Source organism: Sporomusa sp. (genome assembly GCF_035561255.1).
Lineage (GTDB): Bacteria > Bacillota > Negativicutes > Sporomusales > Sporomusaceae > Sporomusa.
Window position 1 is genome coordinate 1 of sequence record NZ_DATMXX010000071.1, and the last position, 51,588, is coordinate 51,588.

The 51,588-nt window shown below is 48.5% G+C and carries 45 protein-coding genes; 43 read left to right on the forward strand and 2 right to left on the reverse strand.

The window, feature by feature from the left end; translation table 11 throughout:
* The 11 genes from VN379_RS04230 to nuoB form a co-directional block, all read left to right on the forward strand.
* Positions 1 to 464, forward strand: a 464-nt coding sequence (locus VN379_RS04230) for a sensor histidine kinase (protein ID WP_325531120.1), incomplete at its 5' end; no start/stop codon positions are given.
* A gap of 91 nt (positions 465 to 555) precedes the next feature.
* The gene (locus VN379_RS04235; RefSeq protein WP_325531122.1) at positions 556 to 2,022 is read left to right on the forward strand and encodes a sigma-54 dependent transcriptional regulator; all 1,467 of its coding nucleotides are present in this window, start codon (positions 556 to 558) and stop codon (positions 2,020 to 2,022) included.
* Between the two features lie 366 nt (positions 2,023 to 2,388).
* Positions 2,389 to 3,264 (forward strand): formate/nitrite transporter family protein, encoded by an 876-nt coding sequence (locus VN379_RS04240; RefSeq protein ID WP_325531124.1) that lies wholly within the window; start codon positions 2,389 to 2,391, stop codon positions 3,262 to 3,264.
* A 118-nt stretch (positions 3,265 to 3,382) separates the two neighbouring features.
* A complete protein-coding gene (locus tag VN379_RS04245) occupies positions 3,383 to 3,697 on the forward strand; it encodes a hypothetical protein (RefSeq protein WP_325531126.1) in 315 nt (104 codons plus the stop codon).
* Between the two features lie 187 nt (positions 3,698 to 3,884).
* Positions 3,885 to 5,285: a [FeFe] hydrogenase, group A gene (locus VN379_RS04250; RefSeq protein WP_325531128.1), complete on the forward strand. Its 1,401-nt coding sequence runs from the start codon at positions 3,885 to 3,887 to the stop codon at positions 5,283 to 5,285.
* Between the two features lie 44 nt (positions 5,286 to 5,329).
* A complete protein-coding gene (gene hyfB, locus VN379_RS04255; RefSeq protein WP_325531130.1) occupies positions 5,330 to 7,360 on the forward strand; it encodes a hydrogenase 4 subunit B in 2,031 nt (676 codons plus the stop codon).
* A gap of 4 nt (positions 7,361 to 7,364) precedes the next feature.
* The gene (locus VN379_RS04260; protein WP_325531132.1) at positions 7,365 to 8,270 is read left to right on the forward strand and encodes a respiratory chain complex I subunit 1 family protein; all 906 of its coding nucleotides are present in this window, start codon (positions 7,365 to 7,367) and stop codon (positions 8,268 to 8,270) included.
* Between the two features lie 18 nt (positions 8,271 to 8,288).
* Positions 8,289 to 8,906 carry a hydrogenase gene (locus VN379_RS04265; RefSeq protein WP_325531134.1) on the forward strand — a complete coding sequence of 206 codons (618 nt, stop codon included), beginning with the start codon at positions 8,289 to 8,291 and terminating at the stop codon, positions 8,904 to 8,906.
* A gap of 4 nt (positions 8,907 to 8,910) precedes the next feature.
* A complete protein-coding gene (locus VN379_RS04270) occupies positions 8,911 to 10,377 on the forward strand; it encodes a hydrogenase 4 subunit F (protein ID WP_325531136.1) in 1,467 nt (488 codons plus the stop codon).
* Positions 10,378 to 10,381: 4 nt separating this feature from the next.
* Positions 10,382 to 11,884 (forward strand): NADH-quinone oxidoreductase subunit C, encoded by a 1,503-nt coding sequence (locus VN379_RS04275; RefSeq protein WP_325531138.1) that lies wholly within the window; start codon positions 10,382 to 10,384, stop codon positions 11,882 to 11,884.
* Between the two features lie 11 nt (positions 11,885 to 11,895).
* Positions 11,896 to 12,627 carry an NADH-quinone oxidoreductase subunit NuoB gene (nuoB, locus tag VN379_RS04280; RefSeq protein ID WP_325531140.1) on the forward strand — a complete coding sequence of 244 codons (732 nt, stop codon included), beginning with the start codon at positions 11,896 to 11,898 and terminating at the stop codon, positions 12,625 to 12,627.
* 61 nt (positions 12,628 to 12,688) lie between these two features.
* Here nuoB and VN379_RS04285 read toward each other — a convergent pair whose 3' ends face one another.
* Positions 12,689 to 13,315, reverse strand: a complete 627-nt coding sequence (locus VN379_RS04285) for a hypothetical protein (RefSeq protein WP_325531142.1) — start codon at positions 13,313 to 13,315, stop codon at positions 12,689 to 12,691.
* Positions 13,316 to 13,500: 185 nt separating this feature from the next.
* Here VN379_RS04285 and VN379_RS04290 point away from each other — a divergent pair, with 185 nt between their 5' ends.
* The 32 genes from VN379_RS04290 to VN379_RS04445 all read left to right on the forward strand — a co-directional run bounded on the left by VN379_RS04290 (position 13,501) and on the right by VN379_RS04445 (position 51,331).
* Positions 13,501 to 14,340, forward strand: coding sequence for an SDH family Clp fold serine proteinase (locus tag VN379_RS04290; RefSeq protein ID WP_325531144.1), 840 nt, complete (start codon positions 13,501 to 13,503; stop codon positions 14,338 to 14,340).
* Positions 14,341 to 14,663: 323 nt separating this feature from the next.
* The gene (gene panC, locus VN379_RS04295) at positions 14,664 to 15,521 is read left to right on the forward strand and encodes a pantoate--beta-alanine ligase (protein ID WP_325531146.1); all 858 of its coding nucleotides are present in this window, start codon (positions 14,664 to 14,666) and stop codon (positions 15,519 to 15,521) included.
* A gap of 10 nt (positions 15,522 to 15,531) precedes the next feature.
* A complete protein-coding gene (gene panD, locus VN379_RS04300; protein WP_325531148.1) occupies positions 15,532 to 15,915 on the forward strand; it encodes an aspartate 1-decarboxylase in 384 nt (127 codons plus the stop codon).
* Complete coding sequence (locus tag VN379_RS04305) at positions 15,899 to 16,870, forward strand: bile acid:sodium symporter family protein (protein WP_325531150.1); 972 nt, start codon at positions 15,899 to 15,901, stop codon at positions 16,868 to 16,870. The genes panD and VN379_RS04305 overlap by 17 nt, the downstream gene beginning before the upstream one ends.
* A 146-nt stretch (positions 16,871 to 17,016) precedes the next feature.
* Entirely contained in the window at positions 17,017 to 18,507 is a 1,491-nt protein-coding gene (locus VN379_RS04310; protein WP_325531152.1) for an amino acid permease, read from the forward strand.
* Between the two features lie 206 nt (positions 18,508 to 18,713).
* The gene (locus tag VN379_RS04315) at positions 18,714 to 19,913 is read left to right on the forward strand and encodes a GGDEF domain-containing protein (protein ID WP_325531154.1); all 1,200 of its coding nucleotides are present in this window, start codon (positions 18,714 to 18,716) and stop codon (positions 19,911 to 19,913) included.
* Between the two features lie 148 nt (positions 19,914 to 20,061).
* Complete coding sequence (locus VN379_RS04320) at positions 20,062 to 20,520, forward strand: hypothetical protein (RefSeq protein WP_325531156.1); 459 nt, start codon at positions 20,062 to 20,064, stop codon at positions 20,518 to 20,520.
* Between the two features lie 380 nt (positions 20,521 to 20,900).
* Positions 20,901 to 22,067: a pyridoxal phosphate-dependent aminotransferase gene (locus VN379_RS04325; RefSeq protein ID WP_325531158.1), complete on the forward strand. Its 1,167-nt coding sequence runs from the start codon at positions 20,901 to 20,903 to the stop codon at positions 22,065 to 22,067.
* Between the two features lie 212 nt (positions 22,068 to 22,279).
* Positions 22,280 to 23,875: a sigma-54 interaction domain-containing protein gene (locus tag VN379_RS04330; RefSeq protein WP_325531160.1), complete on the forward strand. Its 1,596-nt coding sequence runs from the start codon at positions 22,280 to 22,282 to the stop codon at positions 23,873 to 23,875.
* A gap of 288 nt (positions 23,876 to 24,163) precedes the next feature.
* Positions 24,164 to 25,039 carry a xanthine dehydrogenase family protein subunit M gene (locus tag VN379_RS04335; protein WP_325531162.1) on the forward strand — a complete coding sequence of 292 codons (876 nt, stop codon included), beginning with the start codon at positions 24,164 to 24,166 and terminating at the stop codon, positions 25,037 to 25,039.
* Positions 25,036 to 25,503 (forward strand): (2Fe-2S)-binding protein, encoded by a 468-nt coding sequence (locus tag VN379_RS04340; RefSeq protein ID WP_325531164.1) that lies wholly within the window; start codon positions 25,036 to 25,038, stop codon positions 25,501 to 25,503. The genes VN379_RS04335 and VN379_RS04340 overlap by 4 nt, the downstream gene beginning before the upstream one ends.
* Before the next feature lie 18 nt (positions 25,504 to 25,521).
* Positions 25,522 to 27,855 carry a xanthine dehydrogenase family protein molybdopterin-binding subunit gene (locus tag VN379_RS04345; protein WP_325531166.1) on the forward strand — a complete coding sequence of 778 codons (2,334 nt, stop codon included), beginning with the start codon at positions 25,522 to 25,524 and terminating at the stop codon, positions 27,853 to 27,855.
* A gap of 323 nt (positions 27,856 to 28,178) precedes the next feature.
* A complete protein-coding gene (locus VN379_RS04350) occupies positions 28,179 to 29,537 on the forward strand; it encodes an MFS transporter (protein WP_325531168.1) in 1,359 nt (452 codons plus the stop codon).
* Between the two features lie 254 nt (positions 29,538 to 29,791).
* Positions 29,792 to 31,111, forward strand: coding sequence for an MFS transporter (locus VN379_RS04355; protein WP_325531170.1), 1,320 nt, complete (start codon positions 29,792 to 29,794; stop codon positions 31,109 to 31,111).
* A gap of 75 nt (positions 31,112 to 31,186) precedes the next feature.
* Positions 31,187 to 32,359: an amidohydrolase family protein gene (locus VN379_RS04360; RefSeq protein WP_325531172.1), complete on the forward strand. Its 1,173-nt coding sequence runs from the start codon at positions 31,187 to 31,189 to the stop codon at positions 32,357 to 32,359.
* Positions 32,360 to 32,413: 54 nt separating this feature from the next.
* Complete coding sequence (locus VN379_RS04365; protein ID WP_325531174.1) at positions 32,414 to 33,562, forward strand: DVU_1551 family NTP transferase; 1,149 nt, start codon at positions 32,414 to 32,416, stop codon at positions 33,560 to 33,562.
* A 66-nt stretch (positions 33,563 to 33,628) separates the two neighbouring features.
* On the forward strand, positions 33,629 to 34,486 hold the full coding sequence (locus VN379_RS04370) for a xanthine dehydrogenase family protein subunit M (RefSeq protein WP_325531176.1): 858 nt from the start codon (positions 33,629 to 33,631) through the stop codon (positions 34,484 to 34,486).
* 15 nt (positions 34,487 to 34,501) lie between these two features.
* On the forward strand, positions 34,502 to 34,975 hold the full coding sequence (locus tag VN379_RS04375) for a (2Fe-2S)-binding protein (protein ID WP_325531178.1): 474 nt from the start codon (positions 34,502 to 34,504) through the stop codon (positions 34,973 to 34,975).
* A gap of 22 nt (positions 34,976 to 34,997) precedes the next feature.
* Complete coding sequence (locus tag VN379_RS04380) at positions 34,998 to 37,292, forward strand: xanthine dehydrogenase family protein molybdopterin-binding subunit (protein WP_325531179.1); 2,295 nt, start codon at positions 34,998 to 35,000, stop codon at positions 37,290 to 37,292.
* 13 nt (positions 37,293 to 37,305) lie between these two features.
* Positions 37,306 to 38,808, forward strand: a complete 1,503-nt coding sequence (locus VN379_RS04385; protein WP_325531181.1) for a DUF362 domain-containing protein — start codon at positions 37,306 to 37,308, stop codon at positions 38,806 to 38,808.
* A 3-nt stretch (positions 38,809 to 38,811) separates the two neighbouring features.
* Complete coding sequence (locus tag VN379_RS04390) at positions 38,812 to 39,651, forward strand: hypothetical protein (RefSeq protein ID WP_325531183.1); 840 nt, start codon at positions 38,812 to 38,814, stop codon at positions 39,649 to 39,651.
* 40 nt (positions 39,652 to 39,691) lie between these two features.
* Positions 39,692 to 40,276 carry an amino acid synthesis family protein gene (locus VN379_RS04395; RefSeq protein ID WP_325531185.1) on the forward strand — a complete coding sequence of 195 codons (585 nt, stop codon included), beginning with the start codon at positions 39,692 to 39,694 and terminating at the stop codon, positions 40,274 to 40,276.
* Between the two features lie 24 nt (positions 40,277 to 40,300).
* Complete coding sequence (locus VN379_RS04400; protein WP_325531187.1) at positions 40,301 to 41,191, forward strand: NAD(P)-dependent oxidoreductase; 891 nt, start codon at positions 40,301 to 40,303, stop codon at positions 41,189 to 41,191.
* A gap of 13 nt (positions 41,192 to 41,204) precedes the next feature.
* Positions 41,205 to 42,623: a hypothetical protein gene (locus VN379_RS04405; RefSeq protein ID WP_325531189.1), complete on the forward strand. Its 1,419-nt coding sequence runs from the start codon at positions 41,205 to 41,207 to the stop codon at positions 42,621 to 42,623.
* A 9-nt stretch (positions 42,624 to 42,632) separates the two neighbouring features.
* Positions 42,633 to 43,850, forward strand: coding sequence for a homoaconitate hydratase family protein (locus VN379_RS04410; RefSeq protein WP_325531191.1), 1,218 nt, complete (start codon positions 42,633 to 42,635; stop codon positions 43,848 to 43,850).
* Positions 43,843 to 44,340, forward strand: coding sequence for a 3-isopropylmalate dehydratase (locus VN379_RS04415; protein ID WP_325531193.1), 498 nt, complete (start codon positions 43,843 to 43,845; stop codon positions 44,338 to 44,340). The genes VN379_RS04410 and VN379_RS04415 overlap by 8 nt, the downstream gene beginning before the upstream one ends.
* 19 nt (positions 44,341 to 44,359) lie before the next feature.
* Positions 44,360 to 46,207: a cobalamin-dependent protein gene (locus VN379_RS04420; protein WP_325531195.1), complete on the forward strand. Its 1,848-nt coding sequence runs from the start codon at positions 44,360 to 44,362 to the stop codon at positions 46,205 to 46,207.
* Positions 46,207 to 47,340, forward strand: coding sequence for a 2-methylaconitate cis-trans isomerase PrpF family protein (locus VN379_RS04425; RefSeq protein ID WP_325531197.1), 1,134 nt, complete (start codon positions 46,207 to 46,209; stop codon positions 47,338 to 47,340). Before VN379_RS04420 ends, VN379_RS04425 begins: the two co-directional genes overlap by 1 nt.
* 20 nt (positions 47,341 to 47,360) lie before the next feature.
* On the forward strand, positions 47,361 to 48,806 hold the full coding sequence (locus tag VN379_RS04430; protein WP_325531199.1) for a glutamate mutase L: 1,446 nt from the start codon (positions 47,361 to 47,363) through the stop codon (positions 48,804 to 48,806).
* Entirely contained in the window at positions 48,793 to 49,656 is an 864-nt protein-coding gene (locus VN379_RS04435; protein WP_325531201.1) for an isocitrate lyase/PEP mutase family protein, read from the forward strand. Before VN379_RS04430 ends, VN379_RS04435 begins: the two co-directional genes overlap by 14 nt.
* A gap of 122 nt (positions 49,657 to 49,778) precedes the next feature.
* Positions 49,779 to 50,627, forward strand: coding sequence for a methyl-accepting chemotaxis protein (locus tag VN379_RS04440; RefSeq protein WP_325531203.1), 849 nt, complete (start codon positions 49,779 to 49,781; stop codon positions 50,625 to 50,627).
* A 35-nt stretch (positions 50,628 to 50,662) separates the two neighbouring features.
* Positions 50,663 to 51,331 (forward strand): class I SAM-dependent methyltransferase, encoded by a 669-nt coding sequence (locus VN379_RS04445; protein ID WP_325531205.1) that lies wholly within the window; start codon positions 50,663 to 50,665, stop codon positions 51,329 to 51,331.
* Positions 51,332 to 51,391: 60 nt separating this feature from the next.
* Here VN379_RS04445 and VN379_RS04450 read toward each other — a convergent pair.
* A partial coding sequence (locus VN379_RS04450) for a hypothetical protein (RefSeq protein WP_325531207.1) occupies positions 51,392 to 51,588 on the reverse strand: 197 nt, incomplete at its 5' end.

Sequence of the window (51,588 nt, forward strand, 5' to 3'; positions counted from 1 at the left end):
ATATACCTTGCAATTTAAACGATATTATTGAAAAGGCATTATCTTTAGTAAGTAATCAACTGTTTTCACGGCAAATTGAGGTTAAAAAACAGCTGGCTTCCAATCTGCCTTATGTATATGGTTCGACGATTCGCCTGGAAGAGGTATTACTCAACCTATTAATGAATTCAATGCAAGCCTTGGATGCAGTTGATGCCAGTACCAGACAGCTTACTATCCGTACCTGGCATGATGATGACAGAGTCTATCTGGAAGTGAGTGATAATGGGCCTGGTATTGATGATAAGATCAAAGATCGAATTTTCGAGCCGTTTTTTTCAACCAAATCTGGTGACTCAATGGGGTTGGGCTTGTCAATCGTTCATTCGATTGTTATCGCCAGCAATGGCTTGATTAGTGTAGGCAACAGCTCTTTTGGCGGCGCTGCAATTAAGGTATCGTTTCCGGTATATTGTGGGACCTAGTACCTTGGCCGGGTTGGAAATTTAGGTTAGATCCGCAAGATAACCAAAGTTTTAATCCGGTCAAGGTACTCTAGCAGGAGGAGGGCCGTTAGTGCATATTCTACTTGTTGATGATGAAAATGAAAGCAGATCTTTTCTGGCAGATTATTTATTATTGCTTGGGCATCAGGTTGTCGAGAGTTCTTCAGGAGAAGAGGCTCTTCAAATATATCGGGGAAATAACTTTCAGATGGTTTTATCAGATATTAAAATGGGGGGGATCTCGGGGATTGACTTAATACGCGAGATAAAATCCCTTAAGCAGCAGCGGGAGGCCGATCTTGTACTGTATACCGGTTTTATCGATATTGCGCTGGCAATCGGTGCTTTGAGGGCTGGGGCCTATGACTATCTGACTAAACCAATTAATGTCCAGGAGTTAAAGGCGGTTCTAAGCCGGGTGGAAGAACACCAGGCGTCAATGCCGGAAAAATATATCGTTACCCAGACTCTGGAAGAAGGGGCGAAAAATTCAGTACCAGGGGTAGATAACCAGGTGGATCAACCCCAAAAATCTGTTGCCGAACAAGCCGGAATTGCAAGAATAGGGATATTCTCCGAGCAAATGAAGCGGATTGTTCAACAGGCTGAGAAATATCATACTGATCGCTCATTACCTGTTTTAATTCAGGGTGAAACCGGTGCGGGTAAAGAAATCATTGCCAGGATGGTCCACTACGGCAAGATGCAAAATGCCGGGCCTTTTGTTGATATAAACTGTACTGCCATAACCCCCAGCCTGTTTGAGAGTGAGCTTTTTGGTTATGAAGCAGGTTCATTTACCGGTGGCACAGCCCGCGGCAGTAAAGGCAAACTCGATATGGCTATGGGCGGAACCTTATTCCTGGATGAAATAGCTGAGATCCCAATAGAACTCCAGGCAAAACTGCTGCGGGTCTTAGAGGAAAAGAGTTTTTACCGGGTTGGCGGCTTAAAAAAGATTAGAACAGATTTACGCATAATATGTGCAACAAATCTGGATTTTGAAAAACGTATTGAGCAGGGTTTATTCCGCAAAGACTTGTACTATCGTCTAAAAGTAGGCCAGATAATTATTCCGCCGCTAAGGGAACGACAGGCAGATATCCTGCCGCTGGCCCTGATGTTTTTACAGGATTTCTCGCAACGCCGCGGCAAGCGCTTTACTCAAATCAGTAATGCAGCTGCTGAGTTCCTATTACACTATCCCTGGCCGGGCAATGTCCGGGAGCTGCGGAATGCGATGGAATGGGTTTCGTTTATGCATGATGATGAAGAACTCAAAATCGAACATTTGAGTAATCTGATTAGTGGGAAGAGCAGCATAACACCGGAAACTGAAACACCACCTGTAGTTCCGGAAAAAACTGTCTTGCAGCCAGAACACTATGTGCTGCAAGAACACCTCGATCATCTTGTGGAAGAAGCACTGGAAAAGTGCGGTGGCAATAAGACCAAGGCTGCGCAATACCTTGGCATATCGGTAAGAACACTGTACTATCGTCTTGAAAAGATGCACAAGAAACGATCAGGGATATAATGTAGTATTTTGTCCAGCTATGTAATTTTTGCAGGCTGCAAAGAGAATGTATGCAATTCTTGCAGACTGTGCAATTGCGCACCTTGAAAACAAGGGCTTGTTTAGCATTAAAATGAATTATTTAAACAGCCGCAACTTTCGGAAAGTTCCTGATAAATATAGACTTTTTAGACAAATCAAAAAATACAAGCATAATTGCTACAAGAGCATGCCTAATTGGCATGCTTTTTGCAATTGTAATAAAGCATCATGGCTGATCGGTATCAATGTGAAAACCATTGCCAAATCGGTTTGTGCCAACAATTAAGATAGAGGAGGGACAGGAGAGCTACAACTACGTTAACACGGTAAAAAGGAGGATTTTATATGAATTATTGTACACCCCCCGAGATTGCTCAAAATTGTGTGGAGGCGCAGGTGAAAAGAGCGACAATGCCTGCCGGTAAACTGTTCATATTAGGCATCCTTGCAGGTTGTTTTATTGCTTTTGGTGCCGAAGGGTCAACCATGGCTGCGCATGACCTGACATCACTGGGGGCCGGCTGGCAGCGATTTATTACCGGCTCTGTGTTTTCAGTAGGACTTATGTATGTCGTTATCTGCGGTGCTGAGTTATTTACAGGCAATGTCTTAATGCTGACCGCACTTTTCTCCAGAAGACTTAGCTTATATGATGTGTTGCGAAACTGGACGATTGTGCTGGCGGGAAATCTGGTAGGTGCGGTATTAATTGCCTGGATTATGTATATGACCGGACTTTTTAAATTTAATAACAATTTATTAGGGGCATCTGCTTTGGCGATTGCTGTTACCAAAGTAAACCTTACCTGGTCTGAGGTATTCTTTCGGGCAATTTTATGTAACTGGTTAGTTGGCCTGGCGGTCTGGATGAGTTTCTCCTCAAAGGATATTATCAGCAAAGTGGCCACCTGTTACATCCCGATCATGACGTTTGTTATGAGTGGTTTTGAGCATAGTATCGCCAATATGTATTATCTGCCTGCCGGGCTGTTTGCCAAAACATTGCCTGCGGTTGTAGAAGCAAGTAAATTGGGAGCTAAGGTAGATACCTTAACAATTGAAACCATGGTTATGGGCAATTGGATCCCCGCCATATTGGGAAATATCGTTGGCCTTGGTGTCTTTGTTGCCACTTTTTACTGGTATAGCTATATTCGCGATACAGCAGCAATCCCTTCAGGGAAAAGTGTTTCATCTATAGCTGCCACAGTAAAAAAGTAGCCCATTTTAGCTGTATTTGATTATTTGTGTCCTGGATGCTCCCAACGCTGGCTGGTCTAGCCGCTGCATTATGATAGTGGAGCAATGGCGAAATCAATTGTTGGGAGGAAGATGAACAATGGATACAAAATTAAACGCTTTTGTTATCGTTGATTCCGAAAAGTGCATCGACTGTAAGGCTTGTGAGCTTGCTTGTGCGCTTGTTCAAGCGGGTACCGGCCCGAAGGTGGCAGGAGCTATGGACATACCGGTAACACCACGCCTGTTTATTATCAAGACAGCCGCGGTTACGGCTGAAACTAAAGCTGATCTAATTGAAAAGAATTTTATGGTAGTGAGCAAATGTGATTTATGCATAGAGTGCTCTTCAGATAGACCAGCATGTATTAATGCATGCCCTGTGCAGGCACTTGAGCTTGCTTTTATTAGGTAGCCAAGGAAGAACCGCACAATGCTGAAGCTGCCCTAACCTTGTTAATTCGGTGAACGAATTTATTGGCAACGCTCCACCGCTGGCGCTTGACTTTCGCTTTTGTCAACACACCACCAGCCTGCAAAACTTTAACGCGTTGTATACAGATAATAGATTGCATATTTTTGACAAAATAGGAGGCGCTGTTATGTCAGTAAATAAAACTGGTATTATCCGAATTGATCAGGAATTGTGCACCGGCTGCCGGCTCTGTGCCGGTATTTGTCCGGTTGATGCCATCGAAGGGGTAAAAGGGCAGCCACAAACAATCAATTATGAGCGGTGTGTACTTTGCGGCCAATGTGTTCAGGTCTGTAGTGCCTATGCGTCGATATTTGATAATCGTATTAGTTCGCGGGAGCAAAAAATTCATGAACGCAACATGCTTGACTCAGTAAAAGAGCCAATGTTTGCAACCTATTTTACCGGCAATGCCCCGGAAGTGAAAAATGCATTGGCCAGTAAAGAACTGTTTACGATGGTGCAATGTTCCCCGGCTGTGCGGGTCGCTATTGCCGAAGAATTTGGTATGCCATTTGGGAGTCTGACACCGGGAAAAATGGCTGCAGCTTTACGCAAATTGGGTTTTACCCGGATTTATGACACCAATTTTGCAGCCGATCTAACGATTATGGAAGAAGCCAATGAGTTAATTGAACGGGTGACCGAGGGTGGGGTGCTGCCGATGTTTACCTCCTGCTGCCCGGCCTGGGTTAAATATCTTGAGCAGGACTACCCGGAGCTAATTTCTCATCTCTCCGCTTGTAAATCCCCGCAACAGATGGCTGGCGCCCTTTTTAAGACTTATGGCGCTCAAGTCGATGGCGTAGATCCAGCCAAGGTCTACAGCGTCTCTGTTACCCCCTGTACTTGTAAAAAATTTGAAAGCGAGCGGCCGGAAATGAAAGACAGTGGTTATCGGGATGTAGATGCTGTGATTACTACCCGGGAACTTGCCCAGTTAATTAAAGATGCCGGCATTGATTTTAATAACCTGACTGAGGGGGATTTTGATAAGCCGCTGGGGACATATACCGGTGCCGGTACCCTTTTTGCCGCTACCGGTGGTGTGATGGAAGCTGCGCTGCGTACCGCTTATGAGTTACTTACAAGACAGTCAATTCCCGATTTGAATCTCAATTTTGTCAGGGGCGGCGAGGGTGTTAGAATAACCACTGTCAAAATCGGTGAACTCGAACTCAAGGTTGCTGTTGTTGCCGGACTGAAAAATGTTGTGCCATTGCTAACAGCTATTCAGGCTGGTAAAGCTGATTTTCATTTCATAGAAGTAATGACTTGTCCCAATGGCTGCGTAAGTGGTGGCGGGCAGCCCAAAGTACTGCTGGCACGTGATAAGAATACTGCCTATGCGAGCCGCACCTGCAGCGCTTATAGGCATGACGAAAACTCGGAATACAGAAAATCACATGACAATCCTGATATGCAAAAGCTATATGAATATTTCCTGGATGATTATAACAGCCATCGTCTGCTCCATACTAAGTACACCTCAAGGAAGTTGGCAGATGTATACCCGCGTTGTAGTTAATCCCTCTGGCAACAAATATTTACGTTGGGTTAGGAGTGAATTTAGTGCTTATTGATCAATTGTATCTTGTTGTGCTCGCCTTATTCGGTCTGGGCATAATCTCCACAATTGTCACTCAAGGTAGTTCCAAAACTACGAATTATATCTCCCATGGTTTGGCAGCATTAGGGTGTTTGACGGCTGCGTTCTGTGCAATAGCGGTATTGGGGACGCAGGGGCAGGTCATCACCTTTTCCATCGGGGCACCGCTCGGGGTGCTAAAAGTCCGGATCGACTATTTATCGGCGTATTTTCTGCTGGCCTTTGGTGTGGTTGGTACTGCTGCCAGTATTTATGCCATTGGGTATAGCCGTGAATATTACGGCCGCCGGTTTGCTGTGTTAGCCGCACTATTTAATGCATTTTTACTGTCGATGGTCCTGGTACTGACGATGAGTCAGGTAGTAGCCTTTGTTATTGTTTGGGAACTGATGACGGTAGTGTCATTTTTCCTGGTTAATCATGAGTATGAAAAGAGCTCAAATACAAATGCTGCTTATCTGTATATTTTAATGACCCATGTTGGCACAGCCTTTATTGCCATCGCTTTTCTGCTGCTGGCAACAGGGTCTAATAGTTTGGACTTTGAGTTTCTTAATGGCAGCGCCCTCTCAGCTACGATGAGAAATGCAATCTTCCTGTGTGCACTTATTGGTTTTGGTACCAAAGCCGGGGTTATGCCGCTGCATATTTGGTTGCCGGAGGCCCATCCTGCAGCTCCCAGCCATGTTTCGGCCATGATGTCCGGGATTATGATTAAAACGGCAATCTATGGCATGGCCAGGTTTTTCCTTGATTTCCTGGGAGTAGGACCAGCCTGGTGGGGTGGACTGGTATTAGTTCTCGCCATTATTTCTTCAGTTCTCGGCGTTCTGTACGCTATTATGGAGCATGACCTCAAGCGCCTTTTAGCCTATCATAGCGTAGAAAACATCGGGATTATTCTCCTCGGCGTTGGTGCCGGCATGGTATTTATGAGTTACGGGCAGCAAACGCTGGCTGGTCTAGCCTGGGCTGCAGCTCTCTACCACGTATTCAACCACGCGATTTTTAAATCGTTGTTGTTTATGGGGGCTGGGGCTGTGATGTATGCTACCCATACTAAAGATGTAGAGCACCTGGGTGGACTTATCAAAAAGATGCCTTATACCGCCTTATTCTTCTTAGTAGGAGCTGCCGCAATCTCGGCGTTGCCGCCGCTTAATGGATTTGTCAGCGAGTGGTTTACCTTTCAGGCGCTGTTCTTTCTGCCCACAGCAATCGGTGGTGTAGTTGGTAAACTGAGCGCAGTTGTTTTGATTGCCCTGCTTGGTTTGACAGGGGCCTTGGCTGCCGCCTGTTTCGTAAAAGCCTTTGGGGTTACCTTCCTTGCCAAGCCGCGCAGCAGTCATGCCGAACAGGCAACTGAAGTTCCGGGTACTATGTTGATCGGCATGGGATCGCTGGCCCTGGTCTGTGTGGCTGCCGGTGTTTGGCCCCAATGGATGGTTGGTATGCTGCAAACTGTGGTAGCCGGCCATGCCGGGGTATCTATGGACGGATTGTTTCAAACAAGTCAATGGTACGCTGTTGGCTTTCAGGTACAACAAAGCAGCGCTACTGGTCTGATGACTATGCCGGTGGTGGTCATTCTAATTGTCATCGGTCTCATTGCCGCATACGCCTTTGCCCGGGCGGCCGGAACCCCGAAAGTTGTTACCGGAGAGACCTGGACCTGCGGTATTATCCCGACAGCCCGGATGGAGTATACAGCTACCGGTTTTGCTGAACCGATTCGCCGGGTATTTGGTGACATTCTGCATCCGGTCACCAAAATTTCAGCAGACCAATCCCGTAATCCATACCATGGTGTTAAGATGTCGATGGATGTTCATATCCGGCATCTCATTAATGAATACATGTACAGCCCGCTGGCCAACGGGGTTCTGTTTTTGGCCAATAGCTGCAAACGTATTCAGGCAGGCAGTCTGCAGCTGTACATTGGTTATATCATGGTAGTCACAGTAGTTGTAATGATTATTGGTACAAGGTGGTGACAACATGTCGATTACATCAATTATGATTCAAATTATCGTATTAGTTTTGCTGGCGCCGCTCATTCAAGGCGTGATAAAAAATACTAAAGGGCGTTTACAAAGCCGGCGTGGACCCGGTTACTTTCAACCATATTTTGATTTTATTAAATTCCTGAAAAAAGATCACGTTGTTTCGCCAACGGTATCATGGATTTTCCATTTTGCCCCGTATATCTATTTTGCTACAGCAATTGGTGCTGCCGCACTTGTCCCGACAATCTTTACCAACAGTGGTATACAATTTGATAACCTGTTTATATTAGCTTATCTGTTTGCTGTGGGCAGGTTCTTTCTGGCAGCAGCCTCGCTGGACGCAGGCAGCTCGTTTGGTGGCATGGGTGGATCGCGTGAGATGTTTATCAGTGTGCTTGTTGAACCGGCCTTGATGATTACGATATTTACTGTAGCATTTAACGCTCATTCAACTGTATTATCAACGATGGCCAGTACTGCAGCTAACACACCCATCTCGTTTTCGGCAATTTTGGCAGCTATTGCCTTTATGATTATTACAGTAGCTGAGACCGGACGTATTCCTGTGGATAACCCTGACACTCACCTCGAACTGACGATGGTTCATGAAGGCATGGTGTTAGAGTATTCCGGGAGACCAGTGGGACTGATTTTCTGGGCTTCAGCGATTAAGCAACTAGTATTTATTCTATTGATGGTCAATCTGTTTATTCCCTGGAATATACCGGGTTTTGATGCTGCGCCTATGTCGGCAGTATGGATGGGTATAAAGGTTGTTGCAGTGGCTGTTGCGCTGGCCTGTATTGAAAGCAGTACCAATAAAATTCGCCTATTCCGGGTGCCGGGCCTTATGGTTGCAGCAGGCTGCTTGTCTTTGCTGGCAATAGTGGCGCAGTAAGAAGGGGGTAAGTATCACATGGATTTATTAACTATCCTGCTCATGTCGGCTGCCATCTTTCTGACACGAGTGACAAACCTAAAGCTAGGGATCAACATTATTGTTGTCCAGTCGGTCATTGTAGCCTTAGCCTGTGCTATTGTTGGTATTCATACCGGTGAAGTCCATATGTATATTGCCGCCCTCTTGACTGTTGTCATTAAAGTAGGGCTTATCCCTTACGCCTTATACCGGGTTTTGCCTTATCTTCATGAGGAACGTGAAATTGTCAAACCCAATTTTACTACTTTTACCGCAATCTTATCAATTATTCTGGCCTATGGTCTGATTGGAAAAGCGCTGCCTGGTTTTGCAGCTAATTCAACACTGCCTGCGGCGATTGCATTGTCTTTTATTGGCCTGTTGCTGATCATGACCCGCCGTCAGGCGCTAATGCAAACAATTGGTCTGATCACTATGGAAAATGGCCTCTACTTAATGGGTCTGTCGATTACCCAAGGCTTGCCCCTGATCATTGAGCTGGGAATATTCTTCGACGTTTTAGTAGCTGTTGTTGTCCTGGTCATTTTAACGTATCGCCTGAAGCTGTCATTTGAGACCACCGATACAGGCCTGCTTAAGAAGTTAAAGGGGTGATATTATGCAACAACTGATCTTAATTGCGCTGGCAATACCGATAGTTACCGGGCTGTTAACCTTATTACAGCGAAGCAAGACCACAATTAAAGCAATTAATTTTGCCGGTAGTTTGGCAACAAGTACAATTTTAGTCTTAATTATCCATAATATTACGCAGCAAAAGGTATTCAGTTCTGAATATTTTCATTTAGATAATCTGAGCGCGGTTATGCTGTTTGTTGTCGCGTTGCTTACCTTTACGGCAACGCTCTTTTCGTTGTCTTACATGGAGAAGGAGGTAAATGGCGGTCATATCACAATGGCGATGCTGCCGCGTTATTATGCACTGCTTAACCTCTTCAGTTTTGCGATGATTAGCGTTATTGTCGTCGGTAATCTTGGGCTTATGTGGGTAGCCGTTGAGGGAACCACGTTAGCTTCAGCATTGCTGGTTGCTTTCTATTTTAACCGTGACTCGCTGGAGGCTGCCTGGAAATATGTTATGATCTGCACGGTGGGCATTTGTCTGGCTTTACTGGGCACGATGATCCTGTATTATGCGCAAGTCAGTGTGGGAGCTGCTGCCGGTCAACCTTTAGACTGGGTAACACTCAAAAAAATTAGCGGCAGTCTGGACCCGGCCATTGTAAAGATTGCCTTTGTGTTCATTCTGATTGGCTATGGAACCAAAGCCGGCCTGGCGCCGATGCATACCTGGCTGCCTGATGCTCATAGTCAGGCGCCGTCACCAGTCAGCGGGCTGTTATCAGGAGCCCTCTTAAGCTGCGCTTTGTATGCACTGGTTCGCAATATTATTATTGTGCAGGGCTCAATTGGGCCTGAATTCGCGCAGTATATGCTGCTCGCCCTGGGACTGCTGTCAATCGCCATCGCGATTCCGTTTGTCCTTGTACAGCATGATGTAAAAAGGCTGCTGGCCTATTCCAGTGTTGAACACATGGGGATTATCACGTTAGGATTAGGGGTTGGGACTCCCCTTGCGGTCTATGCTGCCCTGTTGCATATTGTCAATCATGCTGTCGCCAAATCGGCGCTGTTTTATCTTGCCGGGGTAGTAACCCAGGAGTATAACACCAAGGAGATCAAACAGATTTTTGGCATTGCCCGGGTTATGCCGCTGGTAGCGACTTTGTTTATTGTTGGCATTCTGGCGATAACCGGAACTCCGCCGTTTAATATCTTCATAACCAAGTTTTATATCGTTTTAGCGATGTTTGAAAATCAGCAATGGTTGCTTGGCAGTATTACCCTGCTCTTACTTACCGGGATTTTTGCCGGCATGATGTACTATTGCCTGAAAATGGGGTTTGGTGCCGCACCGAATGGGCAGCACAAATTCCACCTTGGTGCAACTACCACAATGGCTATGGTTTTTTCTTTCGCCATTATTGTTCTGGGTGGATTATATTTGCCGCCAGTAGTGAATAACGTACTGGTACAGGCTGCGGAAATTGTATTAGGAGGTTAAGCCAGTGGTTGAATATATAAGCGTATCCGCAGCTAAACTTCAAGAAGCTGCTTATGCGGTATATGAGGAGGGCAAACACGGCCTTGTTTCGATGTTTGCCAATGATGAACGCAGCTTAAACGGCAACTATGCCATCTACTGCGCCTTTTCAGTGGAAAAGCAATTTAAGGTTGTTAAAGCCTTGGTAGATCCGGCCGGAGCGCTGGAATTCCCCTCATTAACACCTAAAATATCAGCAGCAGCCTGGTATGAACGTGAGATTCACGACTTATTCGGCCTGACACCGGCAGGGCATCCTGATTTGCGGCCGTTGGCACTGCATGAAAACTGGCCTGATAATATATATCCATTACGCAAGGATTTCGATGTCCGCACACCAGTGCCGACAGTGCATAAAAAATGGCACATGAACAGTGTTGAGGGTGAGGGTGTCTTTGAGGTGCCGGTTGGACCGATCCATGCCGGTATTATTGAACCCGGACATTTCCGCTTCAGTCAGGCCGGTGAAACAATCATGCGCCTGGATGCTAAAATGTTTTTTGTTCATCGTGGCATTGAGAAGGCTATCGAGGGATTGCCGTTAGCAAAGGCTTTTTATCAGGTTGAACGCATTTCCGGCGTTTGCACGGTCGCTCATTCAGTGGCTTACTGTCAGGCAATCGAAGCGCTGGCCGGTGTGCAAGTGCCCAGACGGGCCCAATATTTGCGGGCCCTTGTTGCCGAGCTGGAACGCCTGTATAATCATGTCGGGGATATCGGCAACCTGTGTGCCGGTATGGGCTTTGCGGTGGCCATTATGGCCGGGGCCCGCATGAAAGAATATATTATGAGGGTTAATGAAGCACTGACAGGCCATCGCTTCCTGCGCGGCATGGTGGTTCCCGGCGGGGTGCGCCAGGATATTAATGATGATCTGGAAGAGATTATTATTGATTTGCTGGATAAACTGGAGCCGGATTTTACGGGGATGATTGGTCTTTTCCGCAATAATGATGAGTTTTTAAACAGGGTTAATACGACCGGGATTGTACCACGCCAGGCAGCCCTGGATTTGGGTGTAGTAGGGGTTGGGGCGCGGGCTTCCGGGGTGGATGCCGATATCCGGCGCGATAATCCGTATGGATGCTATTCTGAGCTCAAATTCGACGTTCCTGTATATACGTCAGGCGATGTTGCTGCCAGGCTGTGGGTCAGGGTAGATGAGGTATATCAAACGATGAAGCTGATTCGTCAGATCTTAGTCAATATGCCGTCAGGGTCGCTTATGGTTGAGATTCCGGCGATTAAGCCTCACAGCTCCGGCTTCGGCTGGAGTGAATCGCCGCAGGGCAATTGCCTCCACTGGCTGATGACCGGCGAGAATAACACTATATACCGGCTGTTTGTGCGCGCCGCTGCCTATCCTAACTGGCCGGCACTGACTGTAGCTGCTCCCGGCAATATCATCCCGGATTTCCCGCTTGTTAATAAAAGCTACGAATTATCTTATGCCTGCCTCGACCGATAGGAGGAATAGACATGTTAAATGTATTACGTAAAATAATAACTACCGGCACAGTAACGGAAGACTGGGAAACGGCGTTGCCGCCCCAGCGCTCCCGGGGCGAGGTGGTAGTACAGTCCTCTAATTGCAATGCTTGTAAGAAATGTGCCGATACTTGTCCGACCAGGGCCATTAAGGTCGCCCCGGGAGCAATTAGCATTGATCAAAAGGCCTGTGTTTTTTGCGGGCTTTGTGTTGAGACCTGCGAGACTGCCTGTTTTAAACAGACCAGCAACTATAAATTGGCGATGCTGGGCGGATCGCTGGCCGAAGAAATGGCACCGGAACTGAAACGGAAAATCCGGGCCGTGTTAGGCCGCTCCCTGCATGTCAGACATGTTGATATTGGTTCCTGTAATGCCTGCGATTTCGAGATGACCCATATATGTAATCCGATTTACGATATCCAGCAGTATGGAGTGGATTTTGTGGCGTCACCACGCCACGCCGACCTGCTGATGGTAACAGGGGTTGTCACCCGGAACTCAACCCAGGCACTACAGATGACTTATGAAGCCACACCCCATCCGAAACTGGTTATGGCAGTAGGTGCCTGTGCCGCCAGTGGTCAGGTGTTCGGCGACAGCTATGCAATCAGAGGGGCTGTTGATGCCATTGTCCCTGTCGATATCTATGTGCCTGGCTGCCCGCCGCGGCCGCAGGCTCTGATTCACGGCCTGATGCTGGCTTTGGACCGGCTGAAGTAAATTTACAATACAACGATAAAGCCCCCCTTGCTGTAGAAAATGTACCGCAAGGGGGGTTATGCTATCTTGCCAGAGTTCCTACAACCCGCCAATCGTTGTTTCCGCTTCTTTCTAAAACCATATTAAAGATTTTGCCAGTATCTTTTTTGATTACCTCAACAACTGCTCTATTGCTTGTCCGGGTCAGCAGGGTAAAAGAATCCGTATACCGGTTAAAACCATAGAGTGAAGCAGCATTTTTCACAACGTCAATAGGGTTGCTGACAGAATAGGCATAGTCAGAACGATAGTGATTAGAATCGCTGCGGTAATAGATCCGACCGTCTTGATACCAGGCTTGGTTTTCATCAGAACTTGGCCAGCTGTGCTGATGCTGATGCCAACCCCCCCGATCATAGCCCCGGTCATAGGATCTACTTCTGTCTTCATACCGGCTTCTGTCCTCATGACGATTTCTCTCGGCGTAAACCTTTTTTACCGATGTTTGTGTATCCTTATCAAGTTGTGTTGTATAGTTAGTAGCTGAGGCCGGTGGTACTGAGGGACTTTCAGCAGCAAAGGCAACCGGGATACCTGGCAAAGCAGCACCGGTCATAATGGCTGCACCGGCAAGTGCGGCAGCATAACGTTTATATTTGCGGCGAAGGTGGTGGCTCAGTTGCTTACGTTTGGCTGATTTTCTTTCCAATTTATATCCCTCCTTATTTTATTGTTTAGTGTCCCACACTTTCGCTGTCGAAATTCCTGGTATATGCAAGCAACTAAATCTGCGGTGCCATCAGGTGCGTAATATTATTTACATAAATAGAAGGTGCAGGGAAATCAGCATAGAAGGTCTAATATAGTTATAAAATGTCATTGAGGTGAAGAATAATGAATTTTGGTTTTACTGAAATAATTTGGATTGTTTTGTTATTATTTACCGTCTTACCCATGATTCAACAAAGAAGCATTGCCGTGCGGCGGTTAAGTCTTCTGCGAAAAATTGAGGAGAAGCGGCAGTCACGTGTTATCAGCCTGATTCATCGTCAGGAAGCAATCAGCCTTTTGGGTATTCCGATTAGCCGGTATATTAATGTGGAAGACTCCGAGCATATCCTGCGTGCAATCCGCCTAACCCCTGATGACATGCCAATAGATCTAATATTACATACCCCGGGCGGCTTAGTTCTGGCTTCAGAGCAAATTGCCAGAGCACTGCAACAGCATCAGGCGAAAGTAACTGTTTTCGTACCGCATTATGCGATGTCCGGAGGAACCCTGATATCACTGGCGGCAGATGAAATCATCCTTGACCCGAATGCTGTGTTAGGGCCGGTGGATCCGCAACTGGGCCAATATCCTGCGGCATCTATCTTAAAAGTTGTTCAACAAAAAAATATTAACCGTATTGATGACAACACCTTGATTCTGGCTGATATGGCAGAAAAAGCAGTCAGGCAGGTTCAGGAGTTTGTTGAAACCCTGTTGCTGGACAAGATGTCTGCTGCAAAAGCCAAAGAGCTGGCCCGGATGCTGGCTGAAGGCCGCTGGACCCATGATTACCCTATAACTTGCGAAAAATTGCGGGAAATGGAGCTGCCCTCCATCTGTAACGAAATGCCTTTAGAGGTATATGAGCTTATGGAGTTATATCCTCAACCAGCACAACAGCGCCCGTCGGTACAATACATTCCACTGCCTTACGATAATAGTAAAAAACCACCGAGATAAAACCCCATTCAAGTTCTGTTTGGCAAAAGCAACCCGCAACTACCCGTGAGGAGAGTCGTGCGGAAAATATTTATATTGCCGTAACGTCATTTTTATAGTAACATGATTATATTCTATAGCCTGATAAGATAGATGATACTCTTGGGGTCATACTGTCGAACGGCTATTGCTTAAAGGTAAGTAAATTATTTTCTTTATACCGCTTGGATCCTACAACGGACTTAGACGGGTGATACTTCAACAGGTGTAGTATGCCTTCTTGTCTGTATTAGTGCGGACAAGAAGGTTTTTTATTTACCCTCATCATGATAGGAGGGTGCGATATGGCTAGAATCGTTGAAAGTGTTACTGCAATGAGAGCCTTAGTTACTGAGGCCAGGAAAAAAGGCAAAAGTATCGGTTTTGTTCCTACCATGGGAGCTCTTCATGCCGGGCATCTGGAACTTATGAAAGAAGCTAAAAAATTGTGTGATGTAGTGGTGGTCAGCATCTTTGTAAACCCTACACAGTTTGGGCCGAACGAGGATTTTGACGCCTACCCGCGAACCTGGGACGAGGACTTGGCTGCATGCCGTTCAGTTGGGGTCGACGCTGTGTTTCATCCCCCGGCGCGCGAGTTATATCCGGATGGCTGGGGGACCTGGGTGGATGTAGGGGGCGTAACTGACAAGCTATGTGGTAAATCGCGGCCAACGCACTTTCGTGGTGTGGCCACAGTGGTAACTAAGCTGTTTAACATAGTGCAACCGGATAAGGCTTTTTTTGGTCAAAAGGATGCTCAGCAGGTGATTGTACTTAAAAAGATGGTTCGTGACCTGGACATGTTTAATGAGATCGTAATGGTGCCAATTGTCCGGGAGGCGGACGGGTTGGCTAAAAGCTCACGCAATGCATACTTAAGCCAGGAACAACGTCAGGCCGCATTAGTCCTAAATCAGAGTCTGAGTACAGCCTTCGATATGGCCGCGTCTGGTGAACGCGACATCACGGCAATAAAGGCTGCTGTCCTGAGGCACATCCAGTCGGTTTCTCTGGCAAATGTCGATTATGTAGAGATCTATTCCTTCCCAGACTTGGCAGAGATAGATATTCTGGACCAGGATGCACTCCTGGCTGTTGCCGTCAAATTTGGATCTACCAGGCTGATTGATAATATTATCCTGACCCCAAAACGTACTTAGGAGGCGAAATATGTTTTTGACAATGATGAAATCCAAAATCCACCGTGCAACTGTTACCGAGGCTAATCTAAACTATGTGGGCAGTATTACTATTGATGCGGCCTTATTACGGGCTGCGCATATTCTGCCTGGGGAAAAGGTACAAGTTGTTAACAATAATAATGGGGCCAGGTTGGAGACATATACCATCGCCGGTGAGGAGAACTCGGGAATTATCTGCCTGAATGGTGCGGCTGCAAGACTGGTGCAACCAGGCGATACTGTGATTATTATTACGTACGCGTTGGTAAGTGAACAGGAAGCAAGGCTGATAAAACCCGTTATTGTGATGGTTGATGACCATAATCACATTGTTGAATATAGGGATTGTGAACTTCATGGGCAAGTTAACTAGAGCCGCACAAATCGTAACAAAATATGTATCAATATGGGTTATTGCTGGTGCTGTTGTCGCATTTTACTATCCTGTGGCATTCAAGCCTCTCGCTCAAGAGATTCCTTATTTGCTGGCAATGATTATGCTGGGAATGGGACTAACCATGACACCCGGTGAATTTAAGCTTGTCTTGCAAAGACCGAAAGACATATTTTACGGCATAACGCTGCGTTATCTTATTATGCCTGTTGTGGCCTGGGGGGTAGCTAAATTGTTAGCATTACCGCCAGAACTAGCGGCAGGCCTGATCCTGGTTGGCTGTTGCCCAAGCGGGACGGCTTCTAACGTTATGACTTTTATTGCCAGAGGCGATACGGCTCTCTCTGTTTCGGTTTCCAGTTTAAATACCTTGTTGTCGCCGATTTTAACCCCGGCTATTTTCCTAATGTTGGTGGGGGCGATAATTCCTGTGAATACATCGGCGCTGTTTATTGATATTTTTAAAATAATTGTCTTACCGATCATTATTGGCGTATCACTCCGGTTAACGGCAGAAAAGTATGTAACATACCTTCAGCCTATCATTCCTGCTGTGTCCGTGATCTTGATTGTTATCACCATTGGTGTAGTTGTCGCACTCAATGCTGCAAAAATAAGCACTGTGGCGTTTATTGCGCTGCTGGCAGTTATTATGCATAATCTGCTGGGGCTGGGCTTAGGCTATGGTGCCTCCCGGACCTTGGGAATGAGTGAGCCAAAGTCCAGAGCGATTGCTTTTGAAATTGGGATCGAGAACTCTGGCCTGGCCGTAGCTCTGGCTTTGGCGCACTTAGATCCGATCGCTGCGATTCCGGGAGCAATTTTTAGCGTTTGGCATAATCTAAGCGGGAGTATCCTTGCCGCTTATTGGATCAAGAAGGATTTATCCGGACCAGATACTGGTAAAGTAGATACAGAAGTGATGGCCTCGTAGCTGGGATAATGATATGGTGCAAGAAAGAGTCCGCTCGGGCTCTTCTTTTTTTAGTCTAACAGAACAATGGCAGATAGACTCATAACATAACCCTTCTTCGTAGATACTTGTATATGAAGATAAATAAGTTACTAAGGAGGGCTAATTTGAAGAAGCAAGGAGAAGGTTTAACGGCTTGGCAGTTAACGATGCTGGCCTTAGGAACGGTAATTGGAGGCTCGTTTTTTCTTGGGTCAGCTGTTGCCATTCATGCTGCAGGTCCTGCAATTATAATCGCTTATATAGCTGGCGGTGCTCTGGTTTATGCTATTTTGTACGCACTATCGGAAATGACGGTTGCAGATCCGGCTCCAGGCTCTTTTCGTACTTTTGCAGAAAAGGCTTTTGGAACTGCTGTAGGCTTTGTTGTAGGCTGGGTTTACTGGACAGGGTTAGTGCTGGCAATGTCCAGTGAGGCAATTGCCGTATCAGCATTGCTGCGAAGCTGGCTTCCGGGCGTTTCCCTGCCACTGCTCGGCTCGGTCATTATTATCCTTGTCACCCTGCTTAATCTATTCGGGGCAGAGCGCTTAAGTAAACTGGAAAGTGGGCTTGCAGCCGTAAAACTCATTGCTATTGTGGGGTTTGTGGTTCTCGGCGTAGCGATCGTTAGTGGGCTAATGCCGGGGGTGTCGAACGCGGGGGCCGGCGCAGTGGCAAGTCAGCCAATTCTTCCCGGGGGAATTGGGGGACTTGCAGGGAGTATGCTGATTGTAATGTTTTCCTATGCAGGGTTTGAGGTGCTTGGGCTGGCCGCTTCTGAAACAGCTAATCCTGGGAAAACAGTACCTCAGGCAATTACATATACCGTTTTTGGCTTAGTTGGTTTATATGTGACTGCCATTGCCGCTTTAGTACTGCTTGTGCCAACAACTGCTTTGACGCCAGAACAAAGCCCCTTAGTGACTGCACTAGCCACCTGGAACTTTAACTGGGCGGGCAATATCATTAACATTGTCCTGGTAACTGCTATACTCTCAACAATGTTAGCGGCCATGTTTGGGCTGGGGCGCATGCTGCGATCGCTGGCCGACGAGGGACATGCTCCGGTATGGATGCAGGATAAAGGTGATATACCCTATAAAGGAATTGGCCTTTCAGGGTTCTCAATGCTTGCTGCGCTGGGCATCGGGCTATTGCTGCCTGAGCAGGTTTATCTTTTCCTGGTTAGCTCAGGTGGCTTTTCCTTACTTTTCTCATACTTTGTCATTCTGCTAACTCACCATAAACTACGGAAAAGTCATGGGTGTCCTCCTGACGGGCAATGCCAGCTGCCGGGATTCCCCGCTACTTCATTGATCGCTCTGGCAAGTATCGTGTTGATTATTGTAAGTATGCCGTTGATTCCCGGACAAGGGGCCGGCTTATTTGCGGGGTTGGGATTTGTAGTTTTGTTTTCCTTAATCTTTTTGGTAGCAAACAGATTTGAGAAACGAGAAATCTCAGCAGTTCCATCAGATAAGAAGGATGGCAATAACCAAGGGATACGGGCAATGGAGATGCAGTTTGAAACAGCGCAAGAGCTAACTTCTGAGACTAAACCATGTAAGGATCAGCAAGCGCCTCGTAGCCAAGGTACTGAAAATGATAGTAACTAAACCGCAAATGTAATATAAAACGATGCGCGTCAGGTGATTGCGCATCGTTTTTTTACTGTCCAAGGTGTATAGTGTATTGAAAATAACAGGAGATTGCCGTATGTAATGAAGTTGTAGCCATAAATAATGACAATAGATGTCGTAATTTGCTATAATGGATATGTTTTAAGGTTATTTTTTATGTATGAAGGGATTTTAGCAAATTAATGGCAAAACTACTATCAATCATAACAACCATTCCTTTCGGGCTTTTACTTATTAAGCTTATTGCCTTTCTTTGGTTAGAAACAGATTATGTCTTATTCAATACTATAAATAATTTCTCATATGCGATATATGCGCTTGCTATGTTATTAAGCTGGTGGTTTAATCGCAGCCGGGTCTTTTTTATTGCTACAGTGATTGCCCTCTGTCAATATGCTCTCAGTGATTTGGCCGCAACTACTGTGGGTATACCGGATTTGCCTGCAGTTATGTATCCTGTTGTTTGTATGTTGCTGCCTGTTAATATATTTATCTTTTCCCTATTAAAAGAGCGTGGTATTTTCAATACCTGGGGTTTAGGGCGTTTTAGTATTGTTGGCTTTCAATTGTTCTATATTTCACTGGCAACAATATCAAATGATCAAACTTTGCTCAGCTTTTTTCATAAAGAAGCTCAGGCTGAAACGCTGTTTACTTTCGGCGCAATACCTCAAGCTGCGATTTTGGCGTATAGCCTGGCATTCTTGGTGCTTGTAATAAGGCAACTAAAGAATCATACACATATAGATAATGCCATACTAACTGTATTAATCACCACAATGATTGCGTTGCATTTAAGCACTCAGCCCATAGCGATCCCCGTTTTCTTTGGTGTTGCCGGCGTTATGCTGATCGTTGCGGTGATCCAGGATTCATACTCTATGGCGTACCTGGATGAACTGACTGGCTTACCAGCCCGCCGTGCGCTTAAAGAGGAACTGATGAAATTAAGAGGCGAGTATACAATCGCGATGGTGGACATAGACTTTTTTAAGAAGTTTAATGATACTTACGGGCATGACACCGGCGATGATGTACTGCGTTTGGTGGCATCTGTGCTCAAAAAGGTAACTGGCGGGGGGAAGGCCTTCCGCTATGGCGGTGAAGAGTTTACGATAGTTTTCCCTCACGCCAAAATTGCAGATGTCTTACCCTTTCTGGAAGAATTGCGCATGGCAGTGGAAAAAACCCCCTACGCGTACCAGGGCCGCAAAGAGAAAAAGACCAAGAGAAAACCAGGTGGCAAGCAGCTCTTTGTAACAATTAGTGTGGGGGTGGCTGAGCGCAGTGAAAAGAACAAACAAACGCAGGATGTAATCAAAGCTGCCGACACAGCCCTCTATCGTGCCAAGAAAAAGGGACGCAACTGTGTAAGTAAATAAAGCGCGATTTATGGGAAGAGTAGAGTAAACTATAATAACTATTTAACAGACTCAGGAGAACCGTCCCCGTGAGTCACCTGTGAGTCTGATAAGGTAGGTGAGTTTGATGGTAAAGTCGTGGAAAAGTTTCCTGATAGGTGCCCTCTCAATGTTGTTGGTTGTTGTTATAGCGGCTTATCTGTTTTTCCCAGGTATGGACAAGAGTTTTACTATACCTGAAAAGGGATTCACAGATTCAGCAGACCTGGCTAATCGGGTTACAATTACGCCGATGCCGTCATTGCGGATTATTCATGGAATTGAGGTTCCTTTTACAGGAAAAATTGAATTGCGGCAGGCAATTGCGGGGCGAGCCGCCCGGGACATATCTGTTGTCAATTTTGAAGCAACTGGCGAGAATGCGGAGAAATCGGTTATTAAGATTGTATGGGAGAATGGTGAGATTGAAAAAGTGTCTCCAGGCACAAAAAACAAAATTTTTTCAGCTGATAAGAGAGCTGTAGAAATTATAGTAGCAGGGTACAGTATGCACGAAAGGCGAATTTTTAGAGACAATAGCCGCAAAGGTACTCTTACCTGGGAAATTCGTTATGAACCGGTCGAGTGACAAAACATAACCGGAATATCAAAAAGTGTATTGATTGAATATAAACGGGACTGTGACCCGGTTTGTTTATATGCGTGGGATTTTAGTTTTGTTATATAACAAAAAAGCCCTACTAAGAGAGGCTTATACAGCTAATCTCCAATAGGGTCTTTAATTAGCTAAATGAGAGGCTTTACAGGAAATTGAGTCCGGAATTGGCGAGAAATTTTATTGATTAATGAGAGCTTAGGAACGAGGGGCAGGTTTTAGTTTCTTGTATAGTTATGCAGGATAAACTATATCGTATAACGAATGAAAGATCATGATTAACTTCCTGAAACTATAACACCAGTGTACATTAAAGTTATAGGGCTTATTTTTATGAAGGAGTGTTTCCTGCTATGAAAGGTTTCTCAAAACTTACCCAAGGGCTGTTAGGTCAGCCAATGTTGGATATTTTAACAAATGTCTGCGCGCTGGAGGCTGCCGGTAAAAAGGTTTACCGGTTTGAGGTTGGTGATGCAAATATAGACGCCTATCCCCATGTTATTGCCGCTACCAAAGAGGCTCTGGATAGAGGTCATACCAAATATGTCGATTCACTTGGCATTCCCCCCTTAAGGGAGGCTATTTGCGACTACACCGAGCGGAAACTGGGCTTTAAGCCTGATGTGTCCCAGGTAGCCATTATGCCGGCTAACAGTGTTATTGATTTTGTTATGCGCTGTGTGATTGACCCGGGTGAGGAGGTCATTTTTTCTGATCCGGGGTTTGCTGTATACATTGCTGTGGCAAGTTATCTGGGGATTAAAGCAGTTAAGGTGCCGGTAAGGGAAGAGAATGAATTTCGGCTTAACCCTGCCGACTTGTTGTCCCGGATCACCGATAAGACCAGACTGATTATTATTACATCGCCACAAAATCCAACCGGTGGTGTAATGACAGAAGCCGAGATGCTGCAGGTGGCCGAAATCGCCAGGGAAAAAGATATTTATCTGCTAAGTGATGAGATCTACGCGGAGAATATTTATGATTGCCAGCATTACTCGCCTGCTGTGGTTGATCAATGCCGGGAAAGAACGATTATTTTAAGTGGTTTTTCAAAAGGTCATTCCATGTCCGGCTGGCGATTAGGGTATGCCATCGGACCGGCAGATCTGATTGCCAAAATGGGTCAAATGTTTGAGACTGTCTATACTTGTGTACCGCCATTTATTCAATATGCCGGCATTAGCGCCCTCAATACTTCTCCAGAGTTAATGGCGCAACGTATCAGCCGTTATAAAAAGTTACGTGATCTTATGGTGGAAAAACTGAATGAGCTGCCTGGTATTACCTGTGCCACACCGAAAGGGGCCATCTACGTTTTTCCCAATATTACCGGTACCGGGCTTACTAGTAGAGAATTTGCCACACTTATGCTGGAAAAGGCCGGTGTGGCGGTGGTGCCCGGTTCCTGCTTTGGTGAAGGCGGTGAAGGGTATGTCCGCCTATGTTATGTTCGCGATGAGGAAATGATCACAGAGGCCTGTGCAGCAATGAAAAGCGTATTAACCGACCTGCTATAATTAACCCGAAACAGGGTAAGTGAAACTAATCACTTGACAGGGGATGTTTTGTATCTTAGAATAAAGGAAAAGCATAATAACTAAACATAATATGTAGCTTAGTCATAGTAGACTTTCTCGCAAATCGTGAGAAAGTCTTTTTTTTTGGTCAGTTGTCTGGTAGCTGCTGGCCGGTAAAAAGATATGTCCCAATAATAAAGTTGGAGGTTGTTATGTCTGAATTGCTTGAATGCCTGTTGCAGGCACTGTTGCCAATTGCACGTATTACCGGTGGGTATGCCACGGTTACTGATAAAGCTGGTGTCCGGATTAGGACTGTCGATTCCCAGGGGCAGGAGGTTGAAACATTAAAAGGCAAGATATTTAACTTAGCTAAGGAAGCCGGCAGTACCGGGATGGTTAGTGTCGGTCCGTCACAAATTACCGAGGGGGCTGAGGCCTGGAGCTTACCCTTAGGCGAATATGTACTTGCTGCAAGCAATTTTGAGCGGTTGAAATGTGAGCAGGAGTTAGAGGAGTCATTGAAGCTGGCCTTGCCGTTTATTGCCAGGGTCGCCGGCGGTGAGGCCGTGCTGTTTAATGAGGAGGGGCGCAGGGTAGCCAGTGTCGGTATTGATGGTCAAACCAATAGTAATTATATTGGTAAAGTCAGTGTTGCGGCCCAACAAGCCATTCAGAGCCAGCGGCCGGTGATTGGCGATTCTATGTCAGGGATGGGGGCTGTAGCTGTGCGAATCCCTATCACGAGAAAGTTTGGTTTCGGATTTAATAATGAGCAAGGTGTAAGAAAACAGCAAAAATTAATGGAGGAAGTCAAGAAATTCCAATATGCCCGTTACAATTTTTCCGATATTATTGGGTCAAGTGAAGCAATTGAAAAAATGAAAAGCAGGGCAGCGTTTGTTGCGAAAGGAATATCGTCTATTATTATCTCTGGCGAGACCGGTACCGGCAAGGAGTTATTTGCCCAGTCAATTCATAATGCCAGCGAGCGGCGGAGTAATCCCTTTATTGCCATTAATTGCGGTGCCCTGCCTGAATCGCTTATTGAAAGTTGTTTTTTTGGTTATGAAGAAGGGGCGTTTACCGGCGCCAAAAAAAGAGGAAGCTCAGGGGCGTTTGAGCAGGCTAATGGCGGGACAATATTTCTTGATGAAATCAGTGAAATGGACTTTAATTTACAGAGTAAATTATTGCGGGTATTACAGGAACGGGAGGTTACCCGCATCGGTGGCGGGAAGCCTTTCCGGGTTGATGTGAGGGTTATTGCCTCAACCAACCGCGACCTTGTTGAGATGATCAACAATGGGTCTTTCAGAAATGACCTATACTATCGTTTAAATGTTGTTGAACTCAAAGTTCCGTCCTTACGGGAGCGATCAGAGGATATTCCGGCGTTGGTCAAAATATTTATCAGTGAGTTTAATAATCTGCTGGGTAAATTTGTGACAGGGATTTCCGAGCAAGCGGTATACCATTTATGCCGGTATCAATGGCCTGGTAATATCCGCGAATTAAAAAATTGCATTGAATATATGATGAACATTGTCAGTGTTAACGAAAGTACAATTGAAATGAACCATTTACCTCATTATATTCATGGCTCACTACCGGAAGGGAAACAGCAGCAGCAGATCGGAACTTTGGCTGGAGCGGTGGCTGTGGTCGAACGGGAGTCTATCATTGGTGCTTTGAAATACACGGGCGGGGCTAAACGTGAAGCTGCTAAGCTCCTGGGGGTTAGTACAACAACACTGTGGCGTAAGATGGTCGAGCTGGGAATTGTAACAAATGTGAGTATCCAATGAAGTGGGTGTGATAATTGCGATTATGGAAGATACATTGCAAGAATAAAATGCAATAAAAGCCGGTATTAATGTATTTCTCGGTAATTACGGTAAAGAGCATTTCGAAATTGGAATGCTCTTTGTTTATAAAGGATGGTTTTTTTTAATTAAGTTCGAAAAATGCTGCCAGTTAGCTAAAATAATGTGGGTTTCCCCCCTGTTTTGCCCATGAATAAGAGGTTTCGACAAATTGGCATGATAATTGCTATATAATAATGCAAGTCCAAAATTGAGGGGGTGGAACCATTTATGGAATTTGCTTACTATAATCCGAAAAGCATTCAAGCCCTGGTAGACACTCTGAGCGGGCTGAACAACTATGCTTTACTTGCCGGCGGTACTGATTTATTAGTAAAAATGAAAGAAAAACTGCTGCGGCCAATGCCGGAAGCAGTCGTTGATATAAATGGTATTGATAGTTTACAACAAATTACCGATGAAGACGGTTATTTATGGATTGGGCCGCTTGTCAGCCATACCGATCTGACCAAGTCGGACCTAGTCAACCAAAAAGCAGTAATTCTGGCAGAAGCGGCCGGGCAGGTTGGTTCGCCGCAGATTAGAAATAAAGGGACAATAGGGGGTAATATTTGTAATGCATCACCTGCTGCCGACACTGTCCCGGCCTTGCTCGCTCTTGATGCACAGGTGAAACTCCGGAGTCAGGGCGGTTTTTTGGAACTGCCGTTAGCTGATGTGTTTAAAGGGCCAGGTAGAACCTGTTTAGTACCCGGACAATTTATTGCCCAGATCAAAGTTCGCCAAATCCAACCTGATGAAGGAGCGGCTTTTCTAAAATTTGGCAAACGAAAAGCATTGGCTATTGCTATCATTAATTGTGCTGCCTGGTTGAAAGTAAGTGATGGAATAATCAGTGATACCCGAATTGCCTTTGGTTCAGTGGCTCCTACCCCAATTCGGTTATACGAACTGGAAAAATGGCTGATTGGCAAACAGGCCAATGCCGAAGTATTTACCCAGGCCGGTGAAATCGCAGCTCAACTGCTTAAACCAATTGACGACGTGCGCAGTAAAGCCAGTTATCGTACCCGTCTGGCCCGGGTTATTGTGTTCAGGGCTTTAGTGACCGCACTGGAGCGAGTTGAAGTGGGGTGCAGGTGGTGAGTAAAAAAGCCATCGCCTTTACCTTAAACGGGCAGAAGACGGAGATTGCCGTTGAACCTAACCTGTTGCTTGTCGATATGCTGCGCAACCGGTTAGGGCTGACAGGTACCAAAATTGGTTGTGGTGAAGGTGACTGTGGGGCCTGTACTGTGCTTATAGATGGCAAAACTGTGAACTCCTGCTTGATACTGGCCTTACAGATTGAGGGGCATGAGGTGCTTACTGTTGAGGGGCTGGGTACCTATGATAAACTGCATCCGCTGCAAGCGGCATTTATTGACGAGGGTGCGGTACAGTGCGGTTTTTGTACTCCGGGCATGCTGCTCAGTGCCAAATCACTGTTGGATGACAACCCAAAACCTACGCGGCAGCAAATAGCCAAACATATTTCAGGGAATTTGTGCCGCTGCACCGGTTACGCCAAAATTATTAATGCCATTGAAAAGGTAGCAAACAGTCAATAGGCCTGGGAGGTGAGTAAATTGAGCCAATATCGGATCGTGGGACAGTCGGTGAAAAAGTTGGATGCAGTTGACAAAGTACTGGGAAAAGCTCAATTTGCCGCTGATATTCATTTTGACGGCATGTTACATATAAAAGTATTTCGCAGCAGCGTGCCGCATGGGATATTACGTTCGATTGATGTGTCCAAGGCTGAGATGCTGCCAGGCGTTGTGGTGATTCTGACCGGTAAAGATGTACCAGGCACTAACAGCACCGGGATGATCGTAAAGGATGAACCCGTATTGGTCAGAAATAACGAGAAGATCCGTAAAATAGGTGATCCACTGGCTTTGATTGCGGCCGAGACCGAGGCGCTGGCCGAAAAAGCGTTGGAACTTATTGAAGTAGATATAGAAGTATTACCGCCGGTATTTGACCCAGTGGCAGCCATGTCAGATTCTGCTCCCAGGATTTATGAAGATGGTAATATATTGGCTGTCCGTAAAATTCGTAAAGGTGATACTGGCGCAGCTTTTCAACGGTGTGCAGTGGTGGTTGAAGAAGAATACCGGACACAAATGGTAGAACACGGCTATATTGAACCAGAAGCCGGGGTAGCAAAACTTGATGGTGATGTGGTCACGATCTGGGTATCTACTCAAAACACACATTTTGACGCGAAAGAGGTAGCCCGGAATCTCAAAATGGGGCTGGATAAGGTACGGGTGATTCAGGCGGCGACCGGCGGCGGGTTTGGTGGAAAACTGGATATTTCGGTGCAGGTTCATTTAGGTTTGATCGCGATGAGAACACGACGGCCTGTAAAACTTGTCTATTCACGAACCGAATCGATTGTTAATTCCTCCAAACGGCACCCTTGTACGATAAAAATGAAGACAGGCGCTGACGGGAACGGTAAACTGCTGGCAATGGAGTGCTCAATTATTGGTGATACCGGAGCCTATGCATCATATGGGCCGGGAACACTGACCCGGACAGCGGTGCATGCGACCGGACCCTACGAAATTCCCCATGTTGCGATTGAGGCTTATACGGTATATACCAACAATCCGACAGCAGGGGCTATGCGTGGGTTTGGCGTACCGCAGGTCGCTTTTGCCCATGAGGCCCAGATGGATATGCTGGCTGAGAAAATCGGCATATCGCCGCTGGAGATCAGACTGCTAAATGCGTTTCGTCCTGGTTCTGTGACTGCGACCGGGGCAGAGTTACAGCAGAGTATCGGGATTATCCCGACCCTGGAAAAGACTGCAGCAGCGAAAACACTTATAAGCAGCCCTGACTTCAATGCGAAGTGGCGCAAAAAGCGTGGCACCGGTATGGCTTCCATGTGGTATGGCATTGGTAATACCGGGCTGCCCAATCCATCCGGGGCTTATGTGAATTTACTGGATGACGGAACGGTGCTTGTTTTAACCGGCTGCGCCGACATTGGACAAGGATCTGATACTGTTTTGGCCCAGATTGTAGCTGAGGAGTTCGGCATTGATATGGAGGATATTCGCGTGGTATCGGCCGATACCGGAATTACCCCTGACGGCGGGGCGTCGTCGGCCAGCCGTCAGACATACATCTCCGGCAATGCGGTGCGCCTGGCTGCACAAGAAGCGAAAAAAGTACTTATTGAGATGGCCGCAGTCATGTTAGGGGTTGTCCCTGCTGACGTGGTAGTAGGTCATAAGGAACTTAGTGTCAGGGCTGCTTCAGATAAGTCGCAATTTTTATCAGATTGTCTCAGTGAATGCCGCCTTGATTTAGGCTTGTCGCCTAAAGGAAAGGGTCAGTCGGTATCGTTGGCCGACTGTATTGCTCAATGCCGGATGAAAGGTAAGCTCACCCTTGGTCACGGCTGGTTTAACCCGGATACTACCGGTCTGGATCCGGAAACCGGACAGGGTAAACCCTATGCCACCTATGCGTTTGCTACGCAAATTGCTGAAATAGAAGTAGATACTGAATCAGGTGAGATTGAGGTTATCCGGATTGTTGCCGCACATGATGTGGGACAGGCCATTAACCCGCTTAATATTGAAGGCCAGATTGAAGGCGGCTGTACGATGGGCTTGGGGTATGCATTAACAGAAGAAATACAGGTGCATGAGGGAAAGATCCTGACCAAAAATCTGGCAACATACCTTATGCCAACCGCACTGGATGTTCCCCCAATGTACCCACTCATCGTGGAAGAGCCTGAACTAACCGGCCCATTTGGCGCAAAAGGGGTAGGTGAACCGACGCTGATCCCCACCGCTGCGGCAATTGCCAATGCCGTATATAACGCGATTGGGGTGCGATTTACTGAATTACCAATAACCCCGGAGAAAGTTTTAGCCAGATTGCAGGAACTTTAGCAGAGTTAGCGTGATATCTCTAATTCATTCACCAACCGGTGTGCTGGAATCAACCGATGATTAATGACATTTGAATTCAACCTTTAGTGTAAGTGTGGAGAGCCGGTTTTGATTCCGGCCACCGCAGCTATAGCCAATGACGTCTAAGCTGTGATCGGTGTATAGATAGATTCATTGCAATGAGCCTATAAAAGGGCTGCCGCAGTGACAACCGAGACTAAGCGAGCAACGGTGCAGCAAGATGGAGGCGATGCATGAACAGGTTAGTATTGTGCGCGAGACTAATGAATTCTTATAAAAATAATTAATCAGAGGTATTTATTATGAATAACTATGGAACATCTGTGGTTGTAGCGGCAAGGCTTGACCGTCTGCCACTCTCCAGATTTCACTACAAATTACTAACTATTAATGGGTGTGCCTGGGCTTTTGATGCTTTTGATGTGGGCTTGGTAACCTTTATCGCTACAGCGCTGATCCAGGCCTGGCATCTAAGCCCGGCGCAAGTGGGAATTTTGCTTAGTTCAGGATTATTAGGCATGATGGCAGGAGCTTTTCTGTCAGGTCCTGCAGCAGACCGCTTTGGCCGTAAGGCTGTTTTTCAATGGACAATGTTGTTGTTCTCAGCTGCCTCTCTGGCCTGTGCTTTTGCCTGGGACTTTACATCATTAATTTGCTTTCGTTTCTTAGTTGGTGTGGGGCTAGGTGGCGAGACCCCGGTAGTTACTGCGCTGATGGGGGAATTTATTCCGGCAAAGGACCGGGGGAAAGTCCAGGGCCTGCTTAATACGTTCTGGGCAGTCGGCTGGCTTGCGGCCGCGGCACTTTCCTACTTTATTATTCCGGGTATTCAGGATGGCTGGCGATGGGCTTTTGCTATCGGGGCTCTACCGGCCCTTTACATCTGGGTAGTTCGCCGGAAACTGCCGGAATCTCCCCGGTGGCTTGCTTTGCAGGGACGGGATAAGGAAGCGTTGGCAATTGTTGACCAGATTGAGGCTGAGGTAGCGAAAACCAGCAAAATACCACCAGTCACGGAAGCCTCTATGGCGGCTGTTTCTGTAGCAGGTAAGGGGTCTATTGGAACTTTGTTCTCACCGCAGTACTGGCGAACAACACTAATGCTGTGGCTGCTCTGGTTTTTGGGGATGTTCGGCTATTATGGCCTTTTCGCCTGGCTGCCTTCACTGCTTGTTAAGGCTGGTCATAGCATGGTCAAGTCTTTCCTCTATGTGGTTATCATGCAGCTGGCTTACATACCTAATCAAATATTATGTGCTTATGGCATGGACAAGTTTGGCAGAAAGCGGCTGCTGACAGCTAATCTGCTGTTAGCAGGAGTAGCTACAGTACTATTTGGCTGGGCTTTAGGCTATGGGGCTTTAGAGATTAGTCAGGTTGTACTTTTAGGAGTCCTGACCTCTTTCTTCGTATCAGGGGTATGGGGCATAACCTATACCTATACGCCAGAGCTTTATCCTACAAGTGTAAGGGTAACAGGAACAAGCATGGCGGCAACCTGGTCACGTCTGGGTTCGATGATGGCTCCGCTGGTTATCGGCTATGCACTTAACTTTATCGGCGTTACCGGGGCAATTGCTATAGTTGCCGGCGCATTTATCCTTGCCGGTATTGCAGTAGCAATCCTGGGCAGGGAAACCCAGGGGCGGGGCCTGCAATAAGAAGCAGATCATTATGTCCACCAATAGGCGTACGATGAATGTGGAGGTAATGCTGCTCATTCATCGCGGCCACAGCTATAGCCAAAGATGTCTAGGCTGTAACCGGTGTATAGATAGATTCATTGTGACAACCCGGCAGGGCTGAGCAATGATGGCTAACTTAGAGAGCGGCAACGGTGCAGCTGGATGGAGGCGATGCAAAAAAAAGTTAAGCAATAAAACGTTTTTAGATCCAAAATGAAGGAGTTGTTTACATGTCCACAATTACTGAGCGTTTAGGAAACTTACCTCTCGGGAAATTCCACTGGCGGTTATTGCTGATTATGTGTTTAGGCTGGGCGTTTGATGCCATGGACACAGGTATTATTTCCTTTGTTTTACCCAAGCTGATTGCTACATGGAAATTGAGTTCGGCGCAAGTTGGCTTTGTTGGTAGTGTAGGTTTGATTGGCATGGCTATCGGTGCAATGCTTGGCGGCACGATTGCTGACTATATTGGCCGGAAAAAGGTTTTTGCCGCAACCCTGATTATCTACAGCCTGGGAACAGGCGCCTGCGGCTTATCCTGGAATTACGAGTCATTGCTCTTTTTCCGTTTTTTAGTTGGTTTTGGCTTAGGTGGACAACTGCCTGTTGCTATTACTTTAATGAGCGAGTATTCTCCTACTAAATACCGGGGCCGGATGATTGTACTGCTCGAAAGCGCCTGGGCTTTTGGCTGGCTGGCGGCTTCAATTATCTCCTACCTGATTATTCCTAAGTACGGCTGGGAGGTTGCTTTTTATATCGGTGCCCTGCCGGCATTATACGTCTTTTACCTGTGGCGGACTGTACCGGAATCGGCGCTGTTCCTGATGAAAAAAGGACAGGTAGACGAAGCTCATGCCTTGGTGTCCGATATTGAAAAAGAGCTTGGCGTAACGCCAGGCCAGAAACCATCGCTGGCGGAAATACAGACAGCTGCGTCAGCGCCTGCGTTTAGTGTATTGCAGTTGTTTAGCCCTAAATATATTAAGCGGACTGCCTGCTTATGGATCCTGTGGTTTTGCATCGTATTCTCCTATTATGGTATTTTCCTCTGGCTGCCTACCCTGCTGGTTAAAGCCGGACACAATATGGTCCAGTCCTTTGAGTTTGTATTATGGATGACAGTAGCGCAAATCCCGGGATATTTTGCCGCAGCTGCGCTGGTCGATAAGCTTGGCCGCAAAGCAACTATGGCAACTTTCCTGCTTGGCTGCGCATTCTCGGCGTACATGTTTGGCAGCGCGGTTTCGGTTACTGATATCTATTTGTGGGGCTGCCTGATGTCCTTCTTCAATCTTGGTGCCTGGGGTATTTTATATACCTACACTCCTGAACTGTATCCCACAGAGGCGCGCACCACCGGTGTGGGCTGGGCAGCAGGCTTCGGCCGGATTGGCGGTATCGCCGCCCCAATGGTTGTTGCGGCGATGATTACCGGTCCTGATAAAATTCCACTGGTATTTATGATGTTTACGGCAGTGTTGGTTATCGCTGCGTTAGACATGATTGTCCTGGGTGATGAAACCAAACAAAAAGCATTAAATTAGACGGCACTGAAAAAGAATCGGCAGAGAAATGGATGTTTCTCTGCCTGTTCTTTAAAATCTCTGGAGGTGGCTGAAATGGCATATACAGCGATAACAAATATTGGAATTCTGGTCTCCGGAAATATTAATGAGCCGGTTTTGCCGGCTGACACGATTATTATTCATGACGGAAAGATTGAGGCTGTGGGCGGCCCAAAACTTCTTGATGATCTTAAACTACATTCTGATGCATACAAACTCATTGATGCCGGTGGGATGACGGTAGTGCCGGGGTTGATTGATTCACATGTTCACCCGGTTATTGGCGATTATACCCCCAGGCAGAAAATGGCTGATTTTATAGATAGTTCTTTACATGGCGGTGTAACTACCATGATCTCGGCTGGTGAGTGTCATACCCCCGGCCGGCCTACTGATCCGGTGGGGGTAAAGGCCCTGGCCGTACTGGCACAACGCTCTTTTCAGAAACAACGTCCCGGTGGTGTAAAGGTTCATGGCGGTGCGGTCATTTTGGAAAAAGGGTTGACTGAGGCTGATTTTGCTGAATTAGCGGCCAATGGCGTCTGGCTGGTTGGTGAAGTCGGGCTGGGTTCAATTAAAAAGCCGGCCGAGGCTGCGCCGATGGTTGAGTGGGCAAAAGCCCATGGGATGAAAGTCATGATGCATACCGGCGGTACCTCGATTCCCGGCAGTTCAACAGTTACAGCTGCGGATGTCATGGCGGTAAAGCCACACGTTGTTTCCCACATTAATGGCGGGCCGACAGCGATCTCGCCGGCAGAAGTCGATAAACTGATCACAGACAGTGACTTGATCCTGGAGGTTGTCCAATGCGGCAATCCCAAAATAGCTGACCAGACTGTGCGCAAATTGGCCGGACTGGGTCAACTAAATAGGGTTATCTTCGGCAATGATGCGCCCTCCGGCACCGGGGTTATTCCGCTGGGTATCCTGCGGACGATTGTTCAGACTGCCTGTATGTCCGATATCCCTGCTGAAACAGCGATCGCCATGGCTACCGGAAATACAGCCCGGGTGTACGGGCTTAATACCGGGATTATTGCTCCTGGTAAAGAAGCTGATCTGGCGATTATTGATACACCGCTGGGCTCGGTCGGCAGGAATGCGCTTGAAGCCATGCAGGCCGGAGACCTGCCCGGGGTGGCGCTGGTCTTAATTGATGGCGAAATCAAAGTAAATACAAGCCGCAATACACCGCCGGCGGCAGGCAAGGTAACATTGGGGTAGACTGGCGGTGACATATACCAGTCCAGGACCGGAAGAAAGCTGGGGGATGGAAGCATGAAGGGAAAGCGCCCGCAGAACATCGCCGCTTTAATACTGGCAGCCGGGTTTTCCTCCCGTATGGGAGCATTTAAGCCGCTGCTTCCTTTTGGTGAGAGTTCGGTCATCGAAACAGTAGTAAATACCTTCCGGCAAGCGGGAGTCGCTGACATTAGAGTAGTGGTTGGCTGGCAGGCGGAGAGATTACGGCCTGTTTTAGATCAATTGCAAGTGACGGTAGTGATAAATGAACGCTATGAAGAAGGCATGTTTTCTTCTGTGCTTGCCGGGTTGCATTCCTTTACAGAGCAACCGGAAGGTGTGTTGCTGCTGCCTGTCGATACACCGATGGTGAAGCAAACCAGTATTAAAACCATGCTAAGGAAATTCCGCCAAACAGATTCGGCTGTGGTATATCCTGTTTTCAGGGGGCGGAGGGGCCACCCACCGCTGATTAGTGGTAAGTATTTCGACAATATCCTTGCTGTGGCAGGCTCAGGCACGCTTAAGAGCGCGCTGGAGTGTTTGGCACCGGCTATCAATGTCGAAGTGCCTGACCGGGGGGTGCTGCTTGATATAGATACCCCCGCGGACTATGAAGAATTGAATGATTATCGTCTGGGCAAGGCGTTGCCTACCTGTGAGGACGCGGTTGCCCTGTTGAAAGATAGCCAACCCTCAAATAAGGTTATCCAACACAGCCTGGCAGTAGCAACAGCCGGACGGCAATTAGCCGACAAGCTGAACAAGGCGGGATTACATTTGAATAGCACTGCAGTCGAGGTTGGCGGTATATTGCACGATATTGCCAAAGGGAAACCGCACCATGCGCGCCAGGGAGCCAAGCTAATGAAAAGGTATGGGTATCCGCGCCTTGCCGGGATTATTGCCACCCATATGGATTTGATATTTGATGATAAGAGCACGTTGGATGAAGCAGCCATCGTCTTTCTTGCCGATAAATTGACCCATGAGGGGCAAATCGTTAGTGTTGAAGAGAGATTTGAAAATGCTTTACAAAGATTCTCGAATGAGCCGGATAAAGTATTATTGATAAAACAACGCATGTCGTCTGCGCAGCGGATTCTTGCCCGGATTAGTGGGATTCTAGGGGGTTGCCACTGCAATGATATAAAGCTACAGGATTATAAAAATTTTAACTGCTAAACAAGTGGTATGTTGACAGGTTTTTGGCTGGTTATGTTGGTTGGTTATAGGGAAAGGAGCAGCGTTGTGAGTAAGTTTAAATATGTGAGAGCAGAGTCACTACAGCAGGCAGTTCAATTAATTAAAGAGAATTCCGGTTATTACCTTATTGCCGGTGGAACAGATCTTATGGTGAAGCTAAAAGAAAAACTTATTGATCCTGTGGCAATTGTCGATATTGGCAGGCTGGAAGAACTGGGTGGCATCACCTGGGACAATGGCAGAATTACGATTGGGGCTGCTGTTACCCATACACAGGTATACGAATCAGCGGTGATTAACCGCTATGCCCCGGCGCTGGCAAAAGCAGCCGGTTTGGTAGGTTCACCGCAAATCCGGAACACGGGAACAATCGGCGGAAATATCGGCAATGCTTCTCCTGCTGCCGATACGGTTCCGGCTCTGATTGCTTATGGGGCACAGGTAAAAGTAGCGACAGGCAGCGGCATTAAGGAGATTAGCCTCAGTAATTTGTTTACCGGCCCTGGCCGTACCGTGCTGGAGCCTGGCGAAATCATAGTTGCGATTACTTTTCAGGCCCAGCAGCCTGGTCAAAGCTCCAGCTTTCAGAAATTAGGCAAACGCAAAGCGTTAGCCATTGCTGTGGTCAATGCCGCTGTTTGGCTGGAGGTTGAAGAAAACACCCGGAAGGTGACTGGGGTACGGCTTGCTCTTGGTTCTGTGGCGGCTACTGTGATAAGAGCGACAGAGGCGGAAAACATCTTGCTGGGCCGGGTTCTTTCCCACAGCCTCATTCAGCAGGCGGCTGATAAGGTTGCAGAGACGGTCAAACCAATTGATGATGTGCGCTCGGAAGCTGTATACCGCCAGCAGACGGCAGGGGTTTTGATTAAGAGAGCATTGGAAGAAGCCTGGGCTGAATAAGTTAGGTAGGGAGATATGATGGAAAAGGTAACTATTAATTTTGTTCTTAACAGTGAAAAAGTGACAGTCGCGATTGAGCCTGACCAGCGGCTGGTGGATGTTATTCGTCAGGAATTCGGTCTTACCGGGACAAAAATTGGCTGTGGTGAAGGCGATTGTGGCGCCTGTACTGTGATTATTGATGGGGTGACAGCTAATTCCTGTTTGGTGCTGGCAGCTCAGGTTGACCGCCGGGAAGTGGTTACGATTGAAGGCTTGGGTGATTATGAGCAACTGCACCCGCTGCAACAGGCTTTTATTGAAGAGGGCGCAGTACAGTGCGGCTTTTGTACCCCAGGTATGATTCTATCCGCCAAAGTGTTATTAGATAAACATCCTCACCCGGACCGGGAAGAGATTATGGGGGCTATAGCCGGTAATCTCTGCCGTTGTACCGGCTATACCAAAATAGCCAATGCGATCGAAAAAGTAGTCAAGCAAAAACGATGAGTCTCCAAAGGAGTTGGCATAGATGGGAGATTTCTCCGTAATCGGAAAATCAGTGATTCGTAAAGATGCTCTGGATAAAGTGTTGGGAAAGACCAAGTTTAGCGCAGATATTAAATTGCCGGCTATGCTCTATGCCAAAGTGCTCCGGAGTAAAGTACCGCATGCCCTGTTGAAAAGTATTGATGTGGCGGCAGCTAAGGCTTTGCCCGGGGTCGTTGCGGTCCTGACAGCGGCAGATGTGCCTGGCAGTAATGCTCATGGCATTGTTATCAAAGATGAACCTGTTTTGGTATATGATAAAATACGTAAAATTGGTGATGCGCTGGCCGTGGTGGCAGCGGAAACAGAAGAACTGGCAATACAGGCCTTAGGGTTAATTAACGTTGAAATCGAGGAGCTGCCGCCGGTATTTGATGCTGAAGAGGCTATGCGTCCAGACGCACCCAAGGTTCATGGCGACAGCAACATACTGTCTTTGCGCAAGATCCGCAAAGGTGATGTAGCGGCGGCTTTTGCCGGTGCCGATATTATCATAGAACAAACCTACCGGACGCAAATGCAGGAACATGCGTATATTGAGCCTGAGGCCGGGGTGGCGTACCTGGATGGTGATGTCGTGGTCATCAAAGCCTCAACCCAGAATACGCATTTTGACTGCCGGGAAGTAGCCCGCAATCTGGCGATGCCCAGCAATAAGGTTAGAGTGATCCAGGCTCCCACCGGCGGTGGTTTTGGCGGTAAACTGGATGTGTCGGTACAAATCTTTCTGGCTCTCCTGGCCGTACGTACAAAACGCCCGGTTCAACTGGTATATACACGGGAAGAATCCTTAGTTGCCTCCCCTAAACGACACCCATGCACAATAAGCTATAAAACAGCGGCCGATAAGAATGGTAAGCTGCTGGCCATTGATGTGGTGGCGATCGCCGATACGGGGGCTTATTCCTCCTATGGACCGGCGCCGGTCACCCGCCTGGCTGTTCATGCCACCGGCCCCTACGAAGTACCGCATGTACGGGTGGATGCATATACCATCTATACAAACAATCCAACAGCCGGGGCCATGCGCGGTTTCGGGGTGCCCCAAATCGCCTTTGCCTATGAGCAGCAGATGGATATGGTTGCGGAGAAAGCCGGCATCAGCCCACTGGCGGTACGTTTAATCAATACACTCAAGGAGAATAGTGTTACAGCAACCGGACAGATACTTGAAACCGGGGGCGGAATTGATAGCACACTTACCGCCGCTTATGCTAAAGTGCAGGAGCATATCAATGGACAAGCCCGGACGGACACTGTAAAGAGACGGGGATATGGTATTGGCTGTATGTTTTATGGTATCGGCAATACCGGTCTGCCTAATCCGGCCGGGGCATATGTTGACTTTTTGGATGATGGTACGGTGAACCTGATGGTTGGCGCCGCTGATATCGGGCAGGGATCTAATACGATCATCGCCCAGATTGTTGCTGAAGAATTAGGGATTTCCTTTGATGATATCCATGTTATCTCCGCCGATACCGGGGTTACGCCTGATGGTGGTGCAACCTCTGCCAGCCGCCAGACTTATATTTCCGGGAATGCTGCCTTGCGTGCTGCCAGGGAAGCGAAAAAAATCGTACTGGAAGTGGCAGCTGAGAGTTTTGGTGTTCCGGCAGCTCAGATTGTGCTGAAGGACGGCTGGGTTACTGTTCAGGGGCAGCAAGAGCAGTTCCGTAAAACGATTAAAGAGATATTAGCCGCCTGCCGGAGCAAAGGGAAAATGACAATCGGCCATGGGTGGTTTAATCCAACAACTACCGGACTTGACAATGCTACAGGCGCCGGTGCGCCATATGAGGCCTATGCTTTTGGCAGCCAGGCCGTTGAGGTTGAAGTTGACACTGAAACCGGGCAGGTAGAGGTATTAAATATCTATGCGGCCCATGATGTGGGCAAAGCGGTCAATCCTCTCCAGGTGGAAGCCCAGATTGAGGGGGGAAGCATTATGGGGTTGGGTTATGGTATCTATGAAGACGTAAAGAAAGACCGGGGCAGGATTAAAACACCCTCGTTTGCCACTTACCTTATTCCTACCTCGCTTGATGTGCCGGCCGTGCATTCGATCATTGTGGAAGAGCCGGCCGATACCGGACCTTTTGGTGCGAAAGGCTTGGGGGAAACCTCACTTGTTCCGACGGCTGCCGCGATTGCCAACGCCGTGTATGATGCGGTTGGCATTCGCGTTACCGAATTGCCGGTTAGTCCGGAACGGGTGTTACGCCTGTTAAAGGCTAGCGGTAACGCTATTAGGCAAGGTAACGATAGGCCGGTTTAAGGGGGACACACATGTGATTGTAATTGAAGAAAGCCTGTGCAAAGGCTGCGGGCTTTGCATAAAGAACTGCCCCACAAGTGCGGTTGCTTTAATCGATAAAATAGCACAGTTAGGTATTCACTGTACCAGTTGCGGTATCTGTCTGCGGGTTTGTCCCTGTGGCGCAGTCAGCCGGAATGACATTGTAGCTGACGGTGCTGCCGTTTGCCGGGCTTGCCCGGTGCAGTGCGCGATCCAGCCTGGTTTTGAAGGGGCTTGCCGCCGGTATACCAATGTCAATGGTACGCTTATCCGCAATCGTGAGTTAGTAGCGGCAAGTGACCGGGCCGGCAAGTTATATCCGGAAATACCGGACCGCCCGCTGATCACGGCTGTTGGGGCAGGGACTGAATACCCCTGTTGTAAACCGGCACCGCATATAGTAGCAGATAGAGTACGCGATATTGAGGTAATCACCGTGGTTACCGAGGCGCCGCTCAGCTATAGTGGCATTAAGGTTAAAATCGATGCCAATGCTCATATTGGGGCAGAAGGGGCACGCGTGTTCAGGGACGGCGCTGCAATCGGCATGGTGGATACCGAGGAGTATGGCGCCAAGATGTTATCAATCGGCGGTGCCAACATCTTAAGCGGTAAACATGGCTTTGCGGCAGCCCGGACCATTGTCGGCCTGGCAAATGGTGAGCGGATGGTATTACAGGTGGAAAAAGGCAGTACGCTGGACATTACCGTGGGACAGCCCCCGATCATTGACGGTGTGACCGAAAAGAAAATGCGGGTTGGCTGTGGCAGTGCAACCGTTGGTATGTTTGCCGCCCAGTTAAGCAGCGTTGTCGATGAAGCCATTATCCTGGATCATCACGTCATTGGTTTATTATCTGAGCACCGGGCCGGGGAAGAGGTTGGGATGACCTACAGTGGTGTTATCCCAAACGGACGAAAAAGCACCCGCGGGCGTTATTTCGGTGAACAAGGTCATGGCTGGGGTGGTACCAACATCGCCGGACCGTTACAGGCAGTAAAAATGGTAGATATGAACCTGGCTAAACCGGGGCTGCGGATATTGGTTACTGAGACGACCGGGCAGCAGGCAGGGCTTTTAGCCGTGCAGTCTGACGGTACGGTAACAGAAATTCCGTTGACTGCTGAGATTCAGGCTGTAGTTGACCTGATTGCCGCCAACTGTGAGGAAGCCCGTGTATCGGCGGTATATGTGGGGGGAACGGGCGGCAGTGCCCGGGCCGGGGTAACCACTTATCCGATTAAGCTCTCGCAGGCGGTGCATCAAGGCGAGGTTAAGCTGACAATCGGCGGGGCTCCAACCTATATTCTGCCAGGCGGTGGCATTAACTTCATGGTTGATGTGGAAAAAGTGGTACCGCAGGCTTTTACCTGGGTTGCGACACCGGCCACCGTGGCGCCGGTCGAATATACCATGACGCGGGCAACATTTGAAAAAATTGGCGGGCACACTGCCGCCGTTAAACCGGTGGCTACAGTAAAAAAGGATGTTTAAATCATGATTGCAATAACTGCTCCAGGGCAGGTAAAACTAGACTATGGTCCAATGCAAATGACGATTAGCGCGCAGGGAGGCAGCGGTCCGCTGACCGAGCTGGCCCAACAGGCTGCCGGGTATGCCAAAACTGTGCTGGCCGAACTGGCTGTTTACCAAAAAACAGCAGCAAGCCCGCAGCAGGCCATAATAGCCACTGACGGTTTGCCGGACGTGCTGCAGTGTATGCTGGCAGCTGTAAAGCGGGCAGGTGATGCAACCCTGACGCCGATGGCGGCGGTAGCCGGCACGATTGCCGACCTGACTGCCGACTGGCTGCTGGCGCAGGGGGCAGTGAAAGCTATTGTCAATAACGGGGGCGATATAGCTGTCAGGCTGACCGGTCCCTGGACAACAGCGGTAGGGGTGGCACCGGCGCTTGGCCTGCAGCCTACCCATGTTCTGCCCCTGGACACAGGGCGGGGGATTGGCGGTATTGCCACAAGCGGCCTGGGTGGGCGCAGTTTTACCAAAGGAATCGCCACCGCCGCCGTAGTGGCGGCAGGTACGGCGGCAGTCGCTGATGCCTGCGCCACCAGCCTGGGCAATGCCACCTATGTCGAGCACCCGGCAATTAAACTGGCCTGGGCTGAGCAGCTTGACCCCAATACCGATATTCGCGGCCACCTGGTTGTGCGGGAAGTGGGGTTGCTGCCACCGGCGGTGGTTGAAACGGCACTCAGGCAGGGGTGGGCACGAGCGGCTGAATTATATAAACAGGGAGTCATTGCGGGAGCAGCGATTTTTGTCCAGCAGCAGCTGGTCATGATTCCGGAGGGTTTTCTTGTTGAAATAGGGCGATAAGTTAAGGTCTCTTGATAAATAGCTATTGGAGGTAAGAGCGATGGATTTGACAATACGCAAAATTGTTACAGTTGTGGAAGAGGTTTGTATGGACGGCAAGAAAGCGGTTGATAAACCTTTCAAAAAATGCGCGGCAGCAGCGGTTATAAAAAACCCGTTTGCCGGTGAATATGCAGAAGACCTGAGCCTGCTCAGCGATATTGGCGAATATCTGGGCGGTTTGCTGGCCCGGAAGGCAGTGGCGGCGATGGGCATAAACCCCGAACAGGCCGAGAGTTATGGCAAAGGGGCTATTATCGGCATGAATGGTGAATTAGAGCATGGTGCAGCCATTCTGCACCCTAAGCTGGGCAAACCAATGCGGGAAGCAGTCAGCGGTGGCAAGGCTATCATTCCTTCAGCCAAAAAGCTGGGAGGGCCGGGAACCTCGCTGGACGTACCTGTACACTATAAAGATGCCGCTTTTGTCAGAACCCACTATGACGCTATGGAGGTACGGCTGCATGATGCGCCGGCGGCAGATGAGATTCTGGTTGCGGTTGTGGTAACCTCCGGGGGACGGCCCCATCCGCGCATTGGCGGTTTGCAAGTACAGGAAATAAAAGGTGAAGATGGCCTGAGATAACAGGCACAAGGGTGGAGTAGAAGAATGAAGGTTGGGTTTATTGGGATTGGGGCCATGGGTAAACCGATGGCGCAAAATTTACTGAAGTCTGCTAAGGTTCAACTATACATATATGATGTTAACGCGGCAGCAGTAGCTGAACTGGCGGCACAAGGCGCAATCCCGTGCCGGTCGCCCCGGGAACTGGCCGAGGCCGCAGCCGTGATCATTATGATGCTGCCGAATGCTGCTATTGTCGAGACTACCCTGACCGGTGAGCAGGGCCTGCTGGCCGGTGGTACAGCTGGGCACACCATCATTGATATGAGCAGCGTGGCTGCCGCCAGTACGCACAGGATGGCTGCGCTGGCCCAGGCTAAAGGGATAGAGTATATTGACGCCCCGGTAAGCGGCGGGGTTGCCGGCGCCGTGGCCGGAACCCTGACAATTATGGTGGGCGGCGAAGCGGCGGCGGTACAGGCTATTGAGCCGATTCTGCAAATGCTGGGCCAAAAAATCTACCATGTTGGCGCCACTGGTGCCGGCGATTCGATGAAAGTGGTAAACAACCTCTTGCTGGGCATCAATATGGCGGCAGTAGCCGAAGCGTTGGTGCTGGGAGCAAAGTCAGGTCTTAAGCCCCGGGTCATGCTGGATATTATTAAGGAGAGTTCGGGGCGCAGTTATGCCTTAGAAGCGAAAACAGAGAAGTTTATTCTAAAAAATAATTTTGCTGCCGGCTTTGCCATTGATTTGGAATATAAAGATCTGGACTTGGCGATGGAAACAGCCAAGAATCTGGATGTACCCTTGCCTGTGGGCGCTTCAGCCCAACAAGTGTTTGCCATGGCTAAGGCCAAAGGCTTAGGGCGGGAGGATATTTCGGCCGTAATTAAGATATGGGAAGAATTGACAGGTGTTCAAGTAAGGGAATAAAGGTCGGTGGTCGATGATGGAAAGAATCAATCAAATCATTGCTGAGAACGGTTTGGCAGCCGGTGAACTGACAATTGGTGACTGCATTGAAATAGCCAGACAGGCCCAGGTGCAAGTCAGTGAGGTCGTTGTTGCCGAAGCCATGGCAACAAGCAACATGACCCGGTCGGAGGTATATTCAGCCGTGCTTGCCAGTTTTTCGCATAATCTATATGCTGTGGAAATCGGGACAACAACAGGCTCAAGCTTTTTGATGGGAACTGCCGGCCGGGAAGTGGCGCAAGCCGGCGCACCACAGCTTGTGGCTGATGAGTTTCTCAATAAAGTACTGACCTATACGCTGGGGGCGCAGGTGGGCAATCACTCGGTCGGGCTGCAGCCTTGTGCCGGTACCGGTGACTCATGTACCTATGCCGGTTTTGTCCGGGCAATGCTGGAAGAACTGGAGGATAAGGAAACAGTAGCCCGGGTTGCTGCCGTCATGCTAAAAATCGGTACGATATTCCGGGTGGGCAAGACCTCAACCGGTTGTAATATGGAGGGCTTCGGTGCCGGGGCGGCGGCATCAGCTGCAGCCTTTGTCGAGTTGGCTGGCGGTAAACCGGCCGATATGGCTAAGGCTATTGTGCTGGCAATATCGCCAACAATTGCCAACCCCTGTACCCCCCGGGTTATGGTAGCGGGGTTATGTGCGACGCATATCGGCGGTGGTGTGATGATCGGGAAACTGGCAGCCCAGCTGGCCATGTTTACCTCGATACCGGTAACTGTGCCGGTCGATGTCATGATTGCAATGGCGGCAGCTGTGCATCCGGTATCGGCGAAACAGGTGGTACCTGTTGTTATTCAGTATATGGAACCGTTTTTCAAGACCAATACGGCGGTAGAGACCTATATCGGCGAAGATGTCCAGGCGCAGGAAAAGTCCCGTATTGATGAAACGATCAAACAAGCCCTGGCTGAGGCGCGGGCTATGGCCAGCAAGGCTAATGCCATTGTCAAGCCTTTTGGCGAGGCCGTTGTCGGCGGCAGCAGTCAAGCAGTCGGTTCGCCGACCAATGCCGCGCGGATTGCCCATTATCTGTCTAAAGGGAAAATTACTAAAGTAAAAATAGAGTTGTATCCTGAATTGTTTGCCCGCCGGGGGATTAATGTTCCCGGCATTCTGATGGCCGCTGTATATGGGGCAGGAACTGACAATAGCCAGTTGTACCGGGAAGTAATGAGTAAGGTAGCAAGTGAGGGAATCGCGGTCGAGATCCTGCAGGTTGACAAGCCGCAATTGCAGCAGATTACAGTCTTTGCGTCTGAAAAGACCGGTATGGTGTCGGCGCTTAACCGGGGTGGCGGCCGACTGGTGCTAAAGGATGCATCAGATAAGGAAGAAGCCTGGCGCGTGGCTAAAAGGCTGGGTATTGAGACTGTTGAATAGGGGGATACCATGAATTTCGTAGAAGAATATCTGGCCAGGGCCGCAGGCCTGGACACTGTTGTGGCAGGACAGGATATCCGCTGCCGTGTTGATCTGGTGGCAGCGCATGATGTCACCGGGCCGATGGCCATTCAACAGTTTGAACAGATCGGGATTGATCATGTGTTTGATCCCCAGAAGGTCGTGATGGTGATTGATCATATCTTTCCGGCGGCTACTGTTCAGGCCAAGACGATGCACTGGATTATGAAGGATTTTGCCAGGCAGTATGGGATTACCCTGTATGATAAGGGCCAGGGCGTTATTCACCAGGTGCTTGCCGAGTCTCACCGGCTGCAGCCGGGAGCCATTCTGGTGGGGGCCGATTCCCATACCTGTACTGCCGGCGGTTATGGTGTTATCGCTATCCCGGTAGGCTCAACCGAGCTGGCTGCCGCTATGGCGACAGGCACGATTGACATCGAGGTGCCGGAAGTGATTGAGGTGTATATGACCGGGCAGCCTCAGGCTTATGTTAGTGGTAAAGATATTGTGTTAACGCTGATTAAAGAGTTTGGCGTGGCCGGACTGACTGATAAGGCTGTTGTTTTTACCGGCCCTGGAATCACTGCTATTAGCATAGATGAACGGCTGACAATCTGCAATATGGGGATAGAGATGGGGGCCATGATCGCCTGTTTCGGCGGCGAAACAACAGCCGCACCGGCGGTGGCTCACACTGTGCCGCTTGCGTTAGAGACAATTGCTGTCGTGGCCGCCTGTCCCCACTCACCGGCCAATGTACGCCCTGTTGCCGAATTAGCCGCTGTTGAGGTGACCCAGGTGGTTGTCGGCAGCTGTACCAACGGCCGCCTGTCTGATATGGAACAGGTAGTCAATGTTCTTAAACACCACCAGGTACACCCGGCGGTAACCATGCTGATCATTCCCGCTTCAAAAAACGTGCTGGCAGCGATGGAAACGGCAGGCTGGTGCAAGATATTGCGTGATGCCGGTGCGGTTATTACCAATCCTGGCTGTGGGCCTTGCTTTGGGGCGCATCAGGGGCTTGGCACCGAACGGGATGTAATCCTGTCGACGACCAATCGAAATTTCCCCGGGCGGATGGGGCACCGCAATGCCCGGATATACCTGGCATCAGCGGCAACCGCGGCGGCAACCGCTGTTTGTGGCAGGATTACCCAGCCGGGGTCATTACCACTGGAAGGCGGCGTATGCTATGAATAAACGTAAAGGCCAAGTATGGGTTTTTGACGATAATGTGGATACCGACCAAATCCTGCCCGGCTATGCGATGGCCGAAGACTTCTCCGGCTTGGCCAGGTATGCAATGGCTGGCAGCAAACAAGCCGATTTTGCGGTACGGGTACAACCAGGTGACATCATTGTTGCCGGCAAGAATTTTGGCTGCGGCTCAAGCCGGGAGCAGGCGCCGGTGGCGCTGCAGGCCGCAGGTGTAAGTTTAATCATTGCCGAATCTTTTGCCCGGATTTTCCGGCGTAATGCTATTAATATCGGCTTGCCGGTGCTGGTGGCTGAACTGAGGCCGCATGTCCAGAACGGTGACCGGATTGCGGCCAATCTTGAGCAGGGTATTGTCAGCACCGCCGACCGGGAGGTTGCCGCTCAGGCTTTATCGGCCAATGTACTGGCAACAATTAATGCCGGGGGCCTGATCAACCGGGTCAGGCAAGAGCTGGGCATAAGCAAGGACTAACGGTCAGGAGGAATATAGCATGCAACAAAGAACAAAACAGATTATTATTGAGGATTATGACAGTGTCTGCGCTTACCAGGAGACGTTTGGGGTAGTGATGCCAACCGTCAGTAAAGATGGTACGGTTGAGGGGCTGCCGGAGCCTTATCCCCGGGTTATTAACGGTGTGGAACGCAGCGGTTATCGAATATATGCCCTGGCCCAGCAGGCCGCAAGGACCGGTATTCCTGTGCAGAATCCGATTCTAGGGCGCAATACCGCAGCTGAGACCTACCAGGAAGCGCTGGAAATGTATAATATGGCAGAAAAACTGGGAATCAGCCTCTTCCATTTTGTTCATTCTGAAGCAACCCGGCATATTGATCCCTTAAAGGGACGGGATTTGATTGAGCAATCACGCGGTAAAGGCGGCATTACCCCTGACGGCGAACGCAAGCTGGTGGAACTGGGCGGTGGTGCTGTGCATCCGATGCGGATCAACGCCACAGGCGACACACCACACCTGTCAATCATCAATGCGTTGATTGCCGGCTTTGATGGCACAGATATCGGTCCGGTAATCCATGTTCATTTTGGCGGCCGGGGTATTCATGACTACAAGACCAAGGTGGTTAATGGCTTTAAGGCTCTGGAAATCTGCGCTGAAAACAACATGTTTGTCCAGATTGAATCCCATAAGCACCTTAATAATATCGGTGGTACAGATGGGATGGCGTTAGCCATGTGTCTGCTGGCTGAAGGACTGGGTGTTTTAGCCGGGTTACCGCCTGAGCTCAGCGCCGTGCAGATGAATGTGGCAGGTCTTAATATTCTGGCCGATCTGGCCGTAATGAAAGCCTTTAAAGAAACTATGTGGAGCAAGAGCCTGATTGTCGTGCCGGAAACCTTTCAGAACCCACCTGGTGACCTAATCGCCGAATCGGCGCATTTTGCCCGCATGGCGATCAGTGCAAAACTCGGCGGGGCCCATTTCTACCGGCCGAAGGCGGCTGAGTCGGTGGGTATTCCGACAGGTGCTTCGATGGCTAAAGCCATCTGGGCCACCCATAATGTATTTGAGAACACTGTCGCGGTAGAGATTCGCGATCCCTATATTGAAGAGCGCAAGCAAGAAATTCTCAGTGAAGCGATGGCGGTGCTTGAGCGTGTTTTAGGACTTCAGCGTACCCTTGCGCCAACTGAGATCAATGAAACTTTCTGGCGGCAATATGCGAAAGACGAACTGATTGAACGAATTGTCCAGGCCGGCAAGGCGGGGGTTATGGATTGCCCCCGGGCAGGTGGCTGGGACCTAAAGCGTCATGTAAAAACCCATCGGGATAAAGATGGTATTAAACGCTATATCCCTGGCTATACACCGCTGGGGGTCGATGCTGCCCGCATGGCGATAACCAGTGAGCCGGTCGTGGTGCCGGAAGAGAAAAAACCAACCCGCAAACAGAAGATGGTATTAGCTACTGTGGGGGCTGATGCCCATGTGATGGGCATTAACCTGATTCGCGAGGAATTTGAAAAAGCCGGCTATGAGGTCATTTACATGCGGGGCATGAACCTGCCGGAAACGGTGGCTGAAGTGGCGGCTGAGGCCAAGGCGGAAATTATCGGTATTGCCAATCTGCTTGGACTGGGGCGGGATCTGTTTCCCCGGGTTGAGGGCCGCTTACAACAACTGGGACTCCGGGATAAGGTACTCCTGATCGCCGGGGGACGGATTAGCGAAAAAGAAGAAGAACATACCTTTTATGAAGAAAAGATTGCCAATGAAGGTACCGGCTTTCTGGGGGTTGACGGATTTTTCGGTCCTGGTACCGATCCGGCCCAGTGTGTCAAATGGATCGAAGCAGCGTTAGAGAGGAGAGGTTTGTAATGGGTGAGATGCAGAGAATTCCTTGTGTAATTATGCGGGGCGGCACAAGTAAGGCCATGTTTTTGAAAGCCAATCATCTGCCACAGGATGCAACTGTGCGGGACCAGGTGATCCTGGAGATATTCGGTAGTCCGGATGTACGGCAAATCGACGGCCTGGGGGGAGCTGACCCGCTGACAAGCAAGCTGGCGATTATTGCTCCCTCTACGCATCCGGATGCTGATATTGACTACACCTTTGGTCAGGTCAGCCTGACAGCGCCTTATATCGATTATACCGGTAATTGCGGCAATATTTCCTCGGCGGTGGGGCCGTTTGCCATCGATGAAGGATTTGTTGCGGCCCAGGCCCCCACGACAACGGTACGGATTCATAATACAAATACAGGCAGGATTCTGGTTGCTGAAGTGCCTACCGTAAATGGACGGGCCAAGGTGACCGGAGACTGCAAGATTGATGGTGTGCCCGGTACCGGCGCCAGGATTATGATGGATTTTTCCGGCACTGCCGGCTCGGCGACAGACAAGCTGCTGCCAACAGGCAACCCTGTTGACACGATTTCAACAAGTAACGGGTCTTTGGATATCTCTATTGTTGATGTTTCCAATCCCTGCGTTTTTGTCAGAGCCAAAGACATTGGCATGACAGGACAGGAAACGCCGCAGCAAGTGAATGGCAATGCGGCTCTGCTGGCATTATTGGAAGAAATCCGGGCTAAGGCTACGGTGATGATCGGCATGGCTCCTGATATTCAGACAGCCACGCAAAAAAGCCCGGCTTTCCCCATGATTGCTTTTGTGGCGCCGGCTGCTGATTATGTTGATTTTACGACAGGTCAGACAATCAGCAGCAAGCAGGTTGATTTCCTGTCCAGAATGATGTTTATGCAGGTTTTGCATAAGACCTATCCGGGTACAGGTACGGCTTGCACCGGTGCGGCGGCAAAAATTCCGGGCACAATCGTTCATGAAGCCATTCCTCATATTAATACTATTGAGGTTATTCGCATTGGCCATCCAGCCGGCATTATTGATATTGAAGCCGCTGTGGACAAGGGTGAACTGGTGCGTGCTGCATTTTCCCGCACAGCCCGCCGGATCATGGAAGGTTATGTCTTTGTAAGGAACGCCTAGGCTGGATGGGGGGTAAGCGAATGCATGCAGATCTGCTGGTGTTTGATGTGGGCAGCACCTACACGAAGTTAACAGCCTTCCGGCTGAAACAGGGTGAACTGGAGTTTGCGGCCCGCTCCCAGGCGCCAACAACCATTGCTGATATTGAAACAGGCCTTGCCAATGCCAGACAGGCATTAGCGGCAAGTGGTGTCCGGGTGTCAGACGAAGCTAAAGTCTTTTCCACCAGCAGTGCTGCCGGCGGCCTGCGGATGGTGGCCCTTGGCTATATGCCCCGGGTAACCGCCAAAGCCGCTAAAGAAGTGGCGATGAGCGCCGGTGCCCGGGTTTTGGAAATCATTAGCCATGAGGACTTGCCGGAATACCGTTTGGAAGTACTGCGGGAGATTAAACCGGATATTGTTTTACTGGCCGGCGGCACCGACGGCGGTGATCAGCAATCACTTATTGAGAATGCTCATATTATTGTTCAAGCCGGCATCAAAGCCGTGATAATTATTGCCGGCAATAAAGAGGCCCAAAATCAGGTGGCTGAGATTTTTACCAGCTGCAACATTCCCCATATCCGTGTTCCCAATGTAATGCCAACAATTCATGAATTAAAGGTTAAACCGGCCAGAGAGGCCATTCATGAGCAGTTTATCAAACAGATTACCCAGGCTAAAGGGTTAAATAAACTACTGAATATTGTCTCCAATAAGAAAGTGATGCCTACGCCTGGCGCAGTGCTTTTGGGCGCGGAAATGCTGGCCAAAGGAACATTCCAGGAAGAAGGTGTCGGTGATGTCATCGTCATTGATATTGGGGGAGCCACTACCGACATCCATTCAGTCCTGCCTGATCTGGAGAAGCTGACCATTGAGGAAAAGGGCCTTGTTGTAACTAATGAAAAGCAACCCTCTTATCGTACCGTTGAAGGAAATCTGGGGTTGCGTGTCAGTGCAACAGGCATTGTTGAAACAATCGGCCCACTGGGCGTATTGGCCAAAATTGGCTGTAACAGTGAAGAGCTGGCAGATCAATTGTCAGCCTATACCGAATATCTGGAACAGAACCCTGGCCATATCAGCCAGTCGCCGCAGGAAAAACAGTTTGATCTGGCACTGGCGATTAGTGCTATTGAAGTAGCATTAAAGCGGCATGCCGGGTATGTTGCCCAGGATTTTAATCCGGTTATGGGCATTATGCCCGGAACCCCGGTTGGCAGGGATCTGCGCCGGGTGGACTATGTGATCGCGGTGGGGGGGATTTTCACCCATGGTACCCTGGCCGATAAACAGTTTATCTTAGCTGAGGCTTTTAAGAATCCAGGGATCTCATTACTACCACTTAAACCGCAGTTTATTATTGATGAGCAATATCTATTGTACGCACTGGGAGCTTTAGGGCCCCAGTATGCTGACCGGTGTGGCAGGTTTGCCAAAAAGTATTTTAACCTGAAGGGGAATGAACATGAGACAAACTAGTGTATTGAGACAATTATTAGCAAACAAAGGCATTATTGTGGCCCCTGGCGCGCATGATGCGCTGACAGCTAAGATCATCGAGAAAACCGGCTTTCCGGCAGTATATATGACTGGCTACGGGCAGGCAGCCAGTCATTTAGGCAAGCCGGATGTAGGGCTGCTGACCATGACTGAGATGGTGGCCCGGGCGGCGAATATCGTGGAAGCTGTCAATATACCGGTCATTGCCGATGCCGATACCGGCTTTGGCAATGCCATCAATGTAATGCGTACGGTGCGGGAATATGAAAAAGCCGGTGTGGCAGCCATCCAGCTGGAAGACCAGGTTGCACCCAAAAAGTGTGGACATATGACTGGCCGGCAGGTTGTGCCGCAGGCGGAAATGGTTGGGAAAATTAAGGCGGCCGCAGATGCCCGCCGGGATAAAGACCTTGTCATTATTGCCCGCACCGATGCCCGGACTGTACATGGTATTGAAGAAGCAATGGCCCGGGCTAAAGCCTATGAAGAAGCCGGCGCTGACATCCTGTTTATTGAATCGCCGGAGAGCCTTGAAGAAATGAAGAGAATTACGTCTGCCTTTACAGTGCCGGTATTGGCTAATATGGTTGAAGGCGGCCGGACGCCGCTGGTGCCGGTCCCGGAACTGGCTGCTATCGGGTATAATATTGTCATTTACCCAACTGCGTCGACCTACACAATGGCGCTGGCCATCACCCAGCTAATGGAAAATCTGAAACGAACCGGAACGACGGCAGGGATGCTGGATCAAATGGTGACTTTTACTGAATTTAACGAACTGATTGGTTTACCGCAAATCAGAGAAACAGAAAATACCTATGTAAAATAGAATTTTTCCTGTTACGTAAAACGCCAGAGTGCCTTTGTTGCCTTGCGGCGTTTTCCGCGTGTTATGATGGCAGTGCCTAACCTGCTGTGATAGAATAAATAGTAAATAGAGGGGCGATGAGTATGTCGGAAAATGATAAGCACATTTTAGACAAGCTGGTGTTTGCTTTACCGGTAATTCAGCAGGCTCTGCAACATGATGCAGGGGTAACACTTACTGACCGTGAAAAATTTATCCTGTATAAGCCAGGTAAGAAGCTTGATCTTAAGGTGCCGCAGGATCAACCTATTAAAACGGGAAGTGGTGTATATCGCGCCATCCATGAGAAAAGGCGGGTTGCCATGAGGTTTGATAAGACGCTGTATGGATTACCGTATACCTCGGTGGCAGTACCTGTTTATAATGAAGCCAATGAAGTAATTGGTGCAATTGCTATAACACAACCGGTTGAACTGCAGGAGTCTATGAAACAAATGGCTGGCGATTTATTGGATAATATTAATATCCTGGCAGCCACTACTGAAGAAATTTCGGCGCAGACCCAAGAGATTGCGGCCACTGGCCGGACCCTGGCCCAGGTAGCCAGTGATTCACAGGTTCGGGTTCAAGAGACCGATCAGGTGCTTGGTATGATCAGAAATGTTACCAGTGAGACTAATCTGTTAGGGCTCAATGCAGCCATTGAAGCTGCCCGTGTGGGCGAGCAGGGACGGGGTTTTGGGGTTGTGGCAGGCGAGATTCGTAAGCTGGCAACAACAAGTGCCGATTCAGTAAAGAAGATTGAGGCTATTATTGGTAATATTAAGACAGATGGTTCGACAATCTACACCCAGATTAATGATACCCAAGAGGCGATCAACCAGATTGCTGATGCAGTAACCCAAGTAGCCGAGACCATCCAGCAGGTAAGCAAAATGGTATCCAAACTGGACCAGATTGCTGAGACATTAAATTGCCAGGAAACCTGCTAGTTAACTGATGTTAAAAAGGAGGTATACCTGACATTATGCGGGATAATAAAACATCTCAGGCGGCCAATGAGTATGATGCCAATGTACATAAAACGATTCCCCGCTATCATCTATTTCATGACGAAACGTTGGATTTGGTTGAGTCAACTATGCCTAACCCTGTGGCTTGGCTTGATACAGGCTGCGGCACTGGAACTCTTATTGTCAAGGCGATTGAAAAGTTTGGTCAATTACAGTTTGTAGCTGCGGATCCGGCGGCCGGCATGCTGCAGCTTGCGGCCGAAAAACTGGCGAATAATGAGATAACCTATGTGGCAGCAGGCAGTGAGGATCTGGATTATATCAATAACTTTGATGTTGTCACTGCTATTATGGTGCATCATTATTTAGATGAAGAAGGCCGCCGGAAAGCTACCGGAAACTGTTACAATATGCTTAAACAAGGTGGCATTTATATTACATTTGAGACTATCAGGCCCACCACCGAAAATGGAACGAGAATTGGGCTTAAGCGCTGGCAGAACGCCCAAATTTTGAGCGGTAAAAACCCGGAGGCAGTGGACAAGCATATTAGTCGTTACGGGATTGAACTTTTGCCGATTACCATTGATGAACATCGGCAGTTACTTACGGAAGCCGGCTTTTCAACTGTTGAGATCTTCTGGGTTTCTGGTATGCAGGCCGGATTTTACGGGTTAAAATAATATTGTTTGCTGATAAGACAATATTATTTTATACTTATAAGATAAGGCTCCTAAAAGATGTCAGGACAGCCTCAAACCTGGTACAGGCGGGTGTGAGGCCGTCTTTTTGTATTTGTCTGCTACTATTGACGGTGGAATCCGGTATGTGCGGTATGATGCCATACCTTTTTGGAGTAAATCGACTTTTTCTTCGAAATTACGCTGGTTTTTAAAGAATAATCGACAAATGCCATCAATTTTGCTATTATTAGATTCGT

What these genes read in the sequence shown, in the direction of transcription:
- VN379_RS04240 (WP_325531124.1), top strand. Translation starts at nt 2,389, where the DNA reads ATGAATTATTGTACACCCCCCGAGATTGCTCAAAATTGTGTGGAGGCG.
- VN379_RS04245 (WP_325531126.1), top strand. Translation starts at nt 3,383, where the DNA reads ATGGATACAAAATTAAACGCTTTTGTTATCGTTGATTCCGAAAAGTGC.
- VN379_RS04250 (WP_325531128.1), top strand. Translation starts at nt 3,885, where the DNA reads ATGTCAGTAAATAAAACTGGTATTATCCGAATTGATCAGGAATTGTGC.
- VN379_RS04260 (WP_325531132.1), top strand. Translation starts at nt 7,365, where the DNA reads ATGTCGATTACATCAATTATGATTCAAATTATCGTATTAGTTTTGCTG.
- VN379_RS04265 (WP_325531134.1), top strand. Translation starts at nt 8,289, where the DNA reads ATGGATTTATTAACTATCCTGCTCATGTCGGCTGCCATCTTTCTGACA.
- VN379_RS04270 (WP_325531136.1), top strand. Translation starts at nt 8,911, where the DNA reads ATGCAACAACTGATCTTAATTGCGCTGGCAATACCGATAGTTACCGGG.
- nuoB (WP_325531140.1), top strand. Translation starts at nt 11,896, where the DNA reads ATGTTAAATGTATTACGTAAAATAATAACTACCGGCACAGTAACGGAA.
- VN379_RS04290 (WP_325531144.1), top strand. Translation starts at nt 13,501, where the DNA reads ATGAATTTTGGTTTTACTGAAATAATTTGGATTGTTTTGTTATTATTT.
- panC (WP_325531146.1), top strand. Translation starts at nt 14,664, where the DNA reads ATGGCTAGAATCGTTGAAAGTGTTACTGCAATGAGAGCCTTAGTTACT.
- panD (WP_325531148.1), top strand. Translation starts at nt 15,532, where the DNA reads ATGTTTTTGACAATGATGAAATCCAAAATCCACCGTGCAACTGTTACC.
- VN379_RS04305 (WP_325531150.1), top strand. Translation starts at nt 15,899, where the DNA reads ATGGGCAAGTTAACTAGAGCCGCACAAATCGTAACAAAATATGTATCA.
- VN379_RS04315 (WP_325531154.1), top strand. Translation starts at nt 18,714, where the DNA reads ATGGCAAAACTACTATCAATCATAACAACCATTCCTTTCGGGCTTTTA.
- VN379_RS04320 (WP_325531156.1), top strand. Translation starts at nt 20,062, where the DNA reads ATGTTGTTGGTTGTTGTTATAGCGGCTTATCTGTTTTTCCCAGGTATG.
- VN379_RS04325 (WP_325531158.1), top strand. Translation starts at nt 20,901, where the DNA reads ATGAAAGGTTTCTCAAAACTTACCCAAGGGCTGTTAGGTCAGCCAATG.
- VN379_RS04330 (WP_325531160.1), top strand. Translation starts at nt 22,280, where the DNA reads ATGTCTGAATTGCTTGAATGCCTGTTGCAGGCACTGTTGCCAATTGCA.
- VN379_RS04335 (WP_325531162.1), top strand. Translation starts at nt 24,164, where the DNA reads ATGGAATTTGCTTACTATAATCCGAAAAGCATTCAAGCCCTGGTAGAC.
- VN379_RS04350 (WP_325531168.1), top strand. Translation starts at nt 28,179, where the DNA reads ATGAATAACTATGGAACATCTGTGGTTGTAGCGGCAAGGCTTGACCGT.
- VN379_RS04355 (WP_325531170.1), top strand. Translation starts at nt 29,792, where the DNA reads ATGTCCACAATTACTGAGCGTTTAGGAAACTTACCTCTCGGGAAATTC.
- VN379_RS04360 (WP_325531172.1), top strand. Translation starts at nt 31,187, where the DNA reads ATGGCATATACAGCGATAACAAATATTGGAATTCTGGTCTCCGGAAAT.
- VN379_RS04365 (WP_325531174.1), top strand. Translation starts at nt 32,414, where the DNA reads ATGAAGGGAAAGCGCCCGCAGAACATCGCCGCTTTAATACTGGCAGCC.
- VN379_RS04375 (WP_325531178.1), top strand. Translation starts at nt 34,502, where the DNA reads ATGATGGAAAAGGTAACTATTAATTTTGTTCTTAACAGTGAAAAAGTG.
- VN379_RS04380 (WP_325531179.1), top strand. Translation starts at nt 34,998, where the DNA reads ATGGGAGATTTCTCCGTAATCGGAAAATCAGTGATTCGTAAAGATGCT.
- VN379_RS04390 (WP_325531183.1), top strand. Translation starts at nt 38,812, where the DNA reads ATGATTGCAATAACTGCTCCAGGGCAGGTAAAACTAGACTATGGTCCA.
- VN379_RS04395 (WP_325531185.1), top strand. Translation starts at nt 39,692, where the DNA reads ATGGATTTGACAATACGCAAAATTGTTACAGTTGTGGAAGAGGTTTGT.
- VN379_RS04400 (WP_325531187.1), top strand. Translation starts at nt 40,301, where the DNA reads ATGAAGGTTGGGTTTATTGGGATTGGGGCCATGGGTAAACCGATGGCG.
- VN379_RS04405 (WP_325531189.1), top strand. Translation starts at nt 41,205, where the DNA reads ATGATGGAAAGAATCAATCAAATCATTGCTGAGAACGGTTTGGCAGCC.
- VN379_RS04410 (WP_325531191.1), top strand. Translation starts at nt 42,633, where the DNA reads ATGAATTTCGTAGAAGAATATCTGGCCAGGGCCGCAGGCCTGGACACT.
- VN379_RS04415 (WP_325531193.1), top strand. Translation starts at nt 43,843, where the DNA reads ATGAATAAACGTAAAGGCCAAGTATGGGTTTTTGACGATAATGTGGAT.
- VN379_RS04420 (WP_325531195.1), top strand. Translation starts at nt 44,360, where the DNA reads ATGCAACAAAGAACAAAACAGATTATTATTGAGGATTATGACAGTGTC.
- VN379_RS04425 (WP_325531197.1), top strand. Translation starts at nt 46,207, where the DNA reads ATGGGTGAGATGCAGAGAATTCCTTGTGTAATTATGCGGGGCGGCACA.
- VN379_RS04430 (WP_325531199.1), top strand. Translation starts at nt 47,361, where the DNA reads ATGCATGCAGATCTGCTGGTGTTTGATGTGGGCAGCACCTACACGAAG.
- VN379_RS04435 (WP_325531201.1), top strand. Translation starts at nt 48,793, where the DNA reads ATGAGACAAACTAGTGTATTGAGACAATTATTAGCAAACAAAGGCATT.
- VN379_RS04440 (WP_325531203.1), top strand. Translation starts at nt 49,779, where the DNA reads ATGTCGGAAAATGATAAGCACATTTTAGACAAGCTGGTGTTTGCTTTA.
- VN379_RS04445 (WP_325531205.1), top strand. Translation starts at nt 50,663, where the DNA reads ATGCGGGATAATAAAACATCTCAGGCGGCCAATGAGTATGATGCCAAT.